The following is a 55,843-nucleotide window of genomic DNA, read 5'->3' on the forward strand; positions in this document are numbered from 1 at the left end:
TCCGCCCTTACGGCGGGTCACTTTTTACAAACGCCTAAAAAGTAACCAAAAACGCTTGCTCCTGCGTTCGGCCCGCTCGCTGGGGCTCGGGGTCCCTTCGCTGCGGGATTGATCCGGGCGCAGCGCCTCCGGTTGGCTTCGCTGCACCTCCTCTCGCTGTGTTTGGCTGCGCCAAACGGTCGCTGCGCTCCCACCCCCGGATCAATCCCTACGCTCAGCCTTCCGATGTCGCCCGTGGATCAAGATCAAGAGCTTTCGGCGAGCTGACACTCGGCCATTTGAGTGGTGAAAAGCGTGCGCCTGGCTTTAGTTTTTCCTGTGGGAGCTGGCTTGCCAGCGATGGCGGCCTGACAGCCGACCAATCTCTACCGGAATACACCGGGTTCAAACTGTGGGAGCTGGCTTGCCAGCGAAGGCGGCCTGACAGCCGACTAATCTCTACCTGAATACACCGTGTTCAAACTGTGGGAGTGAGCCTGCTCGCGATAGCGGTGTGTCATTCAACATTGGGAGTGGCTGTTCCACCGCTATCGCGAGCAGGCTCGCTCCTACAGGGGATTAACGTTTGTCTGCGAATTCGCGGTGCATCTGTTCCAGCAGTGCATCCTTGTCCTGCCACAGCTGATTGATCCAGCCCTGGAATTGCAGGCGGTATTCGCCGTCCTGGTCGTAGTTCTTGCCGATGAAGGCTGGCGGGATTTTCAGTTCTTCAAAGTGCACCACCACGTCGCGCACGTTGCCGCACAGCAGATCCCAGAAACCCGGACGCCCTCCTGGATAGTGAATGGTCACGTTGACGATCGACTCCAACTGCTCACCCATCGCATCGAGCACAAAGGCGATGCCACCCGCCTTGGGTTTGAGCAGGTATTTGAACGGTGACTGCTGTTGCGCATGTTTGCCTTCGGTGAAGCGCGTGCCTTCGACGAAGTTGAAAATCCCCACCGGGTTGTTGCGGAATTTCGCGCAGGTCTTGCGCGTGGTTTCCAGGTCTTTGCCTTTCTTCTCCGGGTGTTTTTCCAGATAGGCCTTGGAGTAGCGCTTCATGAACGGGAAGCCCAGCGCCCACCACGCCAGACCGATCACCGGGACCCAGATCAGCTCTTGCTTGAGGAAGAATTTCAGCGGCTGGATGCGGCGGTTGAGCACGTATTGCAGCACCAGAATATCCACCCAGCTCTGGTGGTTGCTGGTGATCAGATACGAGTGTTGGTAGTCCAGACCTTGCAGGCCGCTGATGTGCCAGCGGGTGCGGCGCACCAGGTTCATCCAGCCTTTGTTGTTGCTGATCCAGGCTTCGTGGGTGTGGCTCATCAGCCACAGTGAGGCGCGGCGGGCGAGGTCGAAGGGCAGCACTTTGATCAGCGCGACGCAGAACAGGAACGAGCACAGCAGAATCGTATTGAGTGCCAACAGCAGCGCGGCGATCACGCCGCGAATCGGGGCGGGCAGGAAGTCCAGCATTTACACATCCATAGGTCGGTTGGCGGCTTGAATCGCGGTCAGGGCGATGGTGTAGACGATGTCGTCGACCTGCGCGCCGCGCGGCAGGTCGTTCACCGGTTTGCGCAGGCCTTGCAGCATCGGGCCGAGGCTGACGCAGTCGGCGCTGCGCTGCACGGCTTTGTGGGTGGTGTTGCCGGTATTCAGGTCGGGGAACACGAACACCGTGGCGCGACCGGCCACCTGGCTGTTCGGCGCCAGTTGCCGGGCGACGTCTGCGTTGGCAGCGGCGTCGTATTGCAGCGGGCCGTCGATCAGCAGCGAGTGCTGTTGCTCGTGGGCGAGCAGGGTGGCTTCGCGGACTTTCTCGACTTCTTCACCGCTGGCGGATTCGCCGCTGGAGTAACTGATCATCGCCACGCGCGGGGTGATGCCGAATGCTGCTGCGGAATCAGCGCTTTGCAGGGCGATCTCCGCCAGTTCGGCGGCGCTCGGGTGCGGGTTCATCACGCAGTCGCCATAGACCAGCACTTCTTCGGGGAACAGCATGAAGAACACCGACGACACCAGCGTACAGCCCGGTGCGGTCTTGATCAGTTGCAAGGCCGGGCGAATGGTGTTGGCAGTGGTGTTGATCACACCGGAGACCAGGCCATCGACCTCATCCAGCGCGAGCATCATGGTGCCGATCACCACGGTGTCTTCCAGTTGCTGTTCGGCCATCGGCGCGTTGAGACTTTTGCTTTTGCGCAGGGCGACCATCGGCTCGATGTAGCGCTCGCGAATCAAGTCCGGATCGAGAATCTCCAGCCCCGGCGGCAACTCGATACCTTGCGCACGGGCCACGGCTTCGACGTCTTCGGGTTTGGCCAGCAGCACGCAACGGGCGATGCCGCGCTCCTGGCAGATCGCCGCCGCTTGCACGGTGAGCGGCTCGCTGCCTTCGGGCAGGACGATGCGTTTGTTCGCCGACTGCGCCCGTTGAATCAGTTGGTAGCGGAATACCGCTGGCGACAGACGCATTTCCCGCGGGGTGCCACAGCGCTGATGCAGCCATTTGGCGTCGAGATGACTGGCGACGAAATCGGTGATGATCTCCGCACGTTCGCGGTCATCGATGGGGATTTCCTTGTTCAGGCCATTGAGCAGGTTGGCGGTGTCGTAGGAGCCGGTGCTCACCGACAACACCGGCAGGCCAGCCTGCAACGCGCCTCGGCACAAATCCATGATGCGTGGATCGGGCAGGGTGTCGCTGGTCAGCAACAGCCCGGCCAGCGGTACGCCATTGAGTGCCGCGAGGCTGACCGCGAGGATGATGTCGTCGCGATCACCCGGGGTCACCACCAGTACGCCGGGCTTGAGCAGCTCCACAGTGTTGCGCATGGTCCGTGCGCAGATGATGATTTTGGTCATGCGCCGGGTTTCGTAATCGCCGGCGTTCAGCACCTGCGCGCCCATCAGGTCGGCGACGTCGCGGGTACGCGGTGCATTGAGTTCGGGCTGAAACGGAATGCAGCCGAGCAGGCGGAAATCACCGCTGCGCAACAACGGCGAATGCTCCTTCAATCGTGTGGCGAAGGCATCCATGCTCTCGTCGGTCTTGACCTTGTTGAGGATCACACCGAGGACTTTCGGATCTTTCGGGCCGCCGAACAATTGCGCCTGCAATTCCACGCGGCCGGAGAGTTCGGCGAGCACTTCGTTTTCCGGGGCCGAGACCAGAATCACCTCGGCATCCAGGCTTTTCGCCAGGTGCAAATTGACCCGCGCCGCGTAGCTGGCGCTACGGGTCGGCACCATGCCTTCGACTACCAGCACGTCTTTGCCGATGGCAGCTTGCTGATAGAGGGCGATGATTTCTTCGAGCAACTCATCGAGCTGACCGTCGCCGAGCATCCGCTCGACATGGGCCAGGCCCAGTGGCTGCGGCGGTTTCAGGCCGTGGGTGCGCGCCACCAGTTCGGTGGAACGCTCCGGGCCAGTGTCGCCCGGATGCGGCTGGGCAATCGGTTTGAAGAAACCGACTTTCAGTCCGGCCCGCTCCAGGGTACGCACCAGCCCGAGGCTGATGGAGGTCAGACCCACGCCAAAATCGGTGGGTGCGATAAAAAAAGTTTGCATGCGGATTCTCTAAAGGTGCATGGCAATGGTGGCGATCTATACGTGACCGCCTACCGCAATTCAGTCGCCAAGGTTATCGCTAACCGAGCCTTGTGCGCACCAACCGCAGGCAAAGGGTTGGCCTATTTTTTCAATACGTTGCGCCGGGTCCAGGACCCATGGCCGCGATTGCCACGGCGGCTGGTGACGCAGGTGCTGGGTGTGGCCACAGGAAAGCTCGGCCACCCAGTGACCGTCTTCATCCTGATGGAAGCCGGCGATTGTCGAATCCCGTTTGTCCGGGTTGTGTTCGCTTTCGCGCGATTGCTTCGCTAAACTTGGCCTTTCTATATTCTTCTGCAAAAGGTCTCGCCCCATGCTGATCGCCGCCAATAAGGCTGTCTCCATCGACTATACCCTGACCAACGACGCTGGTGAGGTCATCGACAGCTCCGCCGGCGGCGCTCCGCTGGTCTACCTGCAAGGCGCAGGCAACATCATCCCGGGCCTGGAAAAAGCTCTGGAAGGCAAAGCTGTTGGTGACGAGCTGGAAGTGTCCGTTGAGCCGGAAGACGCTTACGGCGAATATGCTGCCGAACTGGTCAGCACCCTGAGCCGCAGCATGTTCGAAGGCGTTGACGAGCTGGAAGTCGGCATGCAGTTCCACGCTTCGGCGCCGGACGGCCAGATGCAGATCGTGACCATCCGTGACCTGGACGGCGACGACGTCACCGTTGACGGCAACCACCCACTGGCCGGTCAGCGCCTGAACTTCAAAGTGAAGGTCGTTGCTATCCGTGACGCCAGCCAGGAAGAAGTCGCTCATGGCCACGTCCATGGCGAAGGTGGCCATCACCACTGATTTTCTGCGCTAAGCTTCGAGTACTGGAGAGGCGCCTGCGGGCGCCTTTTTAGTCCGCGGCTGTCCTTGGTGCTCTCGCCAAGTGGCTGTTTCGAGTAGAACACGGGAATCTGGAGTCCGTCATGAGTGCTTTTCACGACCTTAAGTTGACAGCCCTGGATGGTCAGGAGCTACCGCTGGCGCCTTTCAAAGGCCAAGTCGTGCTGGTGGTCAACGTCGCCTCCAAATGCGGCTTGACCCCACAGTACGCGGCGCTGGAAAACCTCTACCAGCAATTCAAGGGCAAGGGCTTCAGTGTGCTGGGCCTGCCGTGCAATCAGTTTGCCGGTCAGGAGCCAGGTACCGAACAGCAAATCCAGGAGTTCTGCAGCCTGAACTATGGCGTGACGTTCCCGTTGTCGAGCAAGCTTGAAGTCAACGGCCATGATCGTCATCAGCTGTACCGCTTGCTGGCGGGCGAGGGTGCGGAGTTTCCGGGGGATATCACCTGGAACTTCGAGAAATTCCTGCTCGGCAAGGATGGCCGGGTATTGGCGCGATTCTCGCCGCGCACGCCGCCGGATGATCCGACCATTGTCCACGCGATTGAAAAAGCGCTGGGCTGAAACACAAAAATCGCAGCCATCGAGCTGCGATTTTTTTTGCCTGACTTTTGACCCTTAATCATTCAAATCAATAGTGCTGTTAAAAGGCGCTAACTGTTCATATTATCGCCGTCATAAAGTCATTCCCTGTGGAGCCTTCCAATGCCGGTGCAAGCCCTGTTCAAACCGTTCCACCTCGGTGCCCTCGAACTGCCGACCCGCGTGGTGATGGCGCCGATGACCCGCTCGTTTTCCCCGGGTGGCGTACCCAATTCCAAAGTGATCGAGTACTACCGTCGCCGCGCTGCGGCCGGTGTTGGCCTGATCATCACCGAAGGCACCACTGTCGGTCACAAGGCTTCCAACGGTTACCCGAATGTGCCGCAGTTCTTCGGCGAAGCGCCACTGGCCGGCTGGAAAAAAGTCGTCGACGCGGTGCATGCCGAGGGCGGCAAGATTGTTCCGCAACTGTGGCACGTCGGCAGCGTGCGTCGCATCGGCACCGAGCCGGATGCCAGCGTCCCGGCTTACGGCCCGACGGAAAAACTCAAGGATGGCCAGGTCGTGGTGCACGGCATGACCAAACAGGACATTCAGGACGTGATCGGTGCTTTCGCCCAAGCGGCGAAGGATGCGCAAAGCATCGGCATGGACGGCGTGGAAATCCACGGCGCCCACGGCTATCTGATCGACCAGTTCTTCTGGGAAGGCAGCAACCAGCGTACCGACGAATACGGCGGCAGCCTGGCCAACCGTTCGCGGTTCGCCATCGAGTTGATTCAAGCGGCGCGCGCGGCAGTCGGTGAAGGCTTCCCGATCATCTTCCGTTTTTCGCAGTGGAAGCAGCAGGATTACACCGCGCGTCTGGTGCAGACCCCGGAGGCGCTGGGCGAATTCCTCAAGCCGTTGGCCGACGCCGGGGTGGACATTTTCCACTGCTCGACGCGGCGTTTCTGGGAGCCTGAATTTGACGGTTCCGAGCTGAACCTGGCCGGCTGGACGCGCAAACTGACTGGCAAACCGACCATCACCGTAGGCAGCGTCGGCCTGGACGGCGAGTTCCTGCAGTTCATGGTCAACACCGACAAGGTCGCGCAACCGGCAAGCCTGGAGAAACTGCTGGAGCGTCTGAACAACGACGAGTTCGATCTGGTGGCAGTGGGCCGTGCGCTGCTGGTGGATCCGGACTGGGCGCTGAAAGTCCGTGAAGGGCGTGAGCAGGATATTCTGCCGTTCAGCCGTGAGGCGTTGATGACGCTGGTTTAAGTAGCACCTTTGATGGCCCCTTCGCGAGCAAGCCCGCTCCCACAGGTTTCTCTGGGTTCACAGAATCTGTGTTCACTGAGGATCCCTTGTGGGAGCGAGCCTGCTCGCGAAGGCAGGTTCAAAATCAGCAAAGATCTAAGGCAATGTCTGCGCATTCGGCAACACCCCCTCCCGCACACACGCGCCACGCAAGTGCTTTTCAAATTGCTCGATGATCGCCGCCCACCCCTGGCGACTGGCATGCTGGCGCGCATTCAGGCGCACGCAACGCAAGGTCTCATCTTCCTCCAGCAACCACGCCGCCGCATCGCAGAACGCTTGTTCATCACCGGGCATCGCCAACACGCCGTTGTAACCGTGGCGAATGTGCTGCGCTGCCGCAGCCTGATCGTACGCCACCACCCCCAGCCCTGACGCCAGAGCTTCCAGCACCACATTGCCGAAGGTTTCGGTCATGCTTGGGAACAGGAAGATATCGCCGGACGCATAGTGCGCCGCCAGTGCTTCGCCGCGCTGTGAACCACAGAAGATCGCCTCGGGCAGCTCCTTTTCCAGCGCAGGCCGTTGCGGCCCGTCGCCGACCACGATCAGCTTCAGCTTGCGCTGTGGATAAGTGCGGCACAGGGTGTCGAAGCAGCGCTTGAGCAGACCGAGGTTCTTTTCCGGGGCCAGCCGGCCGACGTGAATCACCGCGATGTCCTGCTCGCTCAGGCCCCATTGCTCACGCAAGCCGTTCAGGCGCTTGGCCGGGTGAAACAACTGGCTGTCCACGCCGCGGGAGAGCAGGGCGAGGCGGTCGAAATGCCGACGCTCCAGTTCCAGGCGCTGACTGACGCTCGGCACCAGGGTCATCGCCGAGCGGTTGTGAAACCAGCGCAGATAATGCGTGAGCAAGCGCGTCAGCAAACTCAGTCCGTACTGATTGGTGTACTGCTGAAAATTGGTGTGAAAGCCGCTGACCACCGAGATCCCCAGACGCCGTGCCGCACGCAACGCCGACAAACCGAGCGGGCCTTCGGTGGCGATGTACAAAACGTCCGGGCGATGACGCTTCCAGCGCCGCAGCAGCTTGTGCATCGACGACTGTCCCCATTGCAGACCGGGATAACCCGGCAACGGCCAGCCTCGACACAACAGCAAGGCATCGTCCTCGACGCGCTGCGGATCTCCCGCCTGGCGCGGTCGCACCAGTTCCACCTGATGCCCACGCGCGCGCAAGCCATCGCACAAGCGACCAAGGGTATTGGCCACTCCGTTGATTTCCGGTGGGAAGGTTTCGCTGATCAGGGTGATATGCAGAGCTGTCGTCATGACCTCAGTGTCGATTGAGGCGATGTCGTCATTGTGTCGAGTTGATGATCGATTGATGACAGCTGCTTACCGTGTGCCTAAACCTTTTGCCTGCCCGGTCGTTAGCCTTGACTTGAACTCTTTCCAGGAAATATGGCTGTGTCAGAGAATGCTTATGCACCGCCTGAGGCGGAACTGTTGGTTGCGGATGAACAAACACCAGAGTTTTATGTTGTTGCACGGTGGAAGTTCATTCTGCTGGCGATCCTCAGTTTTGGCCTGTATTTCTACTTCTGGATTTACAAAAACTGGAGTCAGTACAAGCGCAGTACTCGACAGGAACTATGGCCGTGGGCGCGAGCGTTTTTCTATTTGTTTTTCGTGCATCAGCTTTATCGGCAAGCCAAAAAACGAATCCATGACAGAGGTGGAAAGTCCGATTGGGATCTTGAGCAATGGGCGACAGTCTTTGTTGTACTGACCGTAGTCGCGCACATATTCGAAAAGCTTCCCAAGCAGATTCCAGATCTGAGTTTTCTTGGCCTTGTCGCCTTGATCATGCTGCCGATAAGAGTTTATGTCGCAAGCCAAGGGCAACAACTGATCAATTTGGCCGCCAGCGATCCTCAAGGCCTGAGTAACAATCGCCTCAACGCCTGGAACTTGCTGATTATCTTGCCAGGCGCTGCGGCGTGGGTATTGGTAGGGCTGCTTCTAGGCGGCGTTTACCCCTGAGTTGCCAGAAGGATTGATGCCTGGAGGCTCAGACTTTTTCCTGAGCCAGCATCTCGGCACCGCGCTCACGCACCCAGAACAACGTCGCTCCCGCTACCGCCGCCGGCATCATCAGAATGTTGACCACCGGAATCAGCAGCGCCAGATAGACGATCCCGCCAAAACTCATGCTCTGCCAGCGTTTCTGCCGCAGCCAGGCGAGCATCTCGTTCCAGCCCAATTTGTGGTTGTCTGCCGGGTAGTCAATGTACTGGATCGCCATCATCCACACGCCGAACAGCAGCCACAGCGGGGCGGCGACGATGTTCACTACCGGGATGAACGAGAGAATGAACAGGCCGATCGCCCGCGGCAGGAAGTAGCCGAGTTTGCGCATTTCCCGGGCGAGGGTGCGCGGGATCATCGCAATCAGTTCGCCCCAGCTGAAGGCCGGGAAATCATCGGTGCCGCGTACCACCACTTCGACTTTTTCCGCGAGGAAACCGTTGAACGGCGCCGCGATCACGTTGGCGAGCATGGTGAAGGTGAAGAACACCATCAACGCCACCAGCACCACGAACAGCGGCCAGAGGATGTAGCTGAGGAAACTCAGCCATTCGGGCAGCGACGGCATCAGGCTGTCGACCCACAGGCTGAACTGATGGCCGGCCAGATAGATCAATCCGACGAACAGCACCAGGTTGATCGCCAGTGGCAGCAACACGAACAGGCGCAGGCCCGGGCTGAGAACCAGTTTGAGGCCTTCGCGCAGGTATTGCGGGCCGGACAGAACAGGGGCGGGCATAAGGTGCTCCGAGCAAGGGAAAACGCGCCGACCTTACCGACTTTGCAACAGGTGCGAAAGCGCGGCAGAGCGATCGACATTCACTGTAACAAAGACGTCGATCTGGTCGGAGTCTGCGTATAGAGACCACCTATGAGCTGGATTGTTAATCCGTATTTCCTTAATCTTGCCCCCCTCGATACGCTGCACCCAACTTTTTACAGGACTGTCGAGCTCATGCCTTCCCCAAGGTTATCCACAGTCCTTTTTTATTCCCGCCGGCAGTCCGGCGTTCCGCGCCAGTGTTTCGGCCCGGTCAACAGGAGCAGGTCATGTCTGAAGTCCGTCATTCGCGAGTGATTATTCTCGGTTCCGGCCCTGCCGGTTACAGCGCTGCGGTCTACGCCGCCCGTGCCAACCTCAAGCCACTGCTGATCACCGGCATGCAGGCCGGCGGTCAATTGACCACCACCACCGAAGTCGACAACTGGCCGGGCGACGTGCACGGCCTGACCGGTCCGGCGCTGATGGAGCGGATGCGCGAGCACGCCGAGCGTTTTGAAACCGAGATCGTTTTCGATCACATCAACGCCGTGGACTTCGCTGCCAAGCCGTACACCCTGACCGGCGACAGCGCGACTTACACCTGCGACGCCCTGATCATCGCCACCGGTGCCAGCGCTCGTTATTTGGGCCTGCCGTCGGAAGAGGCGTTCATGGGCAAAGGCGTTTCGGCCTGCGCGACCTGCGACGGTTTCTTCTACCGCAACAAGCCAGTGGCTGTGGTCGGCGGCGGCAACACCGCTGTTGAAGAGGCGCTGTACCTGGCTAACATCGCCAGCACCGTGACCCTGATCCACCGTCGCGAAACCTTCCGCGCCGAGAAGATCCTGATCGACAAGCTGAACGCCCGCGTGGCCGAAGGCAAGATCATCCTCAAGTTGAACGCCAACCTCGACGAAGTGCTGGGCGACAACATGGGCGTGACCGGTGCGCGCCTCAAGAACAACGACGGCAGCTTCGACGAGATCAAAGTCGATGGCGTGTTCATCGCCATTGGCCACACCCCGAACACCTCGCTGTTCGAAGGCCAGTTGACCCTGAAAGACGGTTACCTGGTTGTGCAGGGCGGTCGTGACGGCAACGCCACTGCCACCAGCGTTGAAGGCATCTTTGCTGCCGGTGACGTGGCTGACCACGTTTACCGTCAGGCCATCACCTCGGCCGGCGCCGGCTGCATGGCAGCACTGGACACCGAGCGTTACCTGGACGGTCTGCAGAACGCTTCGTTCTAAATCGCAGACACAAAAAAACCGGCTTCGGCCGGTTTTTTTTGTGCCCGTTATTCACAGCCACCACTCAACAAATGTGGGAGCGAGCCTGCTCGCGAAGGCGTCATGTCAGGCAACATTCTGGATGTCTGATACACCGCTTTCGCGAGCAGGCTCGCTCCCACAGGGACTGGTGTTGGATCTGATATCAGCGACGGGTCAGCGGCTGTGCTTCGAACTTCACACCCGCCAGACCGTGCTTGATCAGCGCGCGGATATTGCCGTGGTCGCTGCCCTCAGGCGTCGCCACCACCGAACGGTAATGTTCACCGAACGCCAGCAGCGCTTCTTCATCACTCAAGCCTTCCAGCAGTGCCAGACCCAAAGTCTTGCACGAACCTTCGTTCTGCCCGGCGGCGTTTTCCACGCCACCGTTGTTGAACGCCTGAGGCTGGTAGTCGTAACCGGCGGCGATGAAAGCCAGGGTGTCGGCGAAAGCGTGTTCGCCGCTTTTGAGGCTGGCGCGCAGGGTGTTCAGATCACTCATTGGGTTTTCCTTTGGCGAACGCCGCCTGTTGTTCGGCGCTGGCTTCTTGCTGGTATTGGGCTTTCCACTCGGCGTAAGGCATGCCGTAAACCACTTCACGGGCGTCGTCGAGGCTGACCTCGATCTGCTGTTCATCGGCGGCAGCCTTGTACCACTTGGACAGGCAGTTGCGGCAGAACCCGGCAAGGTTCATCAGGTCGATGTTCTGCACGTCCTTGCGGCTGTCCAGGTGGGCGACCAGCCGGCGGAAGGCGGCGGCTTCGAGTTCGAGGCGTTGTTGCTCGGTCATGGGAGTCTCTGCGAGACAGCTTCAAGCGACGAGCTTCAAGCTGCAAGATGGGTGGCGTTGATACGAAGTTTACAGTTTGCCGCTTGAAGCTTGAAGCTAGCGGCTCGCTGCAAGCGTGATTGACACCGACTCGGCAAAACGCAGCGCATGCGGCTTGTCGACTTCGACTTCGGCGTACAGCACCGCAGCATGAGTCATCACCAGATCCAGCAGTTCCTGGGTCAGGCGTTCGAGCAGCGCAAACCGATTGCCCTCGACGTGGGCGATGATCGCCTTGGTGATGGTGCGGTAATTCAGCGCGTGATCGATGTCGTTGTCGCGCACCGCTTCCTGCGCCGCGTACAGGATCGTGAGATTGATCAGCACATCCTGCTTGTTGAGGATCTCGTCCTCGTTGATCCCGATAAAGGTGCGCAAGCGCAGATCCTTGACCCGGATGCGCGCCATTCCCGGTTGAAGTTGTGACATTTACTTGCTCCGTCCAATCAATTGCAGGAACTCCTGGCGGGTGTTGCTCGAGTCGCGAAAGGCGCCGAGCATGACCGAGGTGTTCATGGTCGAATTCTGTTTCTCGACACCGCGCATCATCATGCACATGTGCCGGGCCTCGATGACCACCGCGACGCCGGCGGCATCGGTGACCTGTTGCACCGCATCGGCAATCTGCCGGGTGAGGTTTTCCTGAATCTGCAGGCGCCGGGCGAACATGTCCACCAGCCGCGCGATCTTCGACAGCCCCAGCACCTTGCCTGTCGGAATATAAGCCACATGGGCCTTGCCGATGAAGGGCAGCAGGTGATGTTCGCACAACGAGTAGAGCTCGATGTCGGCGACGATGATCATCTCGTCGCTGTCGGAGGCAAACAGCGCGCCGTTGACGATCTGCTCCACACTCTGTTCATAGCCGTGACACAGGTATTGCATGGCCTTGGCCGCGCGCACCGGGGTATCGAGCAGACCTTCGCGGTCGGGGTCTTCGCCGAGGCCGATGAGGATCTCGCGGTAATTCTCGGGCAGGGAACGGGTCATGGGTGATCCTCGCGCAGCAGCTTATTTGACGTGCCGTCCGCCGTTGACGGTCAGGGTCGTGCCGGTGACATAGGGGTTGTCGAGCAGATAGCGCAGGCTCTGGTAGATCACTTCGCTGCCGGGCTCGATGCCCAGCGCGGATTTGGCCAGCGCCCTGGCGCGGTACGCCGCGTCGTCGTCGGGATTGAACAATAGCAGGGCCGGCGCGATGCCGTTGACCTTGATTGCCGGCGCATAGCGCGCGGCGAAGGACAGGGTCAGGCTGTCGAGCCCGGCCTTGCTGGCGCAATAACCGATGTGCTTGCTGCTGCCCTTGCGCGTGACATCGTCGCTGATGTGGATGATGTCGGCCGGGGTCGAGCCTTTGAGCAGGTCGGCGCAGTGCAGGTTGATCAGATACGGCGCGAGCATGTGCACGTTGAGCATGCGCGAGAAGGCCTCGGCTTCACTGCCCGGGGTTTCCGCCAGCCATTCGGAGGCGTTGTGGACGATGGCGCGCAGGCAGTCGGTGTGGGTTTTCAGTTCATCGATGAAGGCGAGGATGGCGGCTTCGCTGGAGAAGTCCGCGAACACCGCGACAGCGCCCAGATCACGCAGGGCTTGTACGCCCGGACGTTCGCTGCGGTAGGTGAAGATGACCCGATGGCCGTCTTCAAGCAAACGCTGTGCGCAGTGCAGACCGACACGCTGGCCGGCACCGGTGATGAGGATCGGGGCGGAGGATATGGACATGAACGGCTCGCGTCGCGGTTGGAGCAAAAACTATAACAGCGACATGAGCCATGCACCTATCGTCGGCCTTACCAATACCTGTGGGAGCGAGCCTGCTCGCGAATGCGGTGTCTCAGTCGACATCAATGTTGAATGGCAGTCCGTATTCGCGAGCAGGCTAGCTCCCACACAGAGATCATCGATTCTGCGTAGAGGGTGTTGCAGGCAAAGGTCGCGCAGGCACAGCGTTCAACCAGTTGGCCAGCAACCGCGTCGACAACGGAATAAAGAAATACACCATCAAGGGCGTCAGGCACGCCGTGCTGATCAATACCCGCGGCAGCAGGCTCATCTCGCCGAGCAGCGGTCCGAGGACAAAGTTGAACAGCAGCGACACCGGGAAGAACGCCAGCCAGATCGCCACGGCCTGTTTCCAGCGTGGTGGCCGTTGACCGGCAGCGCCGAACCAGCCTTCGATGCCGCTGACCCGATGCTCCTTGGGATGCTCGAACAGATCGCTGCCCCGCGCCAGCCACGCGGTACGCGAGACCGAGTGCTCCCAGGCGTGCAGGGTCTGCTCGTCGACGAAGCGGAAAATGATCTGGAATTCGTTGTCACCGGGTGGCGGAGCGAGCACGCCGGAACCCAGGTAACCGGGAAAGTCAGTGGCCAGTTGTTCGCCTTCGCGCAGCCAGGCAATCAGGTCCTGATAGCGGCCGTCGGCGACGCGACGCGCAACCATCAGCGTGACGGGGGAAGTAGACATTGTGTATCTCCATATTTCGAGTGCGGCGCTCCGGGTAGGAGGTTTCGCAATGCGCAAGCCGGGGTGGGGGCCTGCGCTTTTCAACAAGCAAGGATTATTCCCGATTTTGATGACAGTTTCAGAGACTTTCGTCTCTGTTTATTGGGTTGAACCGACAGAGGGCATCGGATATAGAATGGGATCCAAATTTACCGAGCGGACACATCAGCACCATGGCTGTTATCACGGACGCTAACCCTGCCTCGCAGGCCTCTGTCGCACTTGAGCGCGAAGAGTTGTTCCCTATTCGGGAGGTGTCGCGGCTGACCGGCGTCAACCCGGTAACGCTGCGTGCATGGGAGCGCCGCTACGGTTTGATCCAGCCGACGCGCACCGAAAGCGGGCACCGGTTGTATTCGATGACCGAAATCGAGCGTGTGCGCAGCATCGTCGACTGGATCGATCGCGGCGTTGCCGTGAGCAAGGTCGGCAAGATCCTGGCGAGGACCGAGCCGCTGAAAGCCTTGGCCCATATCATCCCCGATGATCTGGTCCAGGCCGATTACGCGCAATGGCAGCAGCAGGTGCAATTGGCCGTCAGTTCGTTCGACGACCGCGCGCTGGATCAGGTTTACAACCAGATCTTCTCGTCCTACTCGCTGCCGGTGGTGTTTCCGAACATTCTCATGCCTTTGTGGCTGCAGATGTTGCAGCGCCAGGATGCCTTCGGGCAGACCAGCGAGTGGCTGTTTTTCGACGGGTTCCTGCGGGCGCGGGTGTTGCAGCGGATCGTCGCGCTGCGCGGCACCCAGCCGCGCAAAGTGATTGTCAGTGCGCTCGCCGGTCAGTGTCGTGAACTCGAGCTACTGGTTGCCGCGTTGTTTCTCAGTGGCAATGATGCGGGCGTGCGGGTGCTGACCACCGGCCAGCCATTCGATGAGTTGGCGCTGGTGTGCGAGCGGATCAAGCCGCAGGCGCTGGTGCTGTTTTCCAACCATGCCCCCACCGCGGATTTGCCGCGCCGTCTGAATCGACTGGCCTTGAGTCTCGACTGTCAGGTAATGCTCGCCGGCGACGCTGCCGATCTGGCACAGGACAGTCTGGCCGGATCCTCGATCGGTTGTCTGGGCAATGAAGGAGCGACGATGCGTCAGCGCATGACGCAATTTCTCGCAGGTACGCTGGATACCTGAATATCAGGTGTGCAGGGCGGGGTGGGTCAGACGGTGTTGTTGCAGGATGAACTGGCGCAGCCGTTCGGTTTCATCGGCGTCGGTCTGGCTCAGCTCGTAGGCGTAGAAGCCGTGCTCGGTTTCGCGCTCGAAGTTGCCGCGCAGGGAAATCCGCTCGTAACCTGAAGGGCTGAACCACAGCGCGAAATGCTTGGGCGGTTTGGTCTTGTTGCGCATTTCCAGCAGCACGCCTTTGTGCGACACCTCGTGCACCCACATCATGCCCGGTTGGCCTTTGGCATTTTCCAGCGCGACCGGCTCTTCGAGAGTCAGGCGCCATGGGCGAATCATCGGCCCGTCTTCGTAAATGCTCGGCACGCCCAGGCGCAGGTGCAACGCGTGGAATTCGTCTTCCACCAGGTGCAGCGGAAAGGTCATTTGCTGATTTTCGAAATTGGCCTGAATGGTCACTTGCTCGTGAGCCGCCAGGCGTGTGAGCAGGTCACGGATCTGCGAACCTCCATTGACCAACAGGCTCGACGTCGCATCCCGCACATTGAGCTGCGGGTTGTGCTGCATGGTCTGGATGAAATCCAGCTCATCCTGGGTCAGGAGTGCGTCGCGTTGCATGGCCTGGCTCGAAAGAAATAGTTACAAAGTCATTGGTGATTGTAGTTACTGACACTTAGTTCGCAGTTTTGTTTGCGCCGTTCGTCGCTTTCAGGGCGGCGAGTTCGGCTTGCAAGGCGGCAACTTGTGCTTCCAGTTGTGCAACGCGTTGCTGCGCCTTGACCTGAACCGTGACATCTTTCTGCACACCGACGAAATAAGTCTGGCCGTCATCAGCGTTTTTCACTGTCGACAACGACAGCTCGTTCCAGAATGGTGTGCCGTCCTTGCGGTAGTTGCGCAGGATTTCCCGGCACGCCCCGCCGTTGTGCAAGGTGTCGCGAATCAGCGACAGACCGGCTTGATCGCGGTCTCCTGACTGCAGAAAGCGGCAGTCCTGATAAAGAATCTCTTCGCTGCTGTAACCGGTCAGGCGTTCGAAGGCCGGGTTTACGTAAATCAGGATGTTGTCCTGCTCGCCTTCCTTTTCGGCCACCACGATTCCATCGTTCGACGCGTTGATCACCATTTGCAGCAGACTGGCGTTGATCATCAATGAATCCTTTCAGTGTCGATAATGGCTGGCATTCTAGAAGTTCCAACGCCGCTGTCTACTGGCTATCACGGCGAATCGGGGCTGGATCGCGGCTTTTGCGTCGGACTGCTACTATCGCCGCTCTTTTTTCCGCTTCAGGATCAGATTGATGAAAGTCGCCATCCTCTCCGGCTCGGTATACGGCACGGCCGAAGAAGTCGCCCGTCACGCGCAGAACCTGCTGAAAGACGCCGGTTTTGAAACCTTCTACAACCCGCGCGCCAGCCTGGCGGATATCCAGGCGTTCGCACCTGAAGCGTTTCTCGCGGTGACGTCTACCACCGGCATGGGCGAATTGCCGGATAACCTGCAGCCGCTGTATTTCAGCCTTCGCGATCAGTTGCCAGCCGCGTGGCGCGGTTTGCCGGGTGCGGTGATCGGTTTGGGGGATGCCAGTTACGGCGATACGTTCTGTGGCGGCGGCGAACTGATGCGTGAGTTGTTCGCCGAACTGGGCGTGCGCGAAGTGCAGGAGATGCTGCGTCTGGACGCCAGCGAAAGCGTGACCCCGGAAACTGACGCTGAGCCATGGCTGGCGCAATTGATCGCCACGCTCAAGGGCTGATCGCGCGCTCACGCAGCAGAGCCATCCAGGCCTGCGCGGCTTTCGACAGATAGGCGCCTCGGCGCCAGATGAAGGCGATGTCCCAGCGCAAATAATCTGGTGCGCGCAAGGTCAGGCGCACCACGCCCGGACGCTCCAGTGCCCGGGCCACCACGCTGGGCAGCAGCACCACGCCTTGCCCGGCGGCCACCAGTGCCACGAGAAAATCCGCCTGCCCGCTGCGCCCGCCTTCTTTCGGGGTAAAGCCCAGTTGCTGGCAGGCCTGCAGTAAACGGTCATTGAGCACGAAGCTGCGCTGATACAACAGGAACGGCGTGTCGGCCAATTCCTCAAGGCCAATCTCGCCGCGCCCCGCCAACGGATGATCCACCGGCAATAACGCATCGAGTTTCTCATCGCAGAACGGCTGGAAATCGAACTGCGGATCTTTCGGCAGCAGGCTCCCGCCTAACTCCAGTTCGCCGCTGAGCACCGCTTGCTCGACATTGCGGCTGCCGCCTTCAAGCAATTGAATGCTGATGTTCGGATAGCGCCGGCGATACTCGGCGAACAACCCGGCGAACAGTGCATCACTGCCCAGCAGCGGCAGACCGAGGCGCAATTCGCCGCGTGCCAGTTGGCTCAGATCATCCAGTTCGCTGAGCAATTCATTGCGCAGGCGCAACATGCCCTCGGCGCGCTGCAGCACCACGCTGCCCGCGGCGGTCAGGCGCAATTGCGAGCCGAGTCGTTCGAGCAAGGGCGTGCCGAGGCTCTGCTCCAGTTGCGCAACTTGTTTGCTTACCGCCGACTGACTGATGTGCAAGGTTTTCGCTGCCTGGGTGAAGCCGCCCTGGTGCATGACTTCGACAAAACTGCGCAGCTGTTTGAATTCCATCATCCGATTCCATTGTGGAATAGGACTGAGTCTAACAATTCGCTTCTGGGATGACAGGCCGCTTCGTAAAATAAGCCCCTGTAAGGAGCCCATCATGAACGCCGCATCCCTCAAATACCTGTCCCGTCTATTCGCAGAACTGGCCGTGTTGCTCGGTCTCTACCTGCTCGGCTGCCAGATCGCCGCGTGGCTGGCCTGGCCGATTCCCGGCGGCGTGATCGGCATGGCCCTGTTGCTGCTGGCGTTTGCGTTTGGTTGGGTCAAACCGGCGGCGCTGCAACTGGGTGCCGGATTGCTGATGGCCGAGATGCTGCTGTTCTTTATTCCGGCGCTGATGAGTCTGCTCGACTACGGCGCGCTGTTGCGCGATGACGGCTGGCGGATTTTGCTGGTGATCGGCGCCAGCACCCTGATGGTGATGCTGGTGACAGCCTTCACCGTGGAGCTGGCCGTGCGCCTGAGGCGGTCCCATGAAGCTTGAATGGATGCCGATGTTCTGGCTCGCCTTTACCCTGTTGGCGTACCTGTTCAGTCGCTGGATTTACCGGCGCACCGGGCGTTACTTGCTGTCGCCGCTGATTCTGGTGCCGGCACTGCTGCTGGCGCTCGCCGTGCCGCTGCACACCGCCTATGCCGAATACGCCAGCAACACCCATTGGTTGATGCTGGTGCTCGGGCCGGTGACGGTCGCCTTCGCCGTGCCGATCTGGCAGCAGCGGCGTCTGCTGGTGCGGCACTGGTCAGCGCTGTTGCTGGGCATGCTTGCCGGCAGCGCGGCTTCGATCGCTACGTCGTTCGGTCTGGCCAGAGCGCTGGCGCTGGATAGCTCGGTGACGATGTCGCTGGTGCCGCGTTCGATCACCACGCCATTCGCCATGCCGCTGGCGCAGGATCTCGGTGGCGTGCCGGAACTGACTGCCGTGTTCGTGATGTTTACCGGCGTGTTCGGCGCGATGCTCGGCGGCGTATTGCTCAAGTGGCTGCCGTTGCGCAGTGCCCTGGCGCGCGGTGCGTTGTTCGGGGTTGGCGCGCACGGCGCAGGCGTCAGTCGGGCGCATGAAGTGGGCGGTGAGGAAGGCTCGGTGGCGGGGCTGGTGATGGTGCTGACCGGGCTGCTCAATCTGTTCGCCGCGCCTTTGTTGGCGTCGTGGCTTTGACATGGATCCAAGGAGTTTGCCTGGCTGACCCGCTCAGTCATCAAGCTGGCTGGCAATGCAACTACGCGATCCTCTGCGCCTGACTAGACTGCTCGTACGTGCAGAACAATAAGAACGCAGAGGTGCATACAGTGAGCGTAGCCCCCGTCCAATTGTCCCTTGATGTCAAAGACCAGGTCAGTGCCGCGGAATGGCAGACTCGGGTCGATCTCGCCGCCTGTTATCGGCTGGTTGCGCTACATGGCTGGGATGACCTGATCTTCACCCACATCTCGGCCAAGGTCCCGGGCACCGAAGACTTCCTGATCAACCCGTTCGGGTTGATGTTCCATGAGATCACCGCGTCGAGCCTGGTCAAAGTCGATCAGGCCGGCAACAAGCTCATGGACAGTCCCTACGAAATCAATCCCGCCGGTTACACCATCCACAGCGCCGTGCACGAGGTACGGCACGATGTGGTTTGTGTGCTGCATACCCACACCGCGTCCGGTGTAGCCGTTTCCGCGCAAAAGCAGGGCGTGTTGCCGATCAGCCAGCAATCGCTGTTCGTGCTGTCGAGCCTGGCCTATCACGCCTATGAAGGCGTGGCGCTGAATCATGAAGAGAAGGCGCGCTTGCAGGCGGACCTTGGCGAGAACAATTTCCTGATGCTGCACAACCACGGTCTGCTGACCTGCGGCGGCACCATCGCCGACACTTTTCTGATGATGTTCACCTTCCAGCGCGCCTGCGATATTCAGGTCATGGCGCAGACCGGCGCTGCTGAACTGATCGCCATCGAACCGCAGATCCTGGCGGGCGCCAAAGCGATGATCGCCGGCGTCACCAAAAGTGCTCAAGGCATGGGTGGCGCGCTGGCCTGGCCGGCGTTGCTGCGCAAACTCGATAAACAAGACCCCGGATATAAACTCTGATGCCTCTTGCCGAGATTCCTCTGTGTGTCTGGCGCAAACGCAGCCGGACGTTTGTCTTTCGCGGTCAGTCGATCCGTTACTGGACGGCGGGGCAGGGTGAGCCGCTGCTGCTGATCCACGGTTTCCCGACGGCCAGTTGGGACTGGCACTACCTGTGGCAGCCGCTGGCCCAGCGCTACCGGGTGATCGCCTGTGACATGCTCGGTTTCGGGGATTCGGCCAAACCATTGAATCACCGCTACAGCCTGCTGGAACAGGCCGACCTGCAACAGGCGCTGCTGGCGCATCTTCAGGTCGAGCAAGCGGTGCATGTGCTGGCCCACGATTACGGCGACAGCGTTGCCCAGGAGTTGCTCGCCCGGCATTACGAAAACCGGATCGAGGTCGCCAGTTGCGTCTTTCTCAATGGCGGGCTGTTTCCGGAAACCCATCGCCCGGTCTTGATGCAAAAGCTGCTGCTCAGCCCCTTGGGCTGGATGATCGGCCGTGCATTTACCCGTGATGCGCTGGTGAAAAGCTTCCGACAGATTTTCGGCCCGCAGACCGGCCCCAGTGAAAGTGAACTGGATGATTTCTGGAGCCTGATCGAGACCCATCGCGGGCCGCGCATCCTGCACAAACTGATCGGCTACATCCCCGAGCGCCGTGTGCAGCGCGACCGCTGGGTGACGGCGATGCAACGCGGCGAGGTGTCGCTGCGAGTTATTGACGGTGAGGTCGACCCGATCTCCGGTGCGCACATGGTCGAGCGTTACCGCGAGCTGATTGCCGACGCCGATACGGTGCTGTTGCCGGGCATTGGCCACTATCCGCAGATCGAAGCGCCGGTGCAGGTGCTCAAGCATTACCTGGCGTTTCGTGAGCGCCTGGAGTTGCCGCCGCGCAAGGTCGCATGCTCCTGACAGATCAAAAGATCGCAGCATGCGGCAGCTCCCGATCTTTTGTAGGAGCTGCCGCAGGCTGCGATCTTTTGATCTTTTGACGCCCTCATCATCCCTCACCCTTATCGCGCACCATTCAGCCTCTGCCGTATTCGTTGTGACCCAAAGCCCTGTGCCTGACACTCGGACTCATTACTGGCCTGCTGGAGTTGCTGCGATGAATGAGTCCGTACGTTTCGAAGATAAAGTCGTGATCGTCACCGGCGCCGGTGGTGGCCTGGGGCGAGCGCACGCTTTGCTGTTCGCCCGGCACGGTGCCAAAGTGCTGGTCAACGACCTCGGCGGCTCGACCCAGGGCGAAGGGGCCAACGCCTCCGCCGCCGACCGTGTGGTGGCGGAAATTCGCGAAGCCGGCGGCATCGCCGAGGCCAACCATGACTCGGTCACCGACGGCGACAAACTGGTGCAAAACGCCCTCGACGCCTTTGGCCGTGTCGACGTGGTGGTGAACAACGCCGGGATTCTGCGCGACAAGACCTTTCACAAGATGGACGACGCCGACTGGGATCTGGTTTACCGCGTCCACGTCGAAGGCGCCTACAAAGTGACCCGCGCCGCGTGGCCGCACTTGCGCGAGCAAAACTACGGAAGGGTGATCTTCACCGCCTCGACCTCGGGCATCTACGGCAACTTCGGCCAGTCCAACTACGGCATGGCCAAACTCGGCCTCTACGGCCTGACCCGTACCCTGGCCATCGAAGGTCGCAAGAACAATATTCTGGTCAATGCCATCGCGCCTACCGGCGGCACGCGCATGACCGAAGGCCTGATCCCGCCGCAAGTGTTCGAACAGCTCAAACCGGAACTGGTCAGCCCGCTGGTGGTGTACCTGGCCAGTGAACAGTGCCAGGAAACGTCCGGCCTGTTTGAAGTCGGTGGCGGCTGGATGGGCAAGGTGCGCTGGGAACGCAGCCTCGGCGCCGGGTTCGATCCACGCAGCGGCTTCTCCCCGGAAGATGTCGCGGCGCACTGGCAGCAGATCTGCGATTTCGAAGGCGCGGCGCATCCGAAGGACAACATTGAAGCGCTGAAGGAAATGATGGCGAATTTGCAGAAGTATTCGCTGTAACGTTTGCCACGCCCCCGCAATTAACCGATCCCGCCGGTAAAGCCTTCGCCCATAAAAAAGGCCGCTGCAAACGCAGCGGCCAAGGTAAGACGTTGGATCAAGGAGCTACAAATCAACGTCAGTGAACACCGGGGCGATCAATCGAAGCATCGACTCATCTGAAATCGGTCAGCGCTGGCGCGAGTTGCTCAGCAGCCAAGGCTTGGTGCTTTGCGGCGTCTGCCTGAAAGCCCGCTCAGAATAAGCATTTGAACCCGAAGGAAAAATAGCGATTCCGGACATGCACTGTTACGGGGCGTGCAACAGTCTTGATCGCGCCACAGGATCCTGCACGGACTGCGCAAAGTGTTCGCGCCCGGAAATATATCGCTTCGCTGTCTATTCTGGATGGTTGAGTTAGTTACTTTGTATGAGGCTTTTGTGCGGATTATTTGTTTGTGAATTTGTCATTTTTTACAGGTAGTTTTTTTTGTTTCGGTTAATACCTTGTAATCTATATTTGTTGAAATGAACTGGCGCTTCTTGTTTGTTAAAAATAAAACTATCTTTCGCTATCGCAGTGATGCGGGGTTGCGTTCACTGAACTTGAAAGATAGGACTTGAATATGGATAAGTTATACAAAAGCTTGATGCGAGGTTCTGAAGGTGTAGAAGTAACCTGGAGGGCTGAGTGGGTAAAGTCCGCTGCCGCGCAGAATGATTTGTTCGCTATTGTTGAGGCGATCCCGACAGTTCGGCAGATTGCTCGGCAGGCATTGCAGCAAGAATTGCAGCAGCGGCAGAAGAATATCGATATCGATAATGTTTTTATAAATATTACCGATCAGTCCAGTGAGATTGAACGTCGTCCTTCGGGGAAACTGTCTGAGGTATTGCTTCATTGTCTTGATAATAATGTGGCGCCGAGCTATCTGGCTGGCGGCGGGGACGGTGTCTTTCACCTGCCCGATACCGTTGGCGAAGAGATGAGGGTCAAGGGCTTCAGTATTATCGAGGCTGAGGAGGCTATTACTTATACGCTGCGAAACATGGAGAGCAGCCTGCGTTCGGAGATAGGCAAGTATTGGGCGGCCCCCGTAAAAGTCGCAACAACTGAAAATGCCGGACTGACAAATAAACAGGCCTTGCAGCAGGCTTATAACGTTGTGCTGACAGCGGAGCTTTCTTTAAAAGCCATGGCGAGATTTCTGGATCATGGCATGGCGACGCGCTATTGCTATTTGTTGAACCTGGAAAACGGCGCCGGCGCTTATAACGTTGTGGTGAGTCCTGAATCCGACTCTCGCACTTCGCTTGTTCCGGGGTTTGTCCTCGATAATGCGATGCGGGCGGATCCGCAAATGAAACTGATCGATGAGTCCACCGGTTATGTCATTCACACGCCAGGCAACGGCTTTGAATACTTCGCCAGGAATATCGACGTGCACGCAACGCTGCTGGCGCGTGTATCGGCGTCCGGTAGCAAAATCGCTTTCCCTAAAGCCACGCAAAGTGTGTCTGCTCATTGTGTCGACGCTTACTTGAAGGGACAACTTGAGACGCTTGCAAGTCTGATGCGCGATCGCAATGGCCAGGCTCGAGCGTTCAGCCGGGTATTGCAGGACAATCAGGTGTTGTCGGTGATGCGTACTGACATCGGTCGTCGATTCGATCAAGTGCAGGCAGAACTCAAGCGGACCGAATGGCCACTCTGGCTGAAGAACGGTGGTAACGCTCTTCAGCAGCGTTACGTCGAGCTTGAGCGCTCGATGGAGAAATATCACTCTGACTACCGGGTGGTTTTCGACAGGTGTTTCTCGTTTAAAGATTATGTCTTGCGTTGTTTTTCCGAATGGGCGATGAGCGCGTTGGGTGAGCAACTGGAAGCCGAGACGATAAAGGTGCGCAGCGTCCACAAGATGCAACTGGGCGGCCGCACCCTCGAGCAGGTCGACAGTCGGACCCTGACGGAATTCATCATCTTCGGTCTGCATGACGAGGGGTATAAAGCCGAAATCAGCCTCACCGGGCTGCCGTCCGGCAGCAGGCTGTCCGCTGCTGCACTTGAGCAATGGTTGAACAACATCAACTTGCGCTCGCAGTTTGTATCCAGTCTTCCAACTGATCCATCGCCGGAGTTTGCACAGGCGTATCGCGACCACTTGCACAGCAACATCGAGTTCGCGCTTTTCGTTGCGCGCCATTCGGGCGTCTTCAGTGAAACCGAAGCGAAGGTCATTGAAAGGGCGTTGGCAGGTGACCTTTCGGTGTCTATCCGCGGATTGAAACTGAGCCTGCAGATTCCAGGGCCCGCCTTGAAAGGTGTGATGGTTTTTCGGGCACCGGAGACTCGGAACTATCTTGTTTATCTGATAACACCTGCAGGCAAATCCGTTTTCATGGCGTTTGCGGATGTACTCGCTCTGAACAAATGGTTTGAATCGGCCATGACCGCTGATCGTCAATACGCGGCGTCATTGATTCATCCGGACTATTTGCACGATGCCGGATCGTTGCGCGGTGCCAGCCGTCACTCAACCCATTATCTGTACAAGCTGGATACCCAATACTCGGACCTTTTCCCCAATGGCACAGCGCCGTTGCTCAATGACGTCAATCTCGCTTTTCAGTCTGAACTGGCGTTACACAGGACCATTGCGCCTGCGCCTTACCGCTACCTCGGGATTGAGCCGCGCAAACGTTACGCTCGATTGAATACCGAACTGAAAGCGCTCTCCACCGTAGAGGCAAGGGACAATGCGTTCCCTTCTTTCGAACGCTTTACCCACGATGCGGTAAAGCAGAACCTTGAAAGTCTGTTGCGTTCGCGAGGACGAAATGTCGAGATCAATCCCGATCAGATTATTGTCCAGACTGACGATTTTCAGAAAAGCGTAACGGATCTGCTCATCGAAGGGCTGTCGTTTGAAGCTGCCAATCCGGCTTATCCGAGCAAGTATGACCCGAGGTATTTTTTGACGGACGGACATCCGGCCATTGATCAACTGGATATTCGCGATCTGTCCTCGTTATCGAAAACATTCCGTCCTGGCGACAGGTATACGGAAATGCTCAATACCGACTATCTGGACGGGAAGCATCCTGGCTACGCATTCAAGCGCGCCGTTCACGCAAAAAAAGTTCGCTGTCAGATGCATTACGATCTGCTCTCCAACTACCTTGATGGCAGGTTTGGCTCTGAAATCTTTATAGCGCTACAACGGGTTGTCGGCAGTTTGAAAGAGGATGTCTATCACTACCCGATCAATGATTCGTCCGCAGAAGGTGATGAAGGTCTTTACGAATTCAATATCGGAAAAATAGGCTTGACCAAGGCGGGGGATCGTACGGTTGCGGGCGTCTATATCCTGCGGATGAACATTCTCGAGCAGTTCCACGACTGGTTATATACGCCCGATGCGCCGGATGGCGTTGCTTATCGACCCATCAACGATTTCATTCCATCGATTCGTTTCCAATATGGACCGATGCGCGATTACTACTTTGACCGGGTTGCGATCGTCGATCAAAAAGTAATCAATGACTATTTTGACGATCTTGCCGCAAGCGGGAAACCCCTGCCTCCGGTCAAGACGCAAGAACGCGCCAAGTTGAACAACCTCTTCACGTTCCATGATCGGAGAGTGCGTCGCGCATTGAGCGATATCGATGAGCGAACCACCAGTTTGAAGGAGGTTATCGCGGGACTGGTTTACGATGGCCTGATCAAAGTGGTGAATGTCATCAGTCTCGCCGTGCCGCCTATCGGCTCCGTAGCCGTTGCGGTGCAGATGATGAAAAGTGTCTACGACGGAGCACAGGCGCAACGGCGCGGTGACTACTCGGCGGCACTGGGATACGGCGCGGACGCGTTGATCGGACTATTTACGCTTGGCCAGGCGGCCACAGCCGGTGCGAGCGCAGAGGTGATCAAGCAGGTTACCAACGTTCAACGATCGTTTCTCGGTCTGGTCGATGATGCACGGTCGGCGGCGCAATTCGTCGCCGAGGCGGCGGGTCATAAAGCGGCAGATCAACAGTTGATCGATTTCTTCACTGAATTGATGAAGGATCGGGTAACCGGCATCAGCCAGACCATCGTGCGCTGATCCCGGGCTGGCGCCTGGAGATCGCCTGACTCAACCGGCTTGCTCATACCCCATGCGCCAGCTCACGGCCCGCGCCGCCGCCAGTAACCGCTGCGCCGCCGGGCCGTCTTCATCAGCGTGGAACAGTGAAGTCGGGCCGACGATGGTCAGCACCGCGGCGATCTGCCCGACTGCGTTGAACACCGGGGCTGACAACGCGTCCACACCTGGCATCAACAAGCCGTGCACATGATGCAGACCGCGTTCGCGGATCTGCTCGCACAAACCGCTGTAGGCATTTTGATCGGCCAGTGGATGGCCGGCGACGGCGATTTCCTGCTCGCGCAACTCATCGGTTTCCCGATGCGGCAGAAAGGCACTGAACACCAGCCCGGTGGACGAGCTGAGTAACGGCAACACCGAACCCAGTTGCGTCACCACCGTCACCGCGCGCACCGCCGGTTCGATGTGCACCACGGTCGCGCCCTGATTGCCCCACACCGCCAGAAAACAGGTTTCGTTCAGTTCATCGCGCAACTCGGACAGGGGCAGGGCGGCGACTTTCAACACGTCCATACTGTTCAGGGCCGCCAGGCCCACGCGCAACGCTTCACGGCCGAGTCCGTAATGGTTGGTGGCAGCGTTCTGCTCGGCGAAACCACTGGCGATCAGTGCCTGGAGATAGCGGTGCACCTTGCTCGCCGGCATCTGCACATGTTCGGCCAATCGCGATAGTGAGGTAGAGGGCGACAACTCGGCCAACGCCTTGAGGATGTCGGTGCCGACCTCGGCGGAGCGGACTTTCTGTTTGCCGTTGCTGTCGCTGGTTTTTTCCATGGTGCGGCCGGGATCCGAAAACGAATGGGCGTCTTTATAGCTTGACGCTGGATAGCGAGCAAATTACGTTATGCGTAATCGAATTACGATAATAACAACCCCGGCGTGCGCAAAGCTCTGAGCCAGAGCGATGGGCCACTGCCGACTCCCTGTTCAGGAGGCTCCATGAACCTCGATTCAAACGCGTCGGAGCTGACGTACCAGTCCGGTTTCGGCAACGAATTCAGCAGTGAAGCGTTGCCCGGCGCCTTGCCCATCGGCCAGAACTCCCCGCAAAAAGCCCCGTACGGCCTCTATACCGAATTGCTCTCCGGCACTGCGTTTACCATGACCCGCAGTGAAGCCCGGCGTACCTGGATGTACCGGATTCAGCCGTCGGCCAATCACCCGGCGTTCGTCAAACTGGAGCGGCAACTGGCCGGCGGCCCGTTGGGTGAAGTGACGCCCAATCGCCTGCGCTGGAATCCTCTGGATATCCCGGGCGAGCCGACTGATTTCATCGACGGTCTGGTCGGCATGGTGGCCAATTCGGCGGCGGAAAAACCAGCCGGCATCAGCATCTATAACTACACCGCCAACCGTTCGATGGAGCGGGTGTTTTACAACGCCGACGGCGAACTGCTGCTGGTGCCGCAACTGGGGCGGCTGCGAATTGCCACTGAACTCGGCGTGCTCGAAGTCGCGCCGCTGGAAATTGCTGTGCTGCCGCGTGGCCTGAAATTCCGCGTCGAGCTGCTTGATCCGCAGGCGCGCGGTTACGTTGCCGAGAACCACGGCGCGCCGCTGCGTCTGCCGGACCTGGGGCCAATCGGCAGCAACGGCCTAGCCAATCCACGGGATTTCCTCGCGCCGGTCGCGTGTTACGAAAACCTGCAGCAGCCGACGACGCTGGTGCAGAAATTCCTCGGCCAGTTGTGGGGCACCGAGCTCGATCATTCGCCGCTGAACGTGGTCGCCTGGCACGGCAACAACGTGCCGTACAAATATGATCTGCGCCGTTTCAACACCATCGGCACCGTGAGCTTCGATCACCCGGATCCGTCGATCTTCACCGTGCTGACCTCGCCGACCAGCGTGCACGGTCTGGCCAACCTCGACTTCGTGATCTTCCCGCCACGCTGGATGGTCGCCGAGAACACCTTCCGTCCGCCGTGGTTCCATCGCAACCTGATGAACGAATTCATGGGCCTGATCCACGGCGAATACGACGCCAAGGCTGAAGGCTTCGTGCCCGGCGGTGCCTCGCTGCACAGCTGCATGAGCGCCCACGGCCCGGATGGCGAAACCTGCACCAAAGCGATCAACGCGGAACTCAAACCGGCGAAGATCGATAACACCATGGCCTTCATGTTCGAGACCAGTCAGGTGCTGCGCCCAAGCCGCTTCGCCCTCGACTGCCCGCAACTGCAATCCACATACGACGCCTGCTGGGCCACGCTGCCCGCCACGTTCGACCCGACCCGGAGATAACCCATGACTCAGACTTCCATCACCCGCAGCTGGGTTGCTTCGGCCAATGGCCACGCGGATTTCCCGCTGCAGAACCTGCCGCTGGGCGTGTTCAGCACTGGCGGCTCGGCGCCGCGCGCGGGCGTGGCGATCGGTGAACATATTTTCGATCTGCAGGTGGCGCTTGAAGCCGGCCTGTTCGACGGCCCGGCACGCAGCGCGGTCGAAGCCATGCACGGCGGTCTGCTGAACGCCTTCTTCGACCTCGGTCGTGAAGCCCGCGTAGCCTTGCGCAGCCGCTTGCTGGAATTGTTCGGCGAGGGCAGCACTCATCGCGGCGCCATCGAAGCCCAAGGCGCAAAACTGCTGCCACTGGCTGCCGATTGCCAGATGCACCTGCCGGCGCGCATCAACGATTACACCGACTTCTACGTCGGCATCGAGCACGCGCAGAACGTCGGCAAACTGTTCCGTCCGGACAACCCACTGCTGCCCAACTACAAGCACGTGCCGATCGGTTATCACGGTCGTGCCTCCACCGTGCGCGCTTCTGGTACCGACGTGCGCCGCCCGAAAGGCCAGACCCTGCCGGCCGGTGCCAGCGAGCCGACTTTTGGCCCTTGCGCCCGTCTGGACTATGAGCTGGAACTGGGCATCTGGATCGGTCAGGGCAACGACATGGGCGAGCCGATTGCCATTGGTGACGCCGCCGAACACATCGCCGGTTTCTGCCTGCTCAACGACTGGTCGGCCCGCGATATCCAGGCCTGGGAATACCAGCCGCTCGGCCCGTTCCTCTCCAAGAGTTTTATCACCAGTGTTTCGCCATGGGTGGTGACCGCCGAAGCGCTGGAGCCATTCCGTATGGCACAACCTGCGCGCCCGGAAGGTGATCCGCAGCCGCTGCCTTACCTGTTCGACAAACGTGATCAAGATGGCGGCGCCTTCGACATCGAACTGGAAGTGCTGCTGCTCACCGAAGCCATGCGCGAACAGAATCTGCCGGCCCATCGCCTGACCCTGAGCAACACTCGCTACATGTACTGGACCGTCGCACAAATGGTCGCGCACCACAGCGTCAACGGCTGCCAGTTGCAGGCCGGTGACCTGTTCGGTTCGGGGACTTTGTCCGGCCCGCAAAGCGGTCAGTTCGGCAGCCTGCTGGAAATCACCGAGGGCGGTAAAAAGCCTATCGAACTGGCCTCCGGCGAAGTGCGCAAATTCCTCGAAGACGGCGACGAAATCATCCTGCGCGCGCGTTGTGCCCGTGACGGTTTTGCCTCGATCGGCTTCGGCGAATGCCGCGGCAAAGTGCTGGCGGCGCGCTGACAGGAGCGGATCATGGATCTATACACCTATTACCGCTCGACCTCGTCTTATCGAGTGCGTATCGCGTTGGCGCTGAAAGGGCTCGACTACACCGCGTTGCCGGTCAACCTGATTGCGCCGTCGGGAGGCGAGCATCGCCAGCCGGCGTATCTGGCGATCAATCCGCAGGGCCGGGTGCCGGCCTTGCGCACCGATGACGGCGAGCTGCTGATTCAGTCGCCGGCGATCATCGAGTACCTGGAAGAGCGTTATCCACAGTTGCCATTGCTACCCGAAGACCTCGCCGCCCGTGCTCATGTGCGCGGTGTGGCGGCGGTGATCGGCTGCGATGTGCATCCGCTGCATAACGTCAGCGTGCTCAATCGCCTGCGCCAGTTGGGCCATGAAGAGCCGCAGGTGGTGGAGTGGATTGCGCACTGGATCAGTCAGGGGCTGGCGGCCGTCGAGCAATTGATCGGTGACAGCGGTTTCTGTTTCGGTGAGTGGCCGTGCGTGGCTGACGTGTATCTGATTCCGCAGTTGTATGCGGCCGAGCGCTTCGGTGTTTCGCTGGAGGCTTACCCGCGGATCCGGCGGGTGGCGGCGTTGGCGGCTGAGCATCCGGCGTTCATCAAGGCGCATCCGGCCAATCAGCCCGATACCCCTTAAAGCTTCACCTTGCCCCAATGTGGGAGCGGGCTTGCTCGCGAAAACGGAGTGTCAGGCACCGGGATGCTGACTGATATACCGCTTTCGCGAGCAAGCCCGCTCCCACAGGGGAGATTCGGCGCCCGCCAAAAAAATCATAAAAACAAAACAGGTACCTTGCGATGCACAACCAGATTGCCAGCTTTCGCGCGGCACTCGACGCCCGTCCTGTGTCCCGCTATCAGTGGTTACTGCTGATCCTGCTCGCCTTGCTGCTGGTCACCGACGGCTATGACGCCCAGGTGCTCGGTTACGTGGTGCCGGCCCTGGCTCAGGACTGGGGGCTGGAGAAAGCCGCGTTCGGGCCGGTTTTCAGCGCCAACCTGTTGGGCCTCACGCTCGGCTCGCTCGCGGTGACGCCGCTGGCCGATCGCTTCGGCGTACGGCGGATCCTGCTCGCCTGCGTGTTGATCTACGCCAGCCTGACGGTGTTGATGGTGTTCGCCGATTCTCTGAACACCTTGATGATCGCGCGCTTCATCTGCGGCATCGGCATGGGCGGGGCGATGCCCAGTGCCATGGCCTTGATGTCGGAATATTCACCGCCGCGTCTGCGCACCTTGATGGTGACGCTGGCCGCTTGTGGGTTTTCGTTTGGCGGTGCGGCGGGTGGTTTTGTTGCTGCGGGCTTCATCGACCGCTTTGGCTGGCAAGCGGTGTTCCTTGCCGGTGGTGTCACGCCGTTGCTGCTGTTCCCGTTCCTGTGGTGGATGCTGCCGGAGTCGCTGCCACGTCTGCTGCGCGATGCACCGCCCTATGCGCGCCTGCGCAAAGTCACCGCGCGAATGCTGCCGGACTGGCAACCGCCGGCCGCGTCCGTCGAACAGAACAAGCGCGAGCAGGGCAGCAAATTGACCGTGGTCGAGCTGTTCCGCAACGGTTATGCGCGCCCGACCCTGCTGATCTGGGCGACGTTTTTTGTCAGCCTGATTCTGTTGTATTTCATGATCAGCTGGCTGCCGACGTTGTTGCTGGAAAGCGGTCTGAAACTCAATGAAGCCAACCTGGTGACCTCGATGTTCCTGTTCGCCGGTACCTTGGGCGCGGTGTGCATGGCCTGGTTCGCCGACCGTTTGAAACGCAAGGTGCGGCTGCTCTGCGCGGTGTTGGCCGGGGCGGCGCTGTGCACGATTCTGCTGGGTTTGAACCACGGCAATCCACGCTATCTGGTGGCCTGCGTGTTTGCCGCCGGGTTCTGCATCATCGGTGGGCAACTGACGCTGAACGCCTTCGCCAGCAACTTCTACCCAGCGCATGTGCGGGCCACGGGCACGGGCTGGGCGTTGGGGGTAGGGCGCTTCGGTTCAATCCTCGGGCCGCTGTTCGGCAGCATGCTGCTGGCGATGCACATTCCGGTGACGCAGATTTTCTTCTTCTGCGCGATACCGGCGGTCATTGCGGCGCTGCTAATCATCCAGGTGCGCTCGCCTTCAGATATCCCGCAATCCAATGTGGGAGCGAGCTTGCTCGCGAAGAACGATAACGCAGTCTGACAGGAACAACGGTGGCGCCTGCTTCGCGGGCAAGCCACGCTCCCACAAGGGATCGTTGTGATGCAGAAGAATGGGGCCACGCTGAACCCTGTGGGAGCGGGCTTGCTCGCGAAGGCGATTCAGGCTTCGATGCATTCATCGCTGACACGACGCTTCGCGAGCAGGCTCACTCCTACAAAAAGCGTTTAGTGCACAACGGAATTCGGTGGCAAGTGCCCAAGCCGTTCAGTCAGACGCAATCGCTGGATCGGATCGTCGCTGAGCAGCAGCGCATGTTCCAGATCGAAGCGCTCGGCGTTCGGACAGTCGAGCCGTTGATACAGGCTGGCGCGAGCCAGATAGTCGGCGGCGCTGGCACCGCCCAGTTCCAGCACGCGTTCGGCATCGATCAGCGCGGCAATGTAATCCTCATGGGCCAGATGCAACTGCCGCAGGTTGCGTGACAGGCGCTGGAGCATCTGCTCTGGGCTGGCGGTGGCCAGATGGTCGGCGTTGAGTTTGAGGTGCGCGCCGTACTGACGTTGCAACAACTCGCGACAGTCATTGGGGTACAGCCGCCGACCGCCGCAGGGATCCAGCAGGTGATCAGCACCGGGTACCCGCAGCAGGAAATGCCCCGGGAAGTTCACCCCGACCAGCGGAATCTCCAGACCACGCGCCAATTCCAGAGCAATCAGGGACAGGGTCAGCGGCTGGCCGCGACGGGTCTGCAACACTTTGTGCAACAACGCGACCTGTGGGCGTAGCGGCAGAAAATCGTCCTGAGAGAAGCCCAGATCATTCAACCGCCGCAGCAACGGTTGCGCCAGTTCGCTGACTGGCAGCATTGGCAAGCCGTAGCTGACGCGCTGTTGCAGCTCCTTGAAGTCCTGTTGCAGCGCTTCTACATCGAGGCCTTTTTCGTGCTCGGCAGCCATCCACAGCGCCGCTTCGAACAGCGCGGGCGGTGAACGGTGCAGACACTCGAAAAAGCGTTGGCGCGGACTCATCGAAATCTCCGGGGAATGCCTCGTTTTAGCCCCGTCCGCGCCATTCGTCCAGTACCGGCCAGGTTATGCCGCAAAGTCGCCGTCGAAGCGGGCGCTTATTCCGGTGCGCTTCAGCAATTTTTGGGCGCAAGCCTATACTGGCGTCTACCAGAAGTGATTCGGGAGCCTGCCGATGTTCGCTCTCATGCAAAGCACTCGCCTGGAATCGCTGCACCTCAGCGTTGACCCGGTCACCGGGTTGAAGGCGGTCATTGCCATTCATAACAGTCGCCTCGGGCCTGCCTTGGGCGGTTGCCGTTATCTTGCCTATCCCAACGACGAATCCGCAGTCGAGGACGCCATTCGCCTGGCCCAGGGCATGAGCTACAAGGCGGCACTGGCCGGGCTCGATCAGGGCGGCGGGGTGGCGGTGATCGTACGCCCGGCGCATGTGGAAAACCGCGCGGCGCTGTTTGAGGCATTTGGCCGTTGCATCGAGCAGCTCGACGGTCGCTACATCACCGCCATCGACAGCGGCACTTCGGTGGCGGACATGGATTGCATCGCCCAGCAGACCCAGCATGTCACCAGCACCACCTCGGCCGGCGATCCGGCGCCGCATGCGGCGATGGGCGTGTTCACCGGGATTCGCGCTACCGCCATGGCGCGGCTGGGCAGCGACAACCTCGAGGGCCTGCGCGTGGCGATTCAGGGCTTGGGCAATGTCGGTTACGCACTCGCCGAGCAATTACACGCGGCAGGCGCCGAATTGCTGGTCAGCGACATCGACCACGGCAAGGTGCAACTGGCGATGGAACAGCTCAACGCGCATCCGATCGCCAACGACGCCTTGCTCAGTACACCCTGCGACATCCTTGCGCCGTGCGGCCTCGGCGGGGTGCTCAACAGTCACACGGTGACGCAACTGCGCTGCTCGGCGGTGGCCGGTTCAGCGAACAATCAACTGACGCATCTGGATGTGGCTGATCAGCTGGAGCGGCGCGGGATTCTTTATGCGCCGGATTATGTGATCAATGCGGGCGGGTTGATTTATGTCTCGCTCAAGCATCGCGGCGAAGAGCTGGGGACAATTACTGCGCACCTGTCGAAGATCAGTTCGCGGCTGACCGAGGTGTTTGCCCATGCGCAGGCCGAGAAGCGTTCGCCGGCGCGGGTGGCGGATGAGTTGGCGGAGAAAGTCCTGTATCGCTGAAAAGCAAAAGATCGCAGCCTGCGGCAGCTCCTACATATGGAATGCGTATTCCCTGTAGGAGCTGCCGCAGGCTGCGATCTTTTCGATTCAAACGTGGTTACTTGGCAGCTTTCGCCGCTTTAACCGGCTTCACTGGAGCTTCTTCCGGCTCAGCCGCTGCGTCTTTTTCGACTACTTCTGCCGGTGCATTGATCAGCTCCGACAGCGCATCAGGCTGGCTCTTGAAGGCCTTGGCGAACACATCGCGGTTCTTCGCCATGTAGATCCCGACTTCTTCAACCTGTTGCTCGTTCAGCGACGGCACGGCTTTTTGCAACACTTCGGACAGCATCTCGGCCAGTTCGAGCATTTTGTCATGACGGTCAGCTTCGGCTTTATCCATGAACAAGCGCTCCAGATCTCGGCTGCTGCGGTATACCACTTCGACGGCCATTCACCACCTCACATGCCTTCACATTTAGTTGTCTTAGCGACTACTGTATTTATATACAGCGAAAGGATAAGCGAATCCCTGCGCTTTGGGTAGTGGCTTTTCAATGTAGACCGGATTCGGCATTTTTCCTGATGCACGCGCCTCAAACAAAACGACCCGCACACGGCGGGTCGTTGGTTTATTTGATTCAGAACTTGCCGCTGGCGTAACCGCCATCGATGGGCATGATCACACCCGTGACGTAAGCAGATTGATCGCTGAGCAGCCAGAGCACCGCGTTGGCCACTTCGTCCGCCGTGCCGAAGCGCTTCATCGACGTCACGTTGATTTTGCGCTGGGTGTTTTCCGGTGCGGCTTTCAGGCGTGCCTCGCTGTTCATGCCGCCGAGGATCGGCCCGGGGGCGACCGCATTGACGCGAATGCAGCCGCCGTCTTCCAGCCGCGCATTCTCGATCGACGCCACCTGGGTCATGCCGTTGATCGCCTGCTTGCTGGCGACATAGGCGACCTGGCCGCCAATCGGTACCACGCCGGCGCAGGACGAGGTATTGACGATGGCCCCGGTGCCGCGGGTGAGCATCAGTTGCAGTTCATGGCGCATGCAGTGGTAGGTGCCGTTGACGTTGATGTTCATCACCTTCATCCAGTCGTCCGGGCACGATTGCGCGAGTGCTCCGTACTTGGCAGTCACGCCGGCATTGTTGAACGCGCAATCGAGGCGGCCGTAGGCCGAACGAATGGTCGCGAACGCCTGCTCGACCTGCTCCGGATCACCGACATCGCAGGCGATAAAGCGGCAGTGTTCACCCAGCCGATCGGCCAGCGCCGCGCCTTTTTCTTCGTCCCGACCGAACACGATCACATCGGCGCCGGCCTTGATCAGGCGTTCGCTGACGGTTTCGCCAATGCCACTGGTGCCGCCGGTGACCAGGCAGACTTTTCCCAGAAAATCGTACATATGTCGCATCTCCTTATGCCAACGCGGGGCGTAAATATTTCGGGTTTACGCAGCAATACACCCGATCCAGTCGCGGATTGCTTTTGTCACTGAAGCACTGGCTGTCCCATCGGCATTTGTGGATGTCGGCGGAGCGGCCCTGCAAGGTTTTATTGATCAGGTCGTTGTCGGCAAACAGCGCCCGCGACATCCCTACCCAATCGCATACGCCGTCGGAGAGCAACTGCTCGGCCTTGTCCAGACCGTCGATGAAACCGGCGTAACCCACCGGTACTGTCGACACCGACTTGATCGCCCGCACTCCGGCTTGCAGGTAATGGTCCATGGTCTCCGAATGCACAATCAACTGGCCGAAAGTCGCGCCCATGCACATCGAACATTCCAGCGCGGCAACGCCGGCCTGACAGAGCGCCTGCACGGTTTCCTTGAGATCCGGATATTGCAGCCCTTCAGCGCCCAGACGGTCGTCGATGCCCAGACGAATAGTGACGATCAGTTGGCCCTGGGTGCGCTCGCGGATGGCCTTGACCACGTCGAGCAACAGTCGCGCACGGTTCTCTTCGCTGCCGCCATATCGGTCAGTGCGCTTGTTGGTGTGCGGCGAAAGAAAACTGCTCAGCAGGTAGCCGTTGGACGCCTGCAACTGCACCAGACGTGCGCCGTTGGTCCAGGCCAGCCAGGCGGAATGGGCGAATTGCTCGATCACCTGAGCGATGTCGGTTTCGTCCATGATCCGCACGCGGTAATCCGGATCGAGTTTCGACACGCGCGGGCAGGGCACGCCACTCGGGGTCAGCACGGCAACGCCGGTGTGGGTGGTGGTGCCCTGACCGCCGTAATGCTGCAGTTGCACACCCACCGGCGTGTTGACCTGCTCGGCCATCGCGAACATCGCCTTGAGCGATTCGCCCTGATGCTCCTCGAACAGGCCGAGCCCGGTGCTCTGCAGACGCGATTGCGGCGAGACCGTGGCGTTGCACAGAAACGCCATGGAGCAACCGCCCTCCATGATGCCCTGATAGAACTCGATCATGGCGGGCGTCACGCACCCGCTGTGATCGGCCAGGTCCACGCCCATCGACGCGAAGAACAGCCGATTGCGCAACTCCAGCCCGCCGGCCAGCCGCAGCGGCTCCAGCACGTGGGGATAGCGCGGCATCATGCTTCCTTCCTTTGTTCGGGCATCGCCGAAGCCTGGTCGAAGTTCATCCACAACGGTTGGCCGTGGACGGGCGCCGGAGCCGGGGCGGTTTCTTCGTGGGAGAAGTAAGCGAACTGTTTGAGCACTTCGCGCCACTTGAAGCGCAACGGCGAATCCAGCTCTGCCAGGTGCAGTTTGAGCGTGCCGGCCTTTGTCGCGTCGCTGGCGTGCAGCGATTGCAACGGCAGGCTGATCATCCCTTCGTTTTCCAGGTACAGGTAGACGTGTCCGCGCTCAGAAGCCTCGAGCGGGCTGTCGCATTGCACTTGCAGGCCGGCCATCGACAGCAGCTCAAGGCGGGCGGAGAGGTGACGACCTGAATCCAGGCGCACCAGCACTTCATGGCGTATGCCCTTGAGCGGACGGAACCAGCAGGCGGGGTCGATGTTGATGTTCCGCATGCGCTTGAACACCGGCATCTTGATCACTTCACCGTGCAGGCGAATGTCGGCCACCAGCTCGCCCCGCTGGAAGAATCGCGCACGCTTGTCGACCTTGCGCGCCCGCGGCTGGGCCATGCCTTCGTAGTCGCCAACCAGCACATCCACCTGAAACGAAGACTCGGTGTAACGGGGAAAACTCGACAGCAGATCAACGATGGAAATCGACACCTCACCGCGGGCATAACCGCTGTGCTCGTAGAACTGCGCGTACATGGCCTGGCGTGCCGCTTCGATCAGCATCAGGCCGGGCACGTGTTCGTGGTGCTTGCGGTAGAAAAAGTAATTGGCGGTGTCGTTGAACAGGGTGAAATAGAGCAGACCCTGCTGCGGGCAGCCGTCCAGGTTTTTCAGGACATCATGTACCTGCCGGCGCTGATCGAGGCTCAGGCCGTTGCCGCAACCGGGCAGTCGAGCCAGTTTGGCTTCGGTGCTTTCCAGCACCCAGATGCCGCTGAGGATCAGGTGGTCGGTGGCCTTTTCGTAATTCGTCAGCAGTTCCGGCAGACAGTCCGACAGGCCTGCCTGTTCGAGCTCTTCCAGGTCAATGATGGTTGGCAGCGAGCGCAGCACCAGACGTTCGCTGTCGAGCCGATAGGCCTGATTGACGATCTCCAGATCCATTGGATCAAGGTTCGCCCGTTGCACGACGGCGGCCGGCAGCCAGGCCGGCAGCAAGTGGTGAGCGTCGTAAATCAGCACGTCGTCATCGTGGCCCTTGTGGACGATGTCTTTGGCAACTTTCCTGTGCATGTCGATCATGATCATCCCTCTGTGTTGAACGTTGGTTGTAAGGCAGTTGCTATCCATGGCGTGAAATCGACCCACACCGAAAGGTGCTGCTCGACGCGTGTCAGCAGCTTCAGTTGATGTGTTTTCTTGTTTTCTTGTTTTCTTGTTTTCTTGTTATCGAGTGTCGGGCAGGGTTACTGCACCGTGATGTAGCAGGCGCCCAGGGTTCGGTTGTCCAGAACCTGCAGCGGCGCCAGCCATTTGTAGTCGATGCCGCCACGTCTGAGCAGGCGTCCGATGGCAACCGGGGACACTGACACCAGATGTGAAACGCCGCAGGTTCGGGCGTACTCCAGCGTGGCCATGAACAGGCCAACGGTGTTTTCGTCGGACATCATCTGTTCGTTTTTGCCGCCCTCGGCATCGAGGTCCAGTGAGGTGAAGCGCGACAGCTCCCAGATGTCATCGCCGCACGGGGCAGGCTTGTCGCCGAGCAACGAAGTGAATACTTCACTCAGCAGATACGGCTGGGTGGTGGGCAGCAGGCGGGCGCATCCCTTGATGTTGCCGTCGTGCTCTTCGGCGACGATGTAGTGGGTGCCGCTGTGATCAAATTGGTCGAATTCGAAATCGTCCGGCGTGGATAATTGCCAGCCGAGGCGTTCGACGAACACCTGATAGCGATATTGAGCCAAGCGTTGACGCTTTCGTGTCGTCAACTCGTCATAACGTCCTGACAAGTAATCCATCACAGATTCCGTTTAGTGATTGGTTGGGTGGCGATTAAAGTGCACACTGCGCTCGCATACTACCTGTCACCCTTGACAGCTAGCGGAAACATTTGGAAATATGCTAGGCATGTTGGCAAGAGGCCGACAGCATTAACTGTGGGAAAGGAATCTCTATGTCATATTGGCAGGCTGAACTGTTGGAAAACGCCATGTCTGCAACGGATGTCGAGTTGTTGTTCGACAGTATCAAGACCGTCGCCAGGCAGTTGGAGTTTGATTATGTGGCTTACGGGTCACGCCGACTTTTCCCCATCACCAAACCCTGTCTTTTTCTCGCCAATAATTATTCGCCCGCCTGGCAAGCTGCCTATTCCGCCAATCGTTACCTGGACATCGATCCTTACGTCCAGCGCGCAATGCGCAGCGTGAAACCGGTGCTGTGGGACGCTGAACTCAAGGCTCAGATGCCCGAATTCTGGCAGGATGCGCAGGCTCACGGGCTCTCGGAGGGCTGGGGGCAGACGCTGCTCAACAGCGAAACTCAAGGGCTGGTGACCTTTGCCCGGGGCGGCGGGACGATCACCGCGCAGGAACTCGAAACCAAACAGGCGCAGCTGTCCTGGCTGGCCCAGATTACTCACCTGGGGCTGACGCGCCTGCAGATGCGCGGCGCCGATTCGGTGCTCCCGGTGCCGATAGAACTGTCGCAGAGAGAAAAGGAAATCCTGCAATGGACCGCTGACGGAAAGTCATCGGACGATGTTTCGGTGATCCTCGGCATCAGCAAAAGGACAGTAAACTTCCATATTAACCATTGCCTGAAAAAACTCGGTTGCCAAAACAAGATCGCCGCTGCAGTTAAAGCTTCGCTGATGGGGCTGCTGTGGAAATAATTACCCTGGTAATTTATTGGATAACTAACTGGTGAATAACCGGAGTGTTTGTGCGCGAGTTCACAGATTTTCCCGATTAATAATATTTCATTTATAAGCTAATGCCTTTTCAAGCGTAACGAATTCATCAAGAAACTTCAGTTATAGCGTCACAAAAATTCCTGTCGACGGTGCCTGCTCAACGGTGCGACCAAACGCCACGGCGCAGGTTTCATGCCGGCTCGCCATGATGCGTGGCCTCGTTTCTGCATGGCGCAATAGCGCATACAGAAAACCGTCACGTCCAACCGGCATCATCCGCTCGCATCGGGCTAAGGAACATCATCGTGAAAATCAACTGGGCCGAGAAACTGCGGCAAAACGTGCATCAACTGGCCGAGTCCCTGGGCAACCTGTTCGTCGAGACCTTCCACTACCTGGCGCTGTTCGCCATTGGTGCGGTGACCGCATGGGCGGCGGTGATGGAATTTCTCGGCATGCTCGAAGAAGGCCACATCAAGATCGATGACATTCTGTTGCTGTTCATCTATCTGGAACTGGGGGCGATGGTCGGGATTTACTTCAAGACCAACCACATGCCGGTGCGCTTCCTGATCTACGTGGCGATCACTGCGCTGACCCGCCTGCTGATCTCCAACGTTTCGCACCACAACCCGCCGGACATGGGCATCATCTACCTGTGCGGCGGCATTCTGCTGCTGGCGTTCTCGATCCTGGTGGTGCGTTACGCCTCGTCGCAATTTCCGTCGGTGAAGATCGAAAAACCGCAACGCAAGCTCGGCGCCGGCTCCGGTGAACACCCCGAGATCGAGAAGGGCGAGCTTTAAAGGCCCATCGACGGCCGAGGCTGGCCGTTGCTCTGCTGCGGTGGCGGGGGCAGCCCGCCGCCGCTGGTCATTGCTTCGAGGATCGCCATGGCGCTATGGCCTTGCTCGATGGCGATGCCGAATTGGATGCTTTGCACCAGCCGCTTGAGCCGTACCGGATCGTTGCGCTGTTCGGCGCTGATCATCCGTTTGGCGACGATCCGGCCGCTGTTGGACAGGGTCAGCATGATGCTGCCGTCCAGCCCCTGAATGCTCAGGTTGATCTGATAGTCCGGCGCGAAGGCATCGGTAATGATCTGAAAAGGGTTGTCCATGATGCGTCACCGCCTGATTGAACGTGCAGTTGTTGACCGGCCGTGATCGGGTTGGTTCGCAATACCTGATCATCGGCGATTCCGTGGCCTGTGTTGTTGCTTTATGTAGGAGCTGCCGCAGGCTGCGATCTTTTGATCTGAGCTGTTTTGACTTCGGTCATGAAGATCAAAAGATCGCAGCCTGCGGCAGCTCCTACAGGGGATTTGCAAGGGGCATGCCGGGAAAATTGTTGGACAATGGATACGGCATAAAAAAGGCGAGCCCATGGCTCGCCTTTGTCATTTGTGGCCCGTTTCAGGGCAGAACCGAGTAGATGATCGCCGACAGTGCAATCAGGCCGATCAGCACCACGAACACGTTCGACGCCTGTCCCGAGTACTGGCGCAAGGCTGGCACACGGCGGATGGCGTACATCGGCATCAGGAACAACAGGCAGGCAATCACTGGCCCGCCGAGGGTTTCGATCATGCCGAGGATGCTCGGGTTGAACGTCGCCACGGCCCAGCAGCTGAGGATCATGAACAGCGCGGTCGCACGGTTCAGCCAGCTCGCCGACATCACCTTGCCACGGCCGCGCAGGCTTTTGACGATCATGCCCTGAAAGCCTTCGCTGGCGCCGATGTAGTGGCCGAGGAAGGATTTGGTGATCGCCACCAGCGCGATCAGCGGCGCGGCGTAAGCAATGACCGGGGTCTGGAAGTGGTTGGCCAGGTACGACAGGATCGAAATGTTCTGCGCCTTGGCCGCGGCCAGATCGGCCGGCGACAGCGCCAGCACGCAGCTGAAGCAGAAGAACATCACCGTCACCACCATCATCCCGTGGGCCATGGCGAGGATGCCGCTGCTCTTGCGTTCGGCCTCGGCGCCGTAGCGCTGCTTCTGGTCAACCGCGAAGGCGGAGATGATCGGCGAGTGGTTGAACGAGAACACCATCACCGGGATCGCCAGCCACAGGGTCTTGAGGAACGTCGACAGCGGCATCGCTTCCTTGGCGCTGGCGAAGAACGCGCCGTTCCAGTTGGGGATCAGGCTCAGGCCGAGCAACAGCAGCGCGGCGACGAACGGATAGACCAGCACGCTCATGGCTTTGACGATCACGTTCTGCCCGCAGCGCACGATCGCCATCAGGGCGAGGATCAGCACCAGCGACAGGATTGCCCGAGGTGGCGGGGCAATGTGCAGTTGATGTTCGAGAAAACTGCTCAGGGTGTTGGTCAGTGCAACGCTGTACACCAGCAGGATCGGGAAGATCGCGAAGAAGTACAGCAGGGTGATCAGCTTGCCGGCACCGATGCCGAAATGTTCTTCAACGACTTCGGTGATGTCGCCCGAACGCCCAGACAAGACGAAGCGGGTCAGGCCCCGGTGGGCGAAAAAGGTCATCGGGAACGCCAGCAACGCCAGAATCAGCAACGGCCAGAAACCGCCGACGCCGGCATTGATCGGCAGAAACAATGTGCCGGCACCAATCGCGGTGCCGTACAGGCCGAGCATCCAGGTGGTGTCGGATTTGCTCCAGCCCTTGTGGGCAATTTCGGTATTGCGTGTGCGATCTACAGTGGGATTTTCGGCAGCAGGTGTACGTACATCGGTCATCGTTTTTGCCTCGTTATTATTTTTGCTCGGGCTCACGGTTGGCAGGTCGCTGTCTGCGCCCTGCCGGGGCGGTCAGGGAACGCGTGTCAGCATTCCACCCAGCTCACGGCCAGGCCGCCCCGTGAAGTCTCTTTGTATTTGTCGTGCATGTCGGCGCCCGTATCGCGCATGGTGCGGATTACCCGGTCGAGGGAAATAAAGTGTTTGCCGTCGCCGCGCAGGGCCATTTGCGTGGCGTTGATCGCCTTCACTGCAGCGATGGCATTGCGCTCGATGCACGGCACCTGGACCAAGCCGCCGACCGGGTCGCAGGTCAGGCCGAGGTTGTGTTCCAGACCGATTTCGGCGGCGTTTTCCAGTTGCTCCGGGGTTGCGCCGAGCACTTCAGCGAGGCCCGCCGCGGCCATGGCGCAGGCCGAACCGACTTCGCCCTGGCAGCCGACTTCGGCGCCGGAGATCGAGGCATTTTTCTTACACAGAATGCCGACGGCGGCGGCGCCCATGAAGAAAGCGACCACGTCATCGTCAGACGCGTCCGGATTGAATTTCATGTAGTAGTGCAGCACCGCCGGGATGATCCCGGCCGCGCCATTGGTCGGCGCGGTGACCATGCGCCCGCCGGCAGCGTTCTCCTCGTTGACCGCGAGGGCGAACAGATTGACCCACTCCATCGCCGACAGCGTCGAACTGATCACGTTCGGCTTGCCGATTTCCAGCAGGCTGCGGTGCAGTTTCGCCGCGCGGCGCGGTACGTTCAGACCACCGGGCAGGATGCCTTCGTGGCGCAGGCCCTGCTCAACGCACTCGCGCATCACCGACCAGATGTGCAGCAAGCCGTTACGGATTTCAGCGTCGCTGCGCCAGGCCCGTTCGTTGGCCATCATCAGCTCTGAGACTCGCAGGTTGTGGGTTTTACACAGGCTCAGCAGTTCGGCGGCGCTGGAAAAATCGTACGGCAACACCACGTCGCCGGCCGGCGCCACACCGGACTCGGCTTCCGCCGCTTCGATGATGAAACCGCCGCCAATCGAGTAGTACGTTTGCGTGAACAGCTCGGCGCTTTCGCCAAAGGCTGTCAGCGACATGGCGTTGGGGTGGTAGGGCAGGCTTTCGTCGAGCAGCAGGAGATCGTGCTGCCAGTTGAAGGAAATTTCTCTCTGGCCGGCCAGCAGCAACAGGCCGCTTTCGCGCATTTGCCGGATGCGTGGATCGATGGTCGCCGGATCAATGCTGTCCGGCCATTCGCCCATCAGGCCCATGACCGTCGCGCGGTCGGTGGCGTGGCCGACACCGGTGGCCGACAGCGAACCGTACAAACGGATTTCCACGCGGCGCACATCGTTGAGCAACCGTTGATCAATCAGCGCCTGGGCGAAGGTCGCGGCGGCTCGCATCGGGCCAACGGTGTGGGAGCTGGACGGGCCGATGCCGACTTTGAATAGATCGAAAACACTGATAGCCATGCTAAACCCTTACAAGCAATGGAGTAGGAATCGCTGCCATTTTTTGTAGGACAAGCGCAATGTCGGCGATACTGCCTACGTCAGATCTACGTGACCAACGAAACTTCCTAAGAAAGCCTTTAGCAGGACTAAACGATGAGTCGTCAATTGCATGCCCAGACCTACGTCTGGCTGCAGGTGTTTTCCTGTGCCGCGCGGCACCTGTCGTTCACCCGTTGCGCTGAAGAGCTGCACATCACTCCGGGGGCGGTCAGCCAGCAGATTCGCCAGCTGGAAGAGCGCCTCGGTTTTCGCCTGTTCCACCGACGAGCGCGGGGCGTGGAGTTGAGTGCGGAAGGCCAGCGGCTGGCCATCACGGTCAATGAGGCCTACGGCAGCATCGATGCTGAACTGCGTCGACTGGATGCGGGGATGATCAGCGGAATTCTGCGGGTGCGCTCGATTCCGTCATTCCTCAGCAAATGGCTGACCCCGCGTTTGCCGCGTCTGCAACAGCGTTATCCGGATATCCAGTTGCGCCTAGTGGCCGAGGACAGCAGCGTGCCGTTGCACGAGGGCGACTTTGATCTGGCAATTGATTTGAACGACGGCAGCTACCCGGGACTGTTATCCACAGCCTTGCTTGACGAGCAGATTTTCCCGGTGTGCGCGCCGAGCCTGTTGCGTGGACGTCCGCCGCTGCATGGGCCGGTGGACCTGGTGCATTTTCCGTTGTTGCACGACATCACCGCGTGGCGCGGCAGTTATGAATATGCGGAATGGGAGTTTTATCTGAACGCGATTGGCTTTGAAGGCGCCGACGTACGGCGTGGGCACACGTTCAATCGCAATCACCTGACCATCGAAGCGGCGATCGCCGGTATGGGCGTGGCGATTGCCCGGCGCACGTTGCTCAACGATGAACTGGAGCGCGGGACGTTGATTGTGCCGTTCGGCCTGTCGGTGCCCAACCACAAACGCTACGTGCTGCTGTATGCGCCGGGGGCCTTGAGCCATCCGGGCGTGCGCGCGGTGCATGACTGGCTGGTGGAGGAGGCGGGGATTTTCCGTAGCTTGCACCCGTTGAACGACGGGCAATTGTGAGCAGATTTTGCAGGGTTGCGAAGCGACCCAACTCCCGACCTTACCAGTGACTTGCCCGGTTGTCCGGCTTTTTTTGCGAATGAATATTTATCTTTTTTCAGGGGTTGAAATGTTCGCCGGTCGGGCCGATTGTTGTAACCAGGAGGTCAGGAAATCCAATTCAAGGCCTCTGGCGAGCTAGCTGAAATAAGGGATGAACTATGCAAATCCAAGTCAACAGCGATAACCATATTCAAAGCAGTAAGCGACTGGAGGAGTGGGTACGTACAACTATTGAGAGCACGCTCGAACGTTATGAAGAAGACCTGACCCGTGTCGAAGTCCACCTGAGCGACGAGAACGGCGACAAACCAGGTCCCCATGACTTGCGCTGCCAACTGGAAGCGCGGCCAAAAGGCCATCAACCGATTTCCGTCACCCATAAAGCCGATTCGCTGGAACAGGCGATCGACGGTGCAGCCGAAAAACTGGAGCACGCGCTGGAGCACCTGTTTGGCAAACTGCGAGGCAAGCCCCGCGCCGCCATCGTGCCATTCAGCAAGGCGAATGACGCACTGCTGGAAGAAGAGTTTCTCGAGAACGAACAGGCAGCGATCAACAGTTGATGCGCTGATTTTTCAAGCCACCCAATGAGAACGGGCCTGCGCAAGCAGGCCCGTTTTTGTTTGTGTTGCTGAACAGTGTGGCGAGGGAGCTTGCTCCCGCTGGGCTGCGAAGCGGCCCCAATACCTGCACGGCGTTCAACAGCCAGACTGTATCAGCAGGATTTACGGCTGCTCCGTAGCCGAGCGGGAGCAAGCTCCCTCGCCACAGTTTTATTAGAAAGCTACAGAAGTTTGCACATACACCGTGCGCGGTTCACCCACGTACTTGCCTTTATTGTTGTCATCAAACGAGCGGGTGAAATACTGGGTGTTGAAGATGTTCTTCACCCCCACCGCCACGTTCAGATCCGACAATTGCGGGCCGAAGTCATAACCGGCGCGGCTGCTGAACAGCATGTAGCCGGGGATCTTGCCGGTGCTGCCGTCGGCGCTTTCCCTGGAGGTGTTGGCATTGTCGGCGAACTGGTCGCTCTGGAAGCTGCTGTCGACGTTGAGTTTCCACGGGCCTTCGGTGTAACCGACGCCAATCGTGCCTTTGTGTTTCGACGAGAACGGCACGCGATTGCCTTTGTTCGGCCCGTCTTCACGGATGGTCGCGTCAACATAGGCATAAGTGGCGTACACATCGAAACCGGCGAGTGCCGGGCTCAAGTCATCCAGCGCGTAGTTGACGCTGGTCTCGATGCCCTGATGGCGGGTCTCGCCCCGGGCGATCACCGAATCGTTGGTCTGGTTGCTTTCGTACTGGTTGTCGAAGTTGATCAGGAACGCACCGATTTCCGCGCGCAGGGTGCCGTTGTCATAACGGGTTCCGAGTTCCCAGGTGCGGGCCTTCTCCGGTTTGACTTCGCCGCTGCTCACACGGTTGGGCATCTGACTGTATTGCACGCTGCCGAAGGAACCTTCGGTGTTGGCGTACAGATTCCAGCTGTCGCTCAGGTGATAAAGCACATTCAGCGCTGGCAGTGCGGTGTTGTAGTCGCCCTTGTATTTGACGTCGGTCAGGTTGTTGGTCTGCTGCGACTCGATCATCTCGTAGCGCACGCCCGGAGTGATGGTCCATTTGCCGATGTCGATGCGATCGTCGACGAACAACGCATTGGCTTCGGTGCCACCGCGGGTGTCGCGGTCGTTGCGGCTGTCGGTAGTCGGGTATTGGTTGCTGCTGATCGGCGTGCGATAGCGCAACTCGTGGCCGGCCTCGTTGATGTAGCGGTAACCGACGCCTACTTCATGGCTGGTCGGGCCGAGGTCGAAGCCTTGGGCGAAACGTGTTTCGAAACCGCGTACCCAATATTCGCGCGGTGACAGCGAGAGGAAACTGCCCTGATCCAGATAGCCGCTGCGCAGGGTCTTGGTGAAGAAGGTGTTGGCGGTGAATTCGCGGCGATCTTCCTGATAGCGATAGCCGAAGTTGAACATTGTGCGGCGACCCCAGAACTGGTCTTTCAGGCGCGTCGACTGATACGGATCGGCGTCGTAATCGGCGACGCTGAGGCCGCCGGGCATGTCGGCCTTGCCTTCGTAATACTGGGCCATGGCGTTGAAGCTGTTGGCCTCGTCGAGCTGGTATTTGCCCTTGAGGATCAGGTCGTCGATTTCGCTGTCGCTGTGTTCACGCCAGTCACCGCCACGGGTGCCGGAGTAAAGCAGCGCGCCGCCCAGACCATTTTCGTTGGTGCCACCGGCCAGCAGGTTGGCGCTGGTCTTGAAGCCGTCATGGCTCGACGACGGACTGGTCTCCGTCTGGAAGCCACCCTTGACCGTCGGCGCGTCGGGAATGGCGCGGGTCACGAAGTTGACCACGCCACCGACGTTCTGCGGGCCGTAACGCACGGCGCCACCGCCACGCACCACGTCCACGGCGTCCATGTTGCCCATGCTGATCGGCGCGAACGACAACTGCGGCTGGCCGTACGGTGCGAACGGCACGGGAATGCCGTCCATCAGTACGGTCGAGCGCGCGGCCAGGCGCGGATTGAGACCGCGAATGCCGAAGTTCAGCGCCATGTCGTGGCTGCCGGTGCCGTTGTTTTCCGGGGCATTGACCCCGGGGATGCGGTTGAGCACGTCGCGCGCCTGAGTCGCGCCTTGACGTTCGAAGTCTTCGCGGCGGATCACATCGCGGGCGCCGGGGTGTTCGAACACGTTGACCTGCGCCGCTTCACCGAGCCAGTCACCGACGACTTTCGAGGTGTCCAGCTCCAGCGCCGTGTCGCCGACCGGTTGCAGGCTGAAGGCATTGTTGCCTTCGGCGCGAGCTTGCAGGCCGGTGCCTTCGAGCAATGCATCGAGGCCTTCTGCGGTGCTGTAGCTGCCTTCGAGGCCACGGCTTTGCACGCCTCGGGTGATCTGCGAGCCAAAGGAAATCAGCACGCCGGCTTCACGACCAAACTGGTTGAGGGCGTTTTCCAGCGACGCCGGAGCGATGTGGTAAACCTTGGTTTCGGCAGCCATGACCGGCAGAGCGCTGAAGCTCAGGCTGGCGCCCAGTAAGAGGTTGCGCAGGCGGCGGGCCAGTGGCGTGAGACGGGTGGGGTGCATGAAGGTTGATCCTGAGAAGGTTGAATCAAGGGGGCTTTCCTTCTCTGTCACGCCAGATCTGAAAAACGGCTCATTTTTTTTGAAAGCAAAAGATCGCAGCCTTCGGCAGCTCCTACACTTGTTCAGCCTGTAGGAGCTGCCGAAGGCTGCGATCTTTTGATTTTGCTTCTACGCCCGCGCCTCTACGCTGACCCAATAGCGGGTAAACCGCCGCACTTTCACCGGCAGACTGATTTGCAGCAGATCAAGAATCCGCTCGCTGTCGTCCAGTGGATAAGTCCCAGAGATCAGCAAGTCGGCCACCTTCGCATCGCAATGCAACTGGCCGCGACGGTAGCGGCCGAGCTCTTCAAGAAAATCGCCCAGGCGCATGTGTGCGGCGATCAGCATGCCGTCGGCCCAGGCGCCGCTGTTGGCGTCCAGTGGCTTGGCCGCGCTGACCGAGGTGGCGCTGAAACTCAGCTGACGGGCAACGGGTAGCCACATCGACTCGCGCCCGGGGCGGGTCAATTCGACCTGGCCTTCGAACAGCGCCACCTGCGTGCGATCAGCAAATTGCCGGACGTTGAGCCGGGCAGCAGCGGTTCTCAACAGCCCTTGCGCCGTGCGCACTTCGAACGCTTGTGCGGTGCTTAGGAGGATCTCGCCCTCCAGCAGACTAATCAGCCGTTGCGTGCTGTCCACGTCCGCGGCGCTCGCGGTGTTGAGCTGCAACTGGCTGCCCGCACCCAGCGTAACCTTGCGGCGCTCCCCCAGCGGACTGCGGTAATCGGCGAGCAGCGCCGGCAGCGGATTGTGCTCGCGCATGCCCCAGGTGACAGCAGAACCGGCACCGAGAAGCAGCAGCAATTTGAGCGCCTGACGGCGGCTGGAAGACTTCGGCCCGTTCAACGCGGCATGGGCCAATGGCGAAGCCACGCCGCGCAGGCGCTGGTTGACCCGCTGCATGTGCTCCCACGCCCGACGATGTTCGCTGTGGGCGTCCAGCCATTGTTGCCAGGCTTGTTGCTGACGCGGGGAGAGCGTGCCTTGCTGCATTTCCATCAGCCAGTGCACGGCCTGTTCGGCCACTTGCGCAGAGAAATCCGGAGCGCGGTTCATAGGGCGAAATAGCAGCGCAGGGCGGCTTTGTGCAGATGACGTTTGACCGTGGCCACCGAGATGCTTAGCTCGGCGGCGATTTGCGGATAAGTCAGGCCATCGACCTGCGCCAGCAAAAAGGCGCGCTTGACCAGACGCGGCAAGCCATCGAGCAGCTGGTCCAGCTCGATCAGGGTTTGCAGGATGATCGCTTTGTCTTCTTCCGATGGCGCAACCATTTCCGGCATCTGCGCCAGCGTGTCGAGGTAGGCGCGTTCCAGATCCTGACGACGGTAATGATTGAACAGCACGCGTTTGGCGAGGGTGGTGAGGAAGGCGCGCGGCTCAACAATTACCGATTGTTCACGTGCAGTTAGCACGCGGATGAAGGTGTCTTGCGCCAGATCCGCCGCGCTGTCCGGGCAGCCGAGTCTGCGCCGCAACCAGCCGGTGAGCCAGCTGTGGTGGTCGTGGTAGAGCGATTCGACGGGATGGGCGGACGACAAGGGTATTACTCCGGGCGCACGTTGGATGCGTTAGAGAACAAGAACTGTTCGCATTGTAGGGGCGGGCGAGGGTGTCCGGCAATCAGATGCTTTTGCGTATGAGAATATTTATCATTAATATTGCTCGCCTGTTGGTTCGGCTCGTTGGCCGGACGTTTTTTCGTTTCAGGGTCGAAACATGAAAGGCAAACTCGCCTCACTTCCCATGTCCTATCGTCTGGCCGTCACCTCGCGGGTGCTGGCGGCGGTGTTCGGCGGCTATCTGGTCGCGGCGCTGGCCAGTGTCGCGTTGACGATGTGGCTGCCGTTGAGCCGCGCCGAAGCGGTGGTGACCGGTATGACCATTTCCTTTCTGGTCTATCTGGTCGCGGTGCTGTGGTGCTTCGCTTGCCGCACGGCGTGGTCGGCGTGGGTCGGTTTGCTGGTGCCGAGCGTGATTCTGGCAACGGTGTCCGGCGCCGCACGGGGCTTGGGCTTCGCATGAAAGAGGGCTTTCGTCAGTCGATGGCCTGGCTGCACACGTGGACGGGGCTGGTGTTCGGCTGGCTGCTGTTTGCGATTTTTCTGACCGGGACGCTGGCCTATTTCAAGGATGAGATCAGCCACTGGATGCAGCCGGAAATTCCCGCGCGGCCGATTAATGCCGAAGCGAGCCTGACCCTGGCGCAAAGTTACCTGCAGCAACACGCCGCCGGCGCCTCGCGCTGGCTGATCGACTTGCCCGACGCCCGCGATCCCGGCCTGACGGTGCGCTGGCAGCAGGCGCCGAACGCACCGGGCGAGCGCGGCAAGTTCGAATCCAGAACACTCGACGCGCAGACCGGCAGTGAAGTCCAGGCCCGCGAAAGCCTGGGCGGCGAGTTCTTCTATCGCTTCCATTTCCAGCTGCAAATGCCTTATCCATGGGGCCGCTGGCTGGCGACGATGGCGGCGATGGTGATGTTCGTCGGGCTGATCACCGGCATCATCACCCACAAGAAAATCTTCAAGGACTTCTTCACCTTTCGCCCGCGCAAAGGCCAGCGTTCATGGCTCGACGGGCATAACGCGGTTGGCGTGCTGGTGCTGCCGTTCCACCTGATGATCACCTACAGCAGCCTGGTGATCTTCATGGCGATGGTCATGCCGGCGAGCATTCTGGCGTCCTATAACGGCGACGTGCGCGCCTTTTACGACGAAGTTTTTCCGGCATCGAAGACCCCTGAGCGAGCCAACCGGGCGGCGCCGCTGAGCCCGATGGCGCCACTGCTGGCCAAGGCCAGCGAGCAGTGGGCGGGAGGCAGCACCGCGCGGCTGACGGTGAACAATCCAGGGGACGCGAATGCCTCGGTGGTGCTGTCGCGCCGTGGCGACCGCGTCGTCCACGATTTCGGGCGCGCGGTGACGTTCAATGGCGTCACCGGCGAGCGCCTCGGCGGCGCTCCGGAGCAGCCCGTGGCGATGGCCGTCGGCGGCACATTCTACGGTTTGCACATGGGCCACTTTGCCGGGTCGACATTGCGCTGGCTGTATTTCATTTGTGGTCTGGCGAGTACTGCGATGATCGGCACCGGGCTGGTGATCTGGCTTGGCAAGCGCCAGCTCAAACACGCCAAGAGCGGCGTGATGCCGTTCGAATTGCGCTTGGTGGAAGTGCTGAACATCGCCAGCATGGCCGGGCTGGTGGTAGCGGTGGCGGTGTTCTTTTTGGCCAATCGCCTGCTGCCGGCAGACCTGGCTGGGCGCGCCGATCAGGAAGTGAATGCGTTTTTTGTCGCCTGGGCCTTGAGCGTGGTGCATGCAGTGCTGCGCAAAGGGCGAAAGGCCTGGGTCGAACAGCTCGGGCTGGCTGCCGTGCTGTTTATCGCGGTACCACTGATCAATCTGACCACACCGTGGAATCTCGGGGTAACGCTTGCGCGAGGTGACTGGACGTTGGCGGGTTTTGATCTGACGTGCCTGGGCGCAGGCCTGTTCCTCGGCTGGGCCGCATGGAAAATGCAGCGCGCCGGGAGCGCCATCAGCGTGAAAAAAACTCCCCGGGAAAAGCCGCGACCGATCGCGCTTGAGCAGGAGGTCAGCTGATGTTGCTGGCGTTGTTGCTGTGCTATGCCGCCTTCAGCGCGTTGTGTCTGTCGATGCCTCGGCACCATGATGAACTGCTCGGCAACAAACCCTCGGCCCGACGCGCACGGGTTTTGAAACTCGCTGGTTGGCTGTTGCTCGGGCTGTCGCTTTGGGCGGCAGTCGCTGCACACGGCTGGAGTTTCGGTCTGGTCGACTGGTTCGCGGTGCTCATGCTCAGCGCTTTGGCATTGGTGCTGTTGCTGCCGTATCGCCCACGTCTGGCCCTCGCACTGGCCGGGTTGAGTCTGCTGGCCAGCCCGGTCGCTGCCTGGGCGCAGGTCTGACATGCTGATCGGTCATCCCCCGGAATCCCGCGACGACGAACCGCACGGTGCGCGTGCGCATTTTCTTCAGGTGTTTCTGTCGCAGCGCTCGCAGATGGAAGCGCTGGTCAACCGGCGCGTCGGTTGCCGGGCCACGGCAGCGGATCTGGTGCAGGATCTGTTCCTGCGTTTCTGGCGACGGCCGTTGGTGCAGGTCGAAGAACTCAGCACCTACCTGTTGCGCTGCGCCGGCAACATCGCCATCGACCACTTGCGCAGCGAAGGCACCCGGGTGCGGGTCAATGAGGGCTGGCAACCGGATGCGCCGGACAGCCACGGCAGCGAACCGCAAGCCGCGCTCGAAGCGGGCAATGATCTGCGCCATGTCGAAGCAGCGTTGCGCGCCTTGCCCGAGCGCACCCGACAGATCTTTTTGCTCAATCGCATCCACGGCCGCAAATACGCAGACATCGCCAAGGCCATGGGCCTGTCCCAAAGTGCCGTGGAAAAACATATGATGCGCGCCCTCGAGGCCTGCAAGGCCAGCCTGCGCGAACCCGCGCCACGCCTGCCAGGGAAAGCACCGTGAAAGCCAACGACCGCGTCATTCCAACGCCCGCTCAGGAGCAGGCCGCGCTCGCCTGGCTGAGCCTGCTGCACGACCGCCCGAGCACCGGCGATCAACTGACCTTCAGCCAATGGCTGCGCGCCGACCCGGCCCACGCCGAGGCCTACGCCCAGGCGCAAGTGCTCTGGGAGTTGAGCGAAAGTCCGGCGCGTACCTTGGCCGATGAAGAGGCGTTGGCGTTGCAGGGCTTCCTCAATGCGATGGATCGTCCGCGTCGTTCAACGCTGCTGCGCTGGTCGGGTGCGCTGGCGATGGCCGCGTGTCTGATGCTGATGATCAGCCTTGGCACGGGTTGGCAGCCGCAGCGCTGGATCGATGATCTGGGTGCCGATTACGTTTCGGCACCGGGCGAGATCCGCACCGTGACCCTGGCCGATCAATCGCAAGTCACGCTGGATGCCGACAGTGCCATCGCGGTGGATTTCAGTCATGGCGAGCGGCATGTGCAATTGCGTCGCGGTGCCGGATTTTTCAGTGTCACGCATACGGGGGATCCGTTTGTGGTCGCGGCGGAGAAGGGCGAGGCGCGGGTGCTCGGCACGCAGTTCGAAGTGCGACTGCAGCCCGCAGGTGCGCAGGTCACGGTGCTGTCCGGGCGCGTTGGCGTGACGGCGGATCGCAACGCGCAACAGCAGATTCTGACCGCCGGCCAGCAAGTGGCTTACGGGCAGGGCAGTGCGGAAAAACTGCACCCGGTGGACAGCGAAGCGCAACTGGCTTGGCGTCAGGGCTGGCTGAATTACTACAAGGCGTCGCTGGCCGATGTGGTGGAGGATCTGCGGCGCTATTACCCGGGACGGATTGTTGTGCTCAATGATGAGTTGGCTGCGCGCAAGGTCAGCGGCAGTTTTCCGAGCAAGGATCCGCAGGCGGTGCTGAGTTCGTTGCGAGGGGTGCTGGGGTTTGAGCAGCATCAGGTGCTGGGGCATCTGATTATTTTGCGCTGAGGGGGCTGGCCCTTTCGCGAGCAGGCTCGCTCCCACCTTTGGAATGCATTCTCTGTGGGAGCGAGCCTGCTCGCGAAGGCGTCAGAACTACCGACACTGCTCTCGAAAAATATTTTCAAATTTGTGGTGAGGTAAACCACAGCCCCATCCGTGTAGTGACTGAAACTGCGAGTCATTCGCATCCGTTGCGGTTCTACACAGGTCATTGAGCAATGAAGTCCAGGGCAAAATCGGGTTCGGTCAAACAGTGGTTGAGTGTTTCGGCATTGAGTTTTTCCGCATTGGCGCTGTTGCCGCTGAGTGTGGCGCTGGCCGCTGAAACCGTCAGCAGCCCGACACAGAAACAGTTCAGTTTCTCCCTGAGCGCCAAACCGCTGCCCCAGGCCCTGAGCGACTTCAGCCGCGTCACCGGGCAAAGCGTGGTCTACACCGATGAGGCGCCGTACGGCATTAACGCCCCGGCCGTCAGCGGCCAGATGAGCGCCGAACAAGCGCTGCAACGCCTGCTCAGCGGTTCGGGCATGACCTTCCGCCGCACCGACAGCCACACTCTGGCGCTGGAACCGCAGCCCACCGCAGGTGCGCTCAACCTCGGCGCCACCACCATCACCTCGACCCGCGACGAGTCGATGACCTATCAACCGCCGCAGACCAGTTCGGTGATGCGCTCCTCGGTTTCGCTGCAGGAAATCCCGCAGACCGTCAACGTGATCCCGGCTCAGGTGATTCGCGATCAGGCCCCGCGCAATCTCGACGATGCGCTGGCCAACGTCAGCGGCATCACCCAGGGCAACACCTTGGGCAGCACCCAGGACTCGGTGATGACCCGCGGCTTTGGCGACAACCGCAATGGCTCGATCATGCGTGACGGCATGCCGATCGTGCAGGGCCGCGGCATGAACGCCACAGTCGATCGGGTCGAAGTGCTCAAGGGCCCGGCCTCGTTGCTCTACGGCATTCAGGACCCGGGCGGTGTGGTCAACCTGGTCAGTAAGAAGCCGGAACTGACTCAATACAACGCCCTGACCCTGCGCGGTTCCACCTACGGCGACGGCAAAAATGGCAGCGGCGGCACCTTCGACAGCACTGGTGCGCTGGGTGAATCCGGGCTGGCCTACCGGCTGGTACTGGATCACGAAGACGAAGATTACTGGCGCAACTACGGCACTCACCGCGAGACGCTGATCGCACCGTCGCTGGCCTGGTTCGGCGAGCGCACCAAGCTGTCGTTCGGCTATGAACACCGCGAGTTTCTCACCCCGTTCGACCGTGGCACGGTGATCGATCCACGCACCAACCATCCGCTGGACATCTCGCGCAACGAGCGTCTGGACGAGCCGTTCAACGACATGGAAGGCCGCTCGGATCTGTACCATTTCGAGGCTGACCACGAACTCAACGACGACTGGAAGGCCCACTTCGGCTACAGCTGGAACCGCGAAACCTACGACGCCAGCCAGGTGCGCGTGACCGCCATCGACACCAAAAAAGGCACGCTGACCCGCAGCATGGACGGCACGCAAGGCGCAATCAGCACTGACCGTTTCACCACCGCCAGCCTCGAAGGCAAGGTCAACCTGCTGGGCATGCAGCATGATCTGGTGTTCGGCGTCGACGACGAGTACCGCAAGATCTACCGCGCCGACCTGATCCGCCAGAAAAGCCTGAGCACCTTCAGCTATGTCAATCCGGTGTACGGCCGCGAAGTCGAAGGCACTACGGTCAGCCCGGCGGACAGTGCGCAGACCGATCTGCTGCGCAGTGATTCGGTGTTCCTGCAGGACTCCATCCACCTCAACGATCAGTGGATTCTGGTCGCCGGCGGGCGCTTCCAGGAGTACGACCAGTACGCCGGCAAAGGCGTGCCGTTCAAGGCCAACACCGACAGCAACGGGCAGAAATTCGTACCGCGCGCCGGTCTGGTGTATCGCTACACCGACGAATTATCGTTCTACGGCAGCTACACCGAATCGTTCAAACCCAACTCGACCATTGCCCCGCTCAGCGGCAGCAGCACCGTGCTCGACGGCAGCATTGCGCCGGAAGAGGCCAAGTCGTGGGAACTGGGTGCGCGTCTGGATATGCCGGGGCGCATCACCGGCAATATCGCGCTGTTCGACATCAAGAAGCGCAACGTGCTGGTCTCCAATTCTGAAGGCCCGACCACCATTTACAGCGCGGCTGGCGAAGTGCGTTCCCGGGGGCTGGAACTGGACCTGACCGGGCAGTTGACCGATCGCTGGAGCCTGATCGGCGCCTATGCCTACACCGATGCCGAGGTCACCGAAGACCCGGACTACAAAGGCAATCGCTTGCAAAACGTGGCGAAGAACAGCGGTTCATTGTCGGCGGTGTATGACTTCGGCAGTGTGATCGGTGGTGATCAACTGCGGGTCGGTGCCGGGGCGCGGTATGTCGGCGAACGCGCGGGCAACGCGGTGAATGATTTCGACCTGCCGAGCTACACCGTGGCCGATGCGTTCGCCACTTACGACACCAGACTCGAAGGGCAGAAGGTCAAGTTTCAGCTCAACGTGAAGAACCTGTTCGACCGCACCTACTACACCTCGGCGGCGAGCCGGTTCTTTGTGTCGATGGGCGATTCGCGGCAGATTTCGCTCTCCAGTACGCTGGAGTTCTGATTCAGGACCGCGTCATCGTTCTTCGCGAGCAAGCCCGCTCCCACATTGGATGGTGTTATTCAAACAATCTGAGTTCACTCTGAACCCTGTGGGAGCGGGCTAGCTCGCGAAGCGGCCCGATCAGGCAATAAAAAACCCGGATCTAACGCAAAAACGCCTGCCGATATTCCCCCGGCGTCCCACCCAATACCTGCCGAAACCGGTTGGTGAAATGACTGGCACTGGCAAACCCGCACGCCAATGCAATCTCCCCCAGCGGCAACGCCGTGCCAC

The 55,843-nt window shown here is 60.0% G+C and carries 55 protein-coding genes and 1 pseudogene (1 of these 56 only partly in view); 28 read left to right on the forward strand and 28 right to left on the reverse strand.

The features are described 5' to 3' along the window. Positions 1–558: 558 nt before the first annotated feature. The 3 genes from yihG to AC3WMV_RS00290 are packed head-to-tail and all read right to left on the reverse strand — an operon-like array spanning position 559 to position 3,951. A complete protein-coding gene (gene yihG, locus AC3WMV_RS00280; protein WP_027610862.1) occupies positions 559–1,464 on the reverse strand; it encodes a 1-acylglycerol-3-phosphate O-acyltransferase, YihG family in 906 nt (301 codons plus the stop codon). Then, the gene (pta, locus tag AC3WMV_RS00285; RefSeq protein ID WP_027610863.1) at positions 1,465–3,564 is read right to left on the reverse strand and encodes a phosphate acetyltransferase; all 2,100 of its coding nucleotides are present in this window, start codon (positions 3,562–3,564) and stop codon (positions 1,465–1,467) included. 60 nt (positions 3,565–3,624) lie between these two features. Then, positions 3,625–3,951, reverse strand: coding sequence for a DUF3565 domain-containing protein (locus AC3WMV_RS00290; RefSeq protein ID WP_027611099.1), 327 nt, complete (start codon positions 3,949–3,951; stop codon positions 3,625–3,627). Here AC3WMV_RS00290 and AC3WMV_RS00295 point away from each other — a divergent pair. From AC3WMV_RS00295 to AC3WMV_RS00305, 3 genes are all read left to right on the forward strand, one after another. Further along, positions 3,920–4,405: an FKBP-type peptidyl-prolyl cis-trans isomerase gene (locus tag AC3WMV_RS00295; RefSeq protein ID WP_007968032.1), complete on the forward strand. Its 486-nt coding sequence runs from the start codon at positions 3,920–3,922 to the stop codon at positions 4,403–4,405. The genes AC3WMV_RS00290 and AC3WMV_RS00295 overlap by 32 nt on opposite strands. A gap of 122 nt (positions 4,406–4,527) precedes the next feature. Then, positions 4,528–5,010: a glutathione peroxidase gene (locus AC3WMV_RS00300; RefSeq protein WP_027610864.1), complete on the forward strand. Its 483-nt coding sequence runs from the start codon at positions 4,528–4,530 to the stop codon at positions 5,008–5,010. A gap of 141 nt (positions 5,011–5,151) precedes the next feature. Next, the gene (locus AC3WMV_RS00305; RefSeq protein ID WP_103369131.1) at positions 5,152–6,255 is read left to right on the forward strand and encodes an NADH:flavin oxidoreductase; all 1,104 of its coding nucleotides are present in this window, start codon (positions 5,152–5,154) and stop codon (positions 6,253–6,255) included. 135 nt (positions 6,256–6,390) lie between these two features. On the opposite strand, the gene AC3WMV_RS00310 is transcribed toward AC3WMV_RS00305, so the two are convergent. After that, positions 6,391–7,590, reverse strand: coding sequence for a glycosyltransferase family 4 protein (locus AC3WMV_RS00310; RefSeq protein ID WP_103369130.1), 1,200 nt, complete (start codon positions 7,588–7,590; stop codon positions 6,391–6,393). Between the two features lie 114 nt (positions 7,591–7,704). Here AC3WMV_RS00310 and AC3WMV_RS00315 point away from each other — a divergent pair, with 114 nt between their 5' ends. Then, complete coding sequence (locus AC3WMV_RS00315; RefSeq protein WP_146038509.1) at positions 7,705–8,280, forward strand: hypothetical protein; 576 nt, start codon at positions 7,705–7,707, stop codon at positions 8,278–8,280. 28 nt (positions 8,281–8,308) lie between these two features. Here AC3WMV_RS00315 and cysZ read toward each other — a convergent pair whose 3' ends face one another. Further along, positions 8,309–9,064, reverse strand: coding sequence for a sulfate transporter CysZ (gene cysZ / locus AC3WMV_RS00320; protein WP_103369129.1), 756 nt, complete (start codon positions 9,062–9,064; stop codon positions 8,309–8,311). A 311-nt stretch (positions 9,065–9,375) separates the two neighbouring features. Between cysZ and trxB the strand changes: the two genes are divergently transcribed. Continuing rightward, entirely contained in the window at positions 9,376–10,338 is a 963-nt protein-coding gene (gene trxB / locus AC3WMV_RS00325; RefSeq protein WP_003221727.1) for a thioredoxin-disulfide reductase, read from the forward strand. 184 nt (positions 10,339–10,522) lie between these two features. Here the strand turns inward: trxB and AC3WMV_RS00330 are convergent, their stop codons facing one another. The 6 genes from AC3WMV_RS00330 to AC3WMV_RS00355 form a co-directional block, all read right to left on the reverse strand. Then, the gene (locus AC3WMV_RS00330) at positions 10,523–10,861 is read right to left on the reverse strand and encodes a HopJ type III effector protein (protein ID WP_097090400.1); all 339 of its coding nucleotides are present in this window, start codon (positions 10,859–10,861) and stop codon (positions 10,523–10,525) included. Beyond that, positions 10,854–11,150 (reverse strand): DUF1244 domain-containing protein, encoded by a 297-nt coding sequence (locus AC3WMV_RS00335; protein WP_003221730.1) that lies wholly within the window; start codon positions 11,148–11,150, stop codon positions 10,854–10,856. Before AC3WMV_RS00335 ends, AC3WMV_RS00330 begins: the two co-directional genes overlap by 8 nt. 96 nt (positions 11,151–11,246) lie before the next feature. Beyond that, positions 11,247–11,618 carry a dihydroneopterin triphosphate 2'-epimerase gene (gene folX, locus AC3WMV_RS00340; protein WP_007968040.1) on the reverse strand — a complete coding sequence of 124 codons (372 nt, stop codon included), beginning with the start codon at positions 11,616–11,618 and terminating at the stop codon, positions 11,247–11,249. Then, on the reverse strand, positions 11,619–12,179 hold the full coding sequence (gene folE, locus AC3WMV_RS00345) for a GTP cyclohydrolase I FolE (protein ID WP_103369128.1): 561 nt from the start codon (positions 12,177–12,179) through the stop codon (positions 11,619–11,621). 21 nt (positions 12,180–12,200) lie between these two features. Next, entirely contained in the window at positions 12,201–12,911 is a 711-nt protein-coding gene (gene folM, locus AC3WMV_RS00350; RefSeq protein WP_097090402.1) for a dihydromonapterin reductase, read from the reverse strand. Positions 12,912–13,086: 175 nt separating this feature from the next. Further along, positions 13,087–13,656 carry an antibiotic biosynthesis monooxygenase gene (locus tag AC3WMV_RS00355; RefSeq protein WP_027610870.1) on the reverse strand — a complete coding sequence of 190 codons (570 nt, stop codon included), beginning with the start codon at positions 13,654–13,656 and terminating at the stop codon, positions 13,087–13,089. A 212-nt stretch (positions 13,657–13,868) separates the two neighbouring features. Here AC3WMV_RS00355 and AC3WMV_RS00360 point away from each other — a divergent pair, with 212 nt between their 5' ends. Next, positions 13,869–14,828 carry a MerR family transcriptional regulator gene (locus tag AC3WMV_RS00360; protein ID WP_027610871.1) on the forward strand — a complete coding sequence of 320 codons (960 nt, stop codon included), beginning with the start codon at positions 13,869–13,871 and terminating at the stop codon, positions 14,826–14,828. A gap of 3 nt (positions 14,829–14,831) precedes the next feature. Here the strand turns inward: AC3WMV_RS00360 and AC3WMV_RS00365 are convergent, their stop codons facing one another. Then, complete coding sequence (locus tag AC3WMV_RS00365) at positions 14,832–15,437, reverse strand: hypothetical protein (protein WP_027610872.1); 606 nt, start codon at positions 15,435–15,437, stop codon at positions 14,832–14,834. A 55-nt stretch (positions 15,438–15,492) separates the two neighbouring features. Further along, positions 15,493–15,969: a PAS domain-containing protein gene (locus tag AC3WMV_RS00370; RefSeq protein WP_027610873.1), complete on the reverse strand. Its 477-nt coding sequence runs from the start codon at positions 15,967–15,969 to the stop codon at positions 15,493–15,495. Between the two features lie 151 nt (positions 15,970–16,120). Here AC3WMV_RS00370 and AC3WMV_RS00375 point away from each other — a divergent pair, with 151 nt between their 5' ends. Then, positions 16,121–16,576: a flavodoxin gene (locus tag AC3WMV_RS00375; RefSeq protein ID WP_096795376.1), complete on the forward strand. Its 456-nt coding sequence runs from the start codon at positions 16,121–16,123 to the stop codon at positions 16,574–16,576. Here AC3WMV_RS00375 and AC3WMV_RS00380 read toward each other — a convergent pair. Next, positions 16,566–17,453: a LysR family transcriptional regulator gene (locus AC3WMV_RS00380; RefSeq protein WP_027610875.1), complete on the reverse strand. Its 888-nt coding sequence runs from the start codon at positions 17,451–17,453 to the stop codon at positions 16,566–16,568. The two genes, AC3WMV_RS00375 and AC3WMV_RS00380, sit on opposite strands and share 11 nt — an antisense overlap. A gap of 94 nt (positions 17,454–17,547) precedes the next feature. Between AC3WMV_RS00380 and AC3WMV_RS00385 the strand changes: the two genes are divergently transcribed. From AC3WMV_RS00385 to AC3WMV_RS00410, 6 genes are all read left to right on the forward strand, one after another. Continuing rightward, complete coding sequence (locus tag AC3WMV_RS00385) at positions 17,548–17,934, forward strand: CidA/LrgA family protein (protein WP_027610876.1); 387 nt, start codon at positions 17,548–17,550, stop codon at positions 17,932–17,934. Further along, on the forward strand, positions 17,924–18,610 hold the full coding sequence (locus tag AC3WMV_RS00390) for an LrgB family protein (protein WP_103369127.1): 687 nt from the start codon (positions 17,924–17,926) through the stop codon (positions 18,608–18,610). Before AC3WMV_RS00385 ends, AC3WMV_RS00390 begins: the two co-directional genes overlap by 11 nt. Before the next feature lie 131 nt (positions 18,611–18,741). Beyond that, complete coding sequence (locus AC3WMV_RS00395) at positions 18,742–19,524, forward strand: class II aldolase/adducin family protein (RefSeq protein WP_027610878.1); 783 nt, start codon at positions 18,742–18,744, stop codon at positions 19,522–19,524. Continuing rightward, positions 19,524–20,426: an alpha/beta fold hydrolase gene (locus AC3WMV_RS00400; protein WP_103369126.1), complete on the forward strand. Its 903-nt coding sequence runs from the start codon at positions 19,524–19,526 to the stop codon at positions 20,424–20,426. The genes AC3WMV_RS00395 and AC3WMV_RS00400 overlap by 1 nt, the downstream gene beginning before the upstream one ends. A 196-nt stretch (positions 20,427–20,622) precedes the next feature. After that, positions 20,623–21,534 carry an SDR family oxidoreductase gene (locus tag AC3WMV_RS00405; RefSeq protein ID WP_007968066.1) on the forward strand — a complete coding sequence of 304 codons (912 nt, stop codon included), beginning with the start codon at positions 20,623–20,625 and terminating at the stop codon, positions 21,532–21,534. Between the two features lie 605 nt (positions 21,535–22,139). Continuing rightward, positions 22,140–25,622, forward strand: a complete 3,483-nt coding sequence (locus AC3WMV_RS00410) for a dermonecrotic toxin domain-containing protein (RefSeq protein WP_103369125.1) — start codon at positions 22,140–22,142, stop codon at positions 25,620–25,622. A gap of 30 nt (positions 25,623–25,652) precedes the next feature. Here the strand turns inward: AC3WMV_RS00410 and AC3WMV_RS00415 are convergent, their stop codons facing one another. After that, positions 25,653–26,438 carry an IclR family transcriptional regulator gene (locus tag AC3WMV_RS00415; RefSeq protein ID WP_103369124.1) on the reverse strand — a complete coding sequence of 262 codons (786 nt, stop codon included), beginning with the start codon at positions 26,436–26,438 and terminating at the stop codon, positions 25,653–25,655. A gap of 165 nt (positions 26,439–26,603) precedes the next feature. On the opposite strand from AC3WMV_RS00415, the gene hmgA reads away from it, so the two are divergent. The 4 genes from hmgA to AC3WMV_RS00435 all read left to right on the forward strand — a co-directional run bounded on the left by hmgA (position 26,604) and on the right by AC3WMV_RS00435 (position 31,396). Next, entirely contained in the window at positions 26,604–27,908 is a 1,305-nt protein-coding gene (hmgA, locus tag AC3WMV_RS00420) for a homogentisate 1,2-dioxygenase (RefSeq protein WP_097090410.1), read from the forward strand. 3 nt (positions 27,909–27,911) lie between these two features. Then, the gene (fahA, locus tag AC3WMV_RS00425; RefSeq protein WP_103369123.1) at positions 27,912–29,216 is read left to right on the forward strand and encodes a fumarylacetoacetase; all 1,305 of its coding nucleotides are present in this window, start codon (positions 27,912–27,914) and stop codon (positions 29,214–29,216) included. Between the two features lie 12 nt (positions 29,217–29,228). Then, entirely contained in the window at positions 29,229–29,864 is a 636-nt protein-coding gene (gene maiA / locus AC3WMV_RS00430; RefSeq protein ID WP_103369122.1) for a maleylacetoacetate isomerase, read from the forward strand. Positions 29,865–30,025: 161 nt separating this feature from the next. Next, complete coding sequence (locus tag AC3WMV_RS00435) at positions 30,026–31,396, forward strand: MFS transporter (protein ID WP_103369596.1); 1,371 nt, start codon at positions 30,026–30,028, stop codon at positions 31,394–31,396. A 185-nt stretch (positions 31,397–31,581) separates the two neighbouring features. On the opposite strand, the gene AC3WMV_RS00440 is transcribed toward AC3WMV_RS00435, so the two are convergent. Then, positions 31,582–32,385, reverse strand: a complete 804-nt coding sequence (locus AC3WMV_RS00440) for a SirB1 family protein (protein WP_027610885.1) — start codon at positions 32,383–32,385, stop codon at positions 31,582–31,584. A 172-nt stretch (positions 32,386–32,557) separates the two neighbouring features. Between AC3WMV_RS00440 and AC3WMV_RS00445 the strand changes: the two genes are divergently transcribed. Further along, positions 32,558–33,577 (forward strand): Glu/Leu/Phe/Val dehydrogenase family protein, encoded by a 1,020-nt coding sequence (locus AC3WMV_RS00445; protein ID WP_047597781.1) that lies wholly within the window; start codon positions 32,558–32,560, stop codon positions 33,575–33,577. Between the two features lie 178 nt (positions 33,578–33,755). Here the strand turns inward: AC3WMV_RS00445 and AC3WMV_RS00450 are convergent. The 5 genes and pseudogenes from AC3WMV_RS00450 to AC3WMV_RS00470 form a co-directional block, all read right to left on the reverse strand. After that, positions 33,756–34,010, reverse strand: a pseudogene (locus AC3WMV_RS00450) (YebG family protein); the annotation flags it as partial. A gap of 187 nt (positions 34,011–34,197) precedes the next feature. Beyond that, complete coding sequence (locus AC3WMV_RS00455) at positions 34,198–34,968, reverse strand: SDR family NAD(P)-dependent oxidoreductase (protein WP_027610888.1); 771 nt, start codon at positions 34,966–34,968, stop codon at positions 34,198–34,200. Between the two features lie 13 nt (positions 34,969–34,981). After that, complete coding sequence (locus AC3WMV_RS00460) at positions 34,982–36,130, reverse strand: oxidoreductase (RefSeq protein ID WP_103369597.1); 1,149 nt, start codon at positions 36,128–36,130, stop codon at positions 34,982–34,984. After that, on the reverse strand, positions 36,127–37,371 hold the full coding sequence (locus AC3WMV_RS00465; protein WP_103369598.1) for an AfsA-related hotdog domain-containing protein: 1,245 nt from the start codon (positions 37,369–37,371) through the stop codon (positions 36,127–36,129). The genes AC3WMV_RS00460 and AC3WMV_RS00465 overlap by 4 nt, the downstream gene beginning before the upstream one ends. Positions 37,372–37,535: 164 nt before the next feature. Beyond that, positions 37,536–38,090 (reverse strand): acyl-homoserine-lactone synthase, encoded by a 555-nt coding sequence (locus AC3WMV_RS00470; RefSeq protein ID WP_103369599.1) that lies wholly within the window; start codon positions 38,088–38,090, stop codon positions 37,536–37,538. Positions 38,091–38,245: 155 nt separating this feature from the next. Here AC3WMV_RS00470 and AC3WMV_RS00475 point away from each other — a divergent pair, with 155 nt between their 5' ends. Both AC3WMV_RS00475 and AC3WMV_RS00480 read left to right on the forward strand, forming a co-directional pair. Next, a complete protein-coding gene (locus AC3WMV_RS00475) occupies positions 38,246–38,965 on the forward strand; it encodes an autoinducer binding domain-containing protein (protein WP_103369600.1) in 720 nt (239 codons plus the stop codon). 326 nt (positions 38,966–39,291) lie between these two features. Next, entirely contained in the window at positions 39,292–39,792 is a 501-nt protein-coding gene (locus AC3WMV_RS00480; RefSeq protein WP_003221775.1) for a phosphate-starvation-inducible protein PsiE, read from the forward strand. Here the strand turns inward: AC3WMV_RS00480 and AC3WMV_RS00485 are convergent. The 3 genes from AC3WMV_RS00485 to AC3WMV_RS00495 form a co-directional block, all read right to left on the reverse strand. Further along, complete coding sequence (locus AC3WMV_RS00485) at positions 39,789–40,106, reverse strand: DUF3509 domain-containing protein (protein ID WP_095139557.1); 318 nt, start codon at positions 40,104–40,106, stop codon at positions 39,789–39,791. The two genes, AC3WMV_RS00480 and AC3WMV_RS00485, sit on opposite strands and share 4 nt — an antisense overlap. 295 nt (positions 40,107–40,401) lie before the next feature. Continuing rightward, on the reverse strand, positions 40,402–41,703 hold the full coding sequence (locus AC3WMV_RS00490; protein ID WP_103369602.1) for a serine/threonine transporter: 1,302 nt from the start codon (positions 41,701–41,703) through the stop codon (positions 40,402–40,404). 86 nt (positions 41,704–41,789) lie between these two features. Further along, the gene (locus AC3WMV_RS00495) at positions 41,790–43,166 is read right to left on the reverse strand and encodes an L-serine ammonia-lyase (protein ID WP_103369603.1); all 1,377 of its coding nucleotides are present in this window, start codon (positions 43,164–43,166) and stop codon (positions 41,790–41,792) included. 135 nt (positions 43,167–43,301) lie between these two features. Here AC3WMV_RS00495 and AC3WMV_RS00500 point away from each other — a divergent pair, with 135 nt between their 5' ends. Both AC3WMV_RS00500 and AC3WMV_RS00505 read left to right on the forward strand, forming a co-directional pair. Beyond that, positions 43,302–44,249, forward strand: a complete 948-nt coding sequence (locus AC3WMV_RS00500) for a LysR substrate-binding domain-containing protein (RefSeq protein WP_103369604.1) — start codon at positions 43,302–43,304, stop codon at positions 44,247–44,249. 200 nt (positions 44,250–44,449) lie between these two features. After that, complete coding sequence (locus AC3WMV_RS00505; RefSeq protein WP_027610895.1) at positions 44,450–44,854, forward strand: HPF/RaiA family ribosome-associated protein; 405 nt, start codon at positions 44,450–44,452, stop codon at positions 44,852–44,854. Between the two features lie 213 nt (positions 44,855–45,067). Here the strand turns inward: AC3WMV_RS00505 and fecA are convergent, their stop codons facing one another. From fecA to AC3WMV_RS00520, 3 genes are all read right to left on the reverse strand, one after another. Then, positions 45,068–47,398, reverse strand: coding sequence for a TonB-dependent Fe(3+) dicitrate receptor FecA (fecA, locus tag AC3WMV_RS00510; protein ID WP_103369605.1), 2,331 nt, complete (start codon positions 47,396–47,398; stop codon positions 45,068–45,070). 168 nt (positions 47,399–47,566) lie between these two features. Further along, positions 47,567–48,499, reverse strand: a complete 933-nt coding sequence (locus AC3WMV_RS00515) for a DUF4880 domain-containing protein (protein WP_103369606.1) — start codon at positions 48,497–48,499, stop codon at positions 47,567–47,569. Then, complete coding sequence (locus AC3WMV_RS00520; protein ID WP_103369607.1) at positions 48,496–48,984, reverse strand: sigma-70 family RNA polymerase sigma factor; 489 nt, start codon at positions 48,982–48,984, stop codon at positions 48,496–48,498. The genes AC3WMV_RS00515 and AC3WMV_RS00520 overlap by 4 nt, the downstream gene beginning before the upstream one ends. 178 nt (positions 48,985–49,162) lie before the next feature. Between AC3WMV_RS00520 and AC3WMV_RS00525 the strand changes: the two genes are divergently transcribed. From AC3WMV_RS00525 to AC3WMV_RS00550, 6 genes are all read left to right on the forward strand, one after another. Beyond that, on the forward strand, positions 49,163–49,468 hold the full coding sequence (locus AC3WMV_RS00525; RefSeq protein WP_095139564.1) for a DUF3649 domain-containing protein: 306 nt from the start codon (positions 49,163–49,165) through the stop codon (positions 49,466–49,468). Further along, positions 49,465–51,048, forward strand: a complete 1,584-nt coding sequence (locus AC3WMV_RS00530; protein ID WP_103369608.1) for a PepSY-associated TM helix domain-containing protein — start codon at positions 49,465–49,467, stop codon at positions 51,046–51,048. Before AC3WMV_RS00525 ends, AC3WMV_RS00530 begins: the two co-directional genes overlap by 4 nt. Next, a complete protein-coding gene (locus AC3WMV_RS00535) occupies positions 51,048–51,374 on the forward strand; it encodes a DUF3325 domain-containing protein (RefSeq protein ID WP_103369609.1) in 327 nt (108 codons plus the stop codon). The genes AC3WMV_RS00530 and AC3WMV_RS00535 overlap by 1 nt, the downstream gene beginning before the upstream one ends. A 1-nt stretch (position 51,375) precedes the next feature. Further along, complete coding sequence (locus AC3WMV_RS00540) at positions 51,376–51,942, forward strand: RNA polymerase sigma factor (RefSeq protein ID WP_003221797.1); 567 nt, start codon at positions 51,376–51,378, stop codon at positions 51,940–51,942. Further along, positions 51,939–52,928, forward strand: a complete 990-nt coding sequence (locus AC3WMV_RS00545; RefSeq protein WP_103369610.1) for a FecR family protein — start codon at positions 51,939–51,941, stop codon at positions 52,926–52,928. Before AC3WMV_RS00540 ends, AC3WMV_RS00545 begins: the two co-directional genes overlap by 4 nt. Positions 52,929–53,140: 212 nt before the next feature. Beyond that, entirely contained in the window at positions 53,141–55,570 is a 2,430-nt protein-coding gene (locus tag AC3WMV_RS00550) for a TonB-dependent siderophore receptor (protein ID WP_103369611.1), read from the forward strand. Between the two features lie 142 nt (positions 55,571–55,712). Here AC3WMV_RS00550 and AC3WMV_RS00555 read toward each other — a convergent pair whose 3' ends face one another. After that, positions 55,713–55,843, reverse strand: partial view of a helix-turn-helix domain-containing protein gene (locus AC3WMV_RS00555; protein WP_103369612.1) — the 3' end only. Its footprint extends 745 nt past the window's final position; 131 of the gene's 876 nt are visible here — the last part of the coding sequence; the start codon falls outside the window, past its right edge — the gene reads right to left on this strand; its stop codon occupies positions 55,713–55,715.

It is taken from the genome of Pseudomonas sp. FW305-3-2-15-E-TSA4 (assembly GCF_058787295.1).

Coding starts and splice junctions, on each gene's coding strand:
- AC3WMV_RS00385 (WP_027610876.1), top strand. CDS start 17,548: ATGAACGCCGCATCCCTCAAATACCTGTCCCGTCTATTCGCAGAACTG.
- yihG (WP_027610862.1), bottom strand. CDS start 1,464: ATGCTGGACTTCCTGCCCGCCCCGATTCGCGGCGTGATCGCCGCGCTG.
- hmgA (WP_097090410.1), top strand. CDS start 26,604: ATGAACCTCGATTCAAACGCGTCGGAGCTGACGTACCAGTCCGGTTTC.
- folE (WP_103369128.1), bottom strand. CDS start 12,179: ATGACCCGTTCCCTGCCCGAGAATTACCGCGAGATCCTCATCGGCCTC.
- AC3WMV_RS00375 (WP_096795376.1), top strand. CDS start 16,121: ATGAAAGTCGCCATCCTCTCCGGCTCGGTATACGGCACGGCCGAAGAA.
- AC3WMV_RS00335 (WP_003221730.1), bottom strand. CDS start 11,150: ATGACCGAGCAACAACGCCTCGAACTCGAAGCCGCCGCCTTCCGCCGG.
- AC3WMV_RS00475 (WP_103369600.1), top strand. CDS start 38,246: ATGTCATATTGGCAGGCTGAACTGTTGGAAAACGCCATGTCTGCAACG.
- AC3WMV_RS00415 (WP_103369124.1), bottom strand. CDS start 26,438: ATGGAAAAAACCAGCGACAGCAACGGCAAACAGAAAGTCCGCTCCGCC.
- AC3WMV_RS00455 (WP_027610888.1), bottom strand. CDS start 34,968: ATGTACGATTTTCTGGGAAAAGTCTGCCTGGTCACCGGCGGCACCAGT.
- pta (WP_027610863.1), bottom strand. CDS start 3,564: ATGCAAACTTTTTTTATCGCACCCACCGATTTTGGCGTGGGTCTGACC.
- AC3WMV_RS00445 (WP_047597781.1), top strand. CDS start 32,558: ATGTTCGCTCTCATGCAAAGCACTCGCCTGGAATCGCTGCACCTCAGC.
- AC3WMV_RS00485 (WP_095139557.1), bottom strand. CDS start 40,106: ATGGACAACCCTTTTCAGATCATTACCGATGCCTTCGCGCCGGACTAT.
- AC3WMV_RS00515 (WP_103369606.1), bottom strand. CDS start 48,499: ATGAACCGCGCTCCGGATTTCTCTGCGCAAGTGGCCGAACAGGCCGTG.
- AC3WMV_RS00465 (WP_103369598.1), bottom strand. CDS start 37,371: ATGATCGACATGCACAGGAAAGTTGCCAAAGACATCGTCCACAAGGGC.
- AC3WMV_RS00360 (WP_027610871.1), top strand. CDS start 13,869: ATGGCTGTTATCACGGACGCTAACCCTGCCTCGCAGGCCTCTGTCGCA.
- AC3WMV_RS00495 (WP_103369603.1), bottom strand. CDS start 43,166: ATGGCTATCAGTGTTTTCGATCTATTCAAAGTCGGCATCGGCCCGTCC.
- AC3WMV_RS00295 (WP_007968032.1), top strand. CDS start 3,920: ATGCTGATCGCCGCCAATAAGGCTGTCTCCATCGACTATACCCTGACC.
- AC3WMV_RS00365 (WP_027610872.1), bottom strand. CDS start 15,437: ATGCAACGCGACGCACTCCTGACCCAGGATGAGCTGGATTTCATCCAG.
- AC3WMV_RS00505 (WP_027610895.1), top strand. CDS start 44,450: ATGCAAATCCAAGTCAACAGCGATAACCATATTCAAAGCAGTAAGCGA.
- AC3WMV_RS00470 (WP_103369599.1), bottom strand. CDS start 38,090: ATGGATTACTTGTCAGGACGTTATGACGAGTTGACGACACGAAAGCGT.
- AC3WMV_RS00290 (WP_027611099.1), bottom strand. CDS start 3,951: ATGGAGACAGCCTTATTGGCGGCGATCAGCATGGGGCGAGACCTTTTG.
- fecA (WP_103369605.1), bottom strand. CDS start 47,398: ATGCACCCCACCCGTCTCACGCCACTGGCCCGCCGCCTGCGCAACCTC.
- AC3WMV_RS00305 (WP_103369131.1), top strand. CDS start 5,152: ATGCCGGTGCAAGCCCTGTTCAAACCGTTCCACCTCGGTGCCCTCGAA.
- AC3WMV_RS00435 (WP_103369596.1), top strand. CDS start 30,026: ATGCACAACCAGATTGCCAGCTTTCGCGCGGCACTCGACGCCCGTCCT.
- folM (WP_097090402.1), bottom strand. CDS start 12,911: ATGTCCATATCCTCCGCCCCGATCCTCATCACCGGTGCCGGCCAGCGT.
- AC3WMV_RS00380 (WP_027610875.1), bottom strand. CDS start 17,453: ATGGAATTCAAACAGCTGCGCAGTTTTGTCGAAGTCATGCACCAGGGC.
- fahA (WP_103369123.1), top strand. CDS start 27,912: ATGACTCAGACTTCCATCACCCGCAGCTGGGTTGCTTCGGCCAATGGC.
- folX (WP_007968040.1), bottom strand. CDS start 11,618: ATGTCACAACTTCAACCGGGAATGGCGCGCATCCGGGTCAAGGATCTG.
- AC3WMV_RS00460 (WP_103369597.1), bottom strand. CDS start 36,130: ATGATGCCGCGCTATCCCCACGTGCTGGAGCCGCTGCGGCTGGCCGGC.
- AC3WMV_RS00500 (WP_103369604.1), top strand. CDS start 43,302: ATGAGTCGTCAATTGCATGCCCAGACCTACGTCTGGCTGCAGGTGTTT.
- AC3WMV_RS00400 (WP_103369126.1), top strand. CDS start 19,524: ATGCCTCTTGCCGAGATTCCTCTGTGTGTCTGGCGCAAACGCAGCCGG.
- AC3WMV_RS00300 (WP_027610864.1), top strand. CDS start 4,528: ATGAGTGCTTTTCACGACCTTAAGTTGACAGCCCTGGATGGTCAGGAG.
- AC3WMV_RS00370 (WP_027610873.1), bottom strand. CDS start 15,969: ATGATCAACGCCAGTCTGCTGCAAATGGTGATCAACGCGTCGAACGAT.
- AC3WMV_RS00355 (WP_027610870.1), bottom strand. CDS start 13,656: ATGTCTACTTCCCCCGTCACGCTGATGGTTGCGCGTCGCGTCGCCGAC.
- AC3WMV_RS00530 (WP_103369608.1), top strand. CDS start 49,465: ATGAAAGAGGGCTTTCGTCAGTCGATGGCCTGGCTGCACACGTGGACG.
- AC3WMV_RS00550 (WP_103369611.1), top strand. CDS start 53,141: ATGAAGTCCAGGGCAAAATCGGGTTCGGTCAAACAGTGGTTGAGTGTT.
- AC3WMV_RS00540 (WP_003221797.1), top strand. CDS start 51,376: ATGCTGATCGGTCATCCCCCGGAATCCCGCGACGACGAACCGCACGGT.
- maiA (WP_103369122.1), top strand. CDS start 29,229: ATGGATCTATACACCTATTACCGCTCGACCTCGTCTTATCGAGTGCGT.
- AC3WMV_RS00390 (WP_103369127.1), top strand. CDS start 17,924: ATGAAGCTTGAATGGATGCCGATGTTCTGGCTCGCCTTTACCCTGTTG.
- AC3WMV_RS00490 (WP_103369602.1), bottom strand. CDS start 41,703: ATGACCGATGTACGTACACCTGCTGCCGAAAATCCCACTGTAGATCGC.
- AC3WMV_RS00440 (WP_027610885.1), bottom strand. CDS start 32,385: ATGAGTCCGCGCCAACGCTTTTTCGAGTGTCTGCACCGTTCACCGCCC.
- AC3WMV_RS00405 (WP_007968066.1), top strand. CDS start 20,623: ATGAATGAGTCCGTACGTTTCGAAGATAAAGTCGTGATCGTCACCGGC.
- AC3WMV_RS00330 (WP_097090400.1), bottom strand. CDS start 10,861: ATGAGTGATCTGAACACCCTGCGCGCCAGCCTCAAAAGCGGCGAACAC.
- AC3WMV_RS00410 (WP_103369125.1), top strand. CDS start 22,140: ATGGATAAGTTATACAAAAGCTTGATGCGAGGTTCTGAAGGTGTAGAA.
- cysZ (WP_103369129.1), bottom strand. CDS start 9,064: ATGCCCGCCCCTGTTCTGTCCGGCCCGCAATACCTGCGCGAAGGCCTC.
- trxB (WP_003221727.1), top strand. CDS start 9,376: ATGTCTGAAGTCCGTCATTCGCGAGTGATTATTCTCGGTTCCGGCCCT.
- AC3WMV_RS00525 (WP_095139564.1), top strand. CDS start 49,163: ATGAAAGGCAAACTCGCCTCACTTCCCATGTCCTATCGTCTGGCCGTC.
- AC3WMV_RS00535 (WP_103369609.1), top strand. CDS start 51,048: ATGTTGCTGGCGTTGTTGCTGTGCTATGCCGCCTTCAGCGCGTTGTGT.